At 62.5% G+C, this 56527-nt stretch carries 55 protein-coding genes, 1 tRNA gene and 1 pseudogene (1 of these 57 cut by a window edge); 29 read left to right on the top strand and 28 right to left on the bottom strand.

The window, feature by feature from the left end; all coding sequences use genetic code 11:
• Positions 1–104: the end of a hypothetical protein gene (locus HMPREF3162_RS08345; protein ID WP_070777573.1), read on the top strand. The gene continues 868 nt to the left of window position 1, outside the view; only the last 104 of its 972 coding nucleotides appear in the window; the start codon falls outside the window, past its left edge; it ends in the stop codon at positions 102–104.
• A 223-nt stretch (positions 105–327) separates the two neighbouring features.
• Entirely contained in the window at positions 328–1602 is a 1275-nt protein-coding gene (locus tag HMPREF3162_RS08340; RefSeq protein ID WP_256282700.1) for an MFS transporter, read from the top strand.
• 248 nt (positions 1603–1850) lie between these two features.
• Here the strand turns inward: HMPREF3162_RS08340 and HMPREF3162_RS08335 are convergent, their stop codons facing one another.
• Entirely contained in the window at positions 1851–2621 is a 771-nt protein-coding gene (locus tag HMPREF3162_RS08335; RefSeq protein WP_070777572.1) for an enoyl-CoA hydratase, read from the bottom strand.
• Positions 2622–2794: 173 nt separating this feature from the next.
• On the opposite strand from HMPREF3162_RS08335, the gene HMPREF3162_RS08330 reads away from it, so the two are divergent.
• From HMPREF3162_RS08330 to HMPREF3162_RS08320, 3 genes are read left to right on the top strand one after another with little or no spacing between them, the layout of a single operon-like run.
• Positions 2795–3841 (top strand): TRAP transporter substrate-binding protein, encoded by a 1047-nt coding sequence (locus tag HMPREF3162_RS08330; protein ID WP_070574990.1) that lies wholly within the window; start codon positions 2795–2797, stop codon positions 3839–3841.
• Positions 3838–4317, top strand: coding sequence for a TRAP transporter small permease (locus HMPREF3162_RS08325; RefSeq protein WP_141750223.1), 480 nt, complete (start codon positions 3838–3840; stop codon positions 4315–4317). Before HMPREF3162_RS08330 ends, HMPREF3162_RS08325 begins: the two co-directional genes overlap by 4 nt.
• The gene (locus tag HMPREF3162_RS08320; RefSeq protein WP_070574987.1) at positions 4314–5621 is read left to right on the top strand and encodes a TRAP transporter large permease; all 1308 of its coding nucleotides are present in this window, start codon (positions 4314–4316) and stop codon (positions 5619–5621) included. Before HMPREF3162_RS08325 ends, HMPREF3162_RS08320 begins: the two co-directional genes overlap by 4 nt.
• Positions 5622–5672: 51 nt before the next feature.
• Here the strand turns inward: HMPREF3162_RS08320 and HMPREF3162_RS08315 are convergent, their stop codons facing one another.
• The 3 genes and pseudogenes from HMPREF3162_RS08315 to HMPREF3162_RS12040 all read right to left on the bottom strand — a co-directional run.
• A complete protein-coding gene (locus HMPREF3162_RS08315; protein ID WP_070574984.1) occupies positions 5673–5900 on the bottom strand; it encodes an amphi-Trp domain-containing protein in 228 nt (75 codons plus the stop codon).
• A 123-nt stretch (positions 5901–6023) separates the two neighbouring features.
• The gene (locus tag HMPREF3162_RS12045; RefSeq protein WP_256278296.1) at positions 6024–6563 is read right to left on the bottom strand and encodes a WYL domain-containing protein; all 540 of its coding nucleotides are present in this window, start codon (positions 6561–6563) and stop codon (positions 6024–6026) included.
• Between the two features lie 264 nt (positions 6564–6827).
• A pseudogene (locus tag HMPREF3162_RS12040) lies at positions 6828–6989 on the bottom strand (helix-turn-helix domain-containing protein); the annotation flags it as partial.
• Between the two features lie 97 nt (positions 6990–7086).
• Here HMPREF3162_RS12040 and HMPREF3162_RS08305 point away from each other — a divergent pair.
• Positions 7087–7452: a VOC family protein gene (locus HMPREF3162_RS08305; RefSeq protein WP_070574982.1), complete on the top strand. Its 366-nt coding sequence runs from the start codon at positions 7087–7089 to the stop codon at positions 7450–7452.
• Between the two features lie 133 nt (positions 7453–7585).
• Positions 7586–9127: an AMP-binding protein gene (locus HMPREF3162_RS08300; RefSeq protein ID WP_256282699.1), complete on the top strand. Its 1542-nt coding sequence runs from the start codon at positions 7586–7588 to the stop codon at positions 9125–9127.
• 135 nt (positions 9128–9262) lie between these two features.
• On the opposite strand, the gene HMPREF3162_RS08295 is transcribed toward HMPREF3162_RS08300, so the two are convergent.
• The 13 genes from HMPREF3162_RS08295 to HMPREF3162_RS08235 form a co-directional block, all read right to left on the bottom strand.
• Positions 9263–10939: a long-chain-fatty-acid--CoA ligase gene (locus HMPREF3162_RS08295; protein ID WP_070777569.1), complete on the bottom strand. Its 1677-nt coding sequence runs from the start codon at positions 10937–10939 to the stop codon at positions 9263–9265.
• Between the two features lie 163 nt (positions 10940–11102).
• The gene (locus HMPREF3162_RS08290; RefSeq protein WP_070574973.1) at positions 11103–11621 is read right to left on the bottom strand and encodes a ferritin; all 519 of its coding nucleotides are present in this window, start codon (positions 11619–11621) and stop codon (positions 11103–11105) included.
• A gap of 119 nt (positions 11622–11740) precedes the next feature.
• Positions 11741–11959, bottom strand: coding sequence for a hypothetical protein (locus HMPREF3162_RS08285; protein WP_070574970.1), 219 nt, complete (start codon positions 11957–11959; stop codon positions 11741–11743).
• A 137-nt stretch (positions 11960–12096) separates the two neighbouring features.
• Positions 12097–12855 carry a hypothetical protein gene (locus HMPREF3162_RS08280; protein ID WP_070777568.1) on the bottom strand — a complete coding sequence of 253 codons (759 nt, stop codon included), beginning with the start codon at positions 12853–12855 and terminating at the stop codon, positions 12097–12099.
• Between the two features lie 45 nt (positions 12856–12900).
• Positions 12901–13626: a LuxR C-terminal-related transcriptional regulator gene (locus tag HMPREF3162_RS08275; protein ID WP_070574963.1), complete on the bottom strand. Its 726-nt coding sequence runs from the start codon at positions 13624–13626 to the stop codon at positions 12901–12903.
• Positions 13595–14800 (bottom strand): sensor histidine kinase, encoded by a 1206-nt coding sequence (locus HMPREF3162_RS08270; RefSeq protein ID WP_070777567.1) that lies wholly within the window; start codon positions 14798–14800, stop codon positions 13595–13597. Before HMPREF3162_RS08270 ends, HMPREF3162_RS08275 begins: the two co-directional genes overlap by 32 nt.
• Positions 14797–15699 (bottom strand): type II secretion system F family protein, encoded by a 903-nt coding sequence (locus tag HMPREF3162_RS08265; RefSeq protein ID WP_070574958.1) that lies wholly within the window; start codon positions 15697–15699, stop codon positions 14797–14799. The genes HMPREF3162_RS08270 and HMPREF3162_RS08265 overlap by 4 nt, the downstream gene beginning before the upstream one ends.
• The gene (locus HMPREF3162_RS08260; RefSeq protein ID WP_070574955.1) at positions 15696–16628 is read right to left on the bottom strand and encodes a type II secretion system F family protein; all 933 of its coding nucleotides are present in this window, start codon (positions 16626–16628) and stop codon (positions 15696–15698) included. The genes HMPREF3162_RS08265 and HMPREF3162_RS08260 overlap by 4 nt, the downstream gene beginning before the upstream one ends.
• Positions 16625–17989, bottom strand: coding sequence for a TadA family conjugal transfer-associated ATPase (locus HMPREF3162_RS08255; RefSeq protein ID WP_070574952.1), 1365 nt, complete (start codon positions 17987–17989; stop codon positions 16625–16627). Before HMPREF3162_RS08255 ends, HMPREF3162_RS08260 begins: the two co-directional genes overlap by 4 nt.
• Complete coding sequence (locus HMPREF3162_RS08250; protein WP_070574949.1) at positions 17989–18393, bottom strand: TadE/TadG family type IV pilus assembly protein; 405 nt, start codon at positions 18391–18393, stop codon at positions 17989–17991. The genes HMPREF3162_RS08255 and HMPREF3162_RS08250 overlap by 1 nt, the downstream gene beginning before the upstream one ends.
• Positions 18390–20567, bottom strand: a complete 2178-nt coding sequence (locus HMPREF3162_RS08245) for a CpaE/TadZ family protein (protein WP_070574946.1) — start codon at positions 20565–20567, stop codon at positions 18390–18392. Before HMPREF3162_RS08245 ends, HMPREF3162_RS08250 begins: the two co-directional genes overlap by 4 nt.
• A 32-nt stretch (positions 20568–20599) precedes the next feature.
• A complete protein-coding gene (cpaB, locus tag HMPREF3162_RS08240) occupies positions 20600–21394 on the bottom strand; it encodes a Flp pilus assembly protein CpaB (protein WP_070574943.1) in 795 nt (264 codons plus the stop codon).
• Entirely contained in the window at positions 21391–22209 is an 819-nt protein-coding gene (locus tag HMPREF3162_RS08235) for a hypothetical protein (protein ID WP_070574940.1), read from the bottom strand. Before HMPREF3162_RS08235 ends, cpaB begins: the two co-directional genes overlap by 4 nt.
• Before the next feature lie 492 nt (positions 22210–22701).
• Here HMPREF3162_RS08235 and HMPREF3162_RS08230 point away from each other — a divergent pair, with 492 nt between their 5' ends.
• The 9 genes from HMPREF3162_RS08230 to HMPREF3162_RS08190 all read left to right on the top strand — a co-directional run bounded on the left by HMPREF3162_RS08230 (position 22702) and on the right by HMPREF3162_RS08190 (position 30294).
• Positions 22702–24399 carry an OmpA family protein gene (locus tag HMPREF3162_RS08230; RefSeq protein WP_083318959.1) on the top strand — a complete coding sequence of 566 codons (1698 nt, stop codon included), beginning with the start codon at positions 22702–22704 and terminating at the stop codon, positions 24397–24399.
• Positions 24396–25595, top strand: a complete 1200-nt coding sequence (locus HMPREF3162_RS08225; protein ID WP_070777565.1) for a hypothetical protein — start codon at positions 24396–24398, stop codon at positions 25593–25595. Before HMPREF3162_RS08230 ends, HMPREF3162_RS08225 begins: the two co-directional genes overlap by 4 nt.
• 86 nt (positions 25596–25681) lie before the next feature.
• Complete coding sequence (locus HMPREF3162_RS08220) at positions 25682–26071, top strand: hypothetical protein (RefSeq protein WP_141750222.1); 390 nt, start codon at positions 25682–25684, stop codon at positions 26069–26071.
• Complete coding sequence (locus tag HMPREF3162_RS08215) at positions 26068–26691, top strand: prepilin peptidase (RefSeq protein WP_070574926.1); 624 nt, start codon at positions 26068–26070, stop codon at positions 26689–26691. The genes HMPREF3162_RS08220 and HMPREF3162_RS08215 overlap by 4 nt, the downstream gene beginning before the upstream one ends.
• Before the next feature lie 69 nt (positions 26692–26760).
• Positions 26761–28281 carry a hypothetical protein gene (locus tag HMPREF3162_RS08210; RefSeq protein WP_141759567.1) on the top strand — a complete coding sequence of 507 codons (1521 nt, stop codon included), beginning with the start codon at positions 26761–26763 and terminating at the stop codon, positions 28279–28281.
• A 17-nt stretch (positions 28282–28298) separates the two neighbouring features.
• Entirely contained in the window at positions 28299–28907 is a 609-nt protein-coding gene (locus HMPREF3162_RS08205) for a hypothetical protein (protein ID WP_070777563.1), read from the top strand.
• 3 nt (positions 28908–28910) lie between these two features.
• A complete protein-coding gene (locus HMPREF3162_RS08200; RefSeq protein WP_070777562.1) occupies positions 28911–29270 on the top strand; it encodes a hypothetical protein in 360 nt (119 codons plus the stop codon).
• Positions 29271–29315: 45 nt separating this feature from the next.
• Positions 29316–29819 carry a hypothetical protein gene (locus HMPREF3162_RS08195; RefSeq protein WP_070777561.1) on the top strand — a complete coding sequence of 168 codons (504 nt, stop codon included), beginning with the start codon at positions 29316–29318 and terminating at the stop codon, positions 29817–29819.
• A 73-nt stretch (positions 29820–29892) separates the two neighbouring features.
• The gene (locus HMPREF3162_RS08190) at positions 29893–30294 is read left to right on the top strand and encodes a DoxX family protein (protein ID WP_070777560.1); all 402 of its coding nucleotides are present in this window, start codon (positions 29893–29895) and stop codon (positions 30292–30294) included.
• Between the two features lie 142 nt (positions 30295–30436).
• Here the strand turns inward: HMPREF3162_RS08190 and HMPREF3162_RS08185 are convergent.
• From HMPREF3162_RS08185 to mshD, 8 genes are all read right to left on the bottom strand, one after another.
• Positions 30437–30509 (bottom strand) — tRNA-Lys (locus HMPREF3162_RS08185).
• Positions 30510–31205: 696 nt separating this feature from the next.
• On the bottom strand, positions 31206–31985 hold the full coding sequence (gene pstB, locus HMPREF3162_RS08175; protein WP_070574904.1) for a phosphate ABC transporter ATP-binding protein PstB: 780 nt from the start codon (positions 31983–31985) through the stop codon (positions 31206–31208).
• Between the two features lie 110 nt (positions 31986–32095).
• Entirely contained in the window at positions 32096–33256 is a 1161-nt protein-coding gene (pstA, locus tag HMPREF3162_RS08170) for a phosphate ABC transporter permease PstA (RefSeq protein WP_070574901.1), read from the bottom strand.
• Positions 33256–34224, bottom strand: coding sequence for a phosphate ABC transporter permease subunit PstC (gene pstC / locus HMPREF3162_RS08165; RefSeq protein WP_070574899.1), 969 nt, complete (start codon positions 34222–34224; stop codon positions 33256–33258). The genes pstA and pstC overlap by 1 nt, the downstream gene beginning before the upstream one ends.
• A gap of 117 nt (positions 34225–34341) precedes the next feature.
• On the bottom strand, positions 34342–35451 hold the full coding sequence (pstS, locus tag HMPREF3162_RS08160; protein ID WP_070574896.1) for a phosphate ABC transporter substrate-binding protein PstS: 1110 nt from the start codon (positions 35449–35451) through the stop codon (positions 34342–34344).
• A gap of 218 nt (positions 35452–35669) precedes the next feature.
• The gene (locus tag HMPREF3162_RS08155) at positions 35670–36644 is read right to left on the bottom strand and encodes an NUDIX hydrolase (protein WP_070574894.1); all 975 of its coding nucleotides are present in this window, start codon (positions 36642–36644) and stop codon (positions 35670–35672) included.
• Positions 36641–38785 carry an RNA degradosome polyphosphate kinase gene (locus HMPREF3162_RS08150; protein WP_070574891.1) on the bottom strand — a complete coding sequence of 715 codons (2145 nt, stop codon included), beginning with the start codon at positions 38783–38785 and terminating at the stop codon, positions 36641–36643. The genes HMPREF3162_RS08155 and HMPREF3162_RS08150 overlap by 4 nt, the downstream gene beginning before the upstream one ends.
• On the bottom strand, positions 38785–39720 hold the full coding sequence (gene mshD / locus HMPREF3162_RS08145; RefSeq protein ID WP_176745910.1) for a mycothiol synthase: 936 nt from the start codon (positions 39718–39720) through the stop codon (positions 38785–38787). Before mshD ends, HMPREF3162_RS08150 begins: the two co-directional genes overlap by 1 nt.
• A gap of 132 nt (positions 39721–39852) precedes the next feature.
• On the opposite strand from mshD, the gene HMPREF3162_RS08140 reads away from it, so the two are divergent.
• The 5 genes from HMPREF3162_RS08140 to gabT all read left to right on the top strand — a co-directional run bounded on the left by HMPREF3162_RS08140 (position 39853) and on the right by gabT (position 44803).
• Positions 39853–40683, top strand: coding sequence for an ammonia permease (locus HMPREF3162_RS08140; protein WP_226829330.1), 831 nt, complete (start codon positions 39853–39855; stop codon positions 40681–40683).
• 191 nt (positions 40684–40874) lie between these two features.
• Positions 40875–41477 (top strand): heme-binding beta-barrel domain-containing protein, encoded by a 603-nt coding sequence (locus tag HMPREF3162_RS08135; RefSeq protein ID WP_070574882.1) that lies wholly within the window; start codon positions 40875–40877, stop codon positions 41475–41477.
• A gap of 11 nt (positions 41478–41488) precedes the next feature.
• On the top strand, positions 41489–42184 hold the full coding sequence (locus tag HMPREF3162_RS08130; protein ID WP_070574879.1) for an AI-2E family transporter: 696 nt from the start codon (positions 41489–41491) through the stop codon (positions 42182–42184).
• Positions 42185–42274: 90 nt separating this feature from the next.
• Positions 42275–43393, top strand: coding sequence for a CAF17-like 4Fe-4S cluster assembly/insertion protein YgfZ (locus tag HMPREF3162_RS08125; protein ID WP_070574877.1), 1119 nt, complete (start codon positions 42275–42277; stop codon positions 43391–43393).
• 42 nt (positions 43394–43435) lie between these two features.
• Positions 43436–44803, top strand: coding sequence for a 4-aminobutyrate--2-oxoglutarate transaminase (gene gabT, locus HMPREF3162_RS08120; protein WP_070777559.1), 1368 nt, complete (start codon positions 43436–43438; stop codon positions 44801–44803).
• A gap of 104 nt (positions 44804–44907) precedes the next feature.
• On the opposite strand, the gene HMPREF3162_RS08115 is transcribed toward gabT, so the two are convergent.
• Both HMPREF3162_RS08115 and HMPREF3162_RS08110 read right to left on the bottom strand, forming a co-directional pair.
• Entirely contained in the window at positions 44908–45924 is a 1017-nt protein-coding gene (locus HMPREF3162_RS08115) for a bile acid:sodium symporter family protein (protein ID WP_070574871.1), read from the bottom strand.
• 151 nt (positions 45925–46075) lie between these two features.
• The gene (locus HMPREF3162_RS08110; RefSeq protein WP_070574869.1) at positions 46076–46804 is read right to left on the bottom strand and encodes an alpha/beta fold hydrolase; all 729 of its coding nucleotides are present in this window, start codon (positions 46802–46804) and stop codon (positions 46076–46078) included.
• 73 nt (positions 46805–46877) lie between these two features.
• Here HMPREF3162_RS08110 and HMPREF3162_RS08105 point away from each other — a divergent pair, with 73 nt between their 5' ends.
• Both HMPREF3162_RS08105 and HMPREF3162_RS08100 read left to right on the top strand, forming a co-directional pair.
• Positions 46878–47576: a helix-turn-helix transcriptional regulator gene (locus tag HMPREF3162_RS08105; RefSeq protein ID WP_083304177.1), complete on the top strand. Its 699-nt coding sequence runs from the start codon at positions 46878–46880 to the stop codon at positions 47574–47576.
• Positions 47577–47683: 107 nt separating this feature from the next.
• Positions 47684–48772, top strand: coding sequence for an LLM class flavin-dependent oxidoreductase (locus HMPREF3162_RS08100; protein WP_218079086.1), 1089 nt, complete (start codon positions 47684–47686; stop codon positions 48770–48772).
• Here the strand turns inward: HMPREF3162_RS08100 and pepN are convergent.
• Positions 48697–51459, bottom strand: a complete 2763-nt coding sequence (pepN, locus tag HMPREF3162_RS08095; protein ID WP_083318958.1) for an aminopeptidase N — start codon at positions 51457–51459, stop codon at positions 48697–48699. The genes HMPREF3162_RS08100 and pepN overlap by 76 nt on opposite strands.
• Before the next feature lie 71 nt (positions 51460–51530).
• Here pepN and HMPREF3162_RS08090 point away from each other — a divergent pair, with 71 nt between their 5' ends.
• The 6 genes from HMPREF3162_RS08090 (at position 51531) to HMPREF3162_RS08065 (ending at position 56457) form a co-directional block, all read left to right on the top strand.
• Positions 51531–52658: an FUSC family protein gene (locus HMPREF3162_RS08090; RefSeq protein ID WP_256282698.1), complete on the top strand. Its 1128-nt coding sequence runs from the start codon at positions 51531–51533 to the stop codon at positions 52656–52658.
• A 93-nt stretch (positions 52659–52751) separates the two neighbouring features.
• Positions 52752–53069, top strand: coding sequence for a DUF2516 family protein (locus tag HMPREF3162_RS08085; protein WP_070574859.1), 318 nt, complete (start codon positions 52752–52754; stop codon positions 53067–53069).
• Positions 53066–53863 (top strand): alpha/beta fold hydrolase, encoded by a 798-nt coding sequence (locus HMPREF3162_RS08080; protein ID WP_070574856.1) that lies wholly within the window; start codon positions 53066–53068, stop codon positions 53861–53863. Before HMPREF3162_RS08085 ends, HMPREF3162_RS08080 begins: the two co-directional genes overlap by 4 nt.
• Before the next feature lie 7 nt (positions 53864–53870).
• The gene (locus HMPREF3162_RS08075) at positions 53871–55112 is read left to right on the top strand and encodes a glycosyltransferase (protein WP_070777558.1); all 1242 of its coding nucleotides are present in this window, start codon (positions 53871–53873) and stop codon (positions 55110–55112) included.
• Entirely contained in the window at positions 55109–55645 is a 537-nt protein-coding gene (locus HMPREF3162_RS08070) for a YbjN domain-containing protein (protein ID WP_070574852.1), read from the top strand. Before HMPREF3162_RS08075 ends, HMPREF3162_RS08070 begins: the two co-directional genes overlap by 4 nt.
• 65 nt (positions 55646–55710) lie before the next feature.
• Positions 55711–56457, top strand: coding sequence for a phosphoglyceromutase (locus tag HMPREF3162_RS08065; protein WP_070574851.1), 747 nt, complete (start codon positions 55711–55713; stop codon positions 56455–56457).
• Positions 56458–56527 lie beyond the last annotated feature (70 nt).

Below are 56527 nucleotides of genomic sequence, written 5' to 3'. Positions count from 1 at the left end.
GCATGATTGATGACATTGCGGCGATTGAAGAGGCCGCGGAAGCTGAAGGTGCGGACGCAGCACTTGGTGCGGCTGAAGACGGCCCGCGCACGCATCGTTCCTGAAGCCTGGCTGCGCGCTGCTTCCGGCGGCGTCTGATTGTGCGTTCGGGACGGTCCAGATGTGCGCTGCAGTGCAGATTCACGCGTTAATGCGCTGCATTACAGCGCAAAGCTGCATTACAGCGTGAGTCTGGCGTCGACGGGCTGCGGCATCGTCGGGCTGCGGTTGACAGCGGGGCCACCGGCGACGACAGGCTGCCCCCGTCGTATCGGATACAGTCGCTCCATGACCGGGCCCAGGACTTCCGGCGTCACCGCCGCATGGATCACCGCCGCAGGACTGCTGGCGATCTCGCTGAACCTGCGCGCCGGGGTGTCCTCGATCGGGCCGGTGATTGACGACATCCGGGCTGATCTGGGCTTTTCAGCAGCCGCAGCATCCCTGCTGACAACAATCCCGGTTGTTGCCTTCGGCATCTTCGCCTTTGCGGCACCCGGGCTGTCACAGCGTTTGGGAATGCGCCGACTCCTGGGCCTCGTGCTGCTTGTCCTTGCCGCAGGCATTCTTCTGCGCAGCGTGCCAGAACTCCAGATGCTGTTCCTCGGCACGTGCCTCGTCGGTGCCGCCATTGCAATGGGCAACGTGGTCATCCCCGCAGTCATCAAAAGCGATTTCGCTGCGAAATCCGGCCTCATGATGGGCCTGTACTCCACGTTCATCGGCATCGGCGCCTCGCTTGGCTCCGGTCTGACGGTGCCGCTGCGGGAGAGCTTCGGCGGCAGCTGGCGCTGGGCGCTGGCCGCGTGGGCCGGCCTGGCCGTGTTCGCGCTGCTGGCCTGGGTTCCCCAGCTTCTCCGACGAGGCGGCAGCGGCAAACCGAGCGGCACCTCGGCGGGGGAGGCGGGCCCGGGCGAGACCGGTCCAGCAGCCCGCGGCGGCGGTACGGGCGCGGGCATGCGGCAGCTGCTGGCAGACCCGGTGGCGATCGCGGTGACCCTCACCATGGGCATCCAGTCAATGACGTACTACGCGTCGCTGACCTGGGTTCCCTCGATCTTCATGGCCGCCGGTATGCCGGCACAGCAGGCAGGCTGGATGGTGGCATTCACCGTGTTTCCGGCAACCGTCACATCGCTGCTGGCGCCCATATTCGCCCAGCGGGTTCGGCCCACCTGGCTGCCGATGCTGATTGCGGTCGGACTGGGCATGAGCAGCTTCACGGGCCTGCTGTTTGCACCCCTGGCCGCCCCGTACGTATGGATGATGCTCATGGGATTCGCCCAAGGTGCGCTGTTGGCGCTGTGCCTGAGCTTCATTGTGTGGCGTTCCCCGTCAGTGCTTCTGACCGCGAAAGTGTCGACGATGGCTCAGGGATTCGGCTACATTCTGGCAGCCGCCGGGCCGATTGGGATGGGTGCACTGCACTCGCTGAGCGGTGGTTGGACCGTGCCGATCATTGCTTTGCTGTGCGTGTTCGCCGTGCTGTTCGCGGTTTCTGTGTTGGCCGCGCGTGATGCCTTTGTGCTGGGCGGCACCGGCCGAAAAATCGTGGCCGACTGAGCGCGGCATATGGCCACGGCGAGGTCCCAGTGCTGTGTGGGGCGGTTCCAGCGTCGCAGCCTCGTCCAACTGTCGCAGGTTTGCGCGGTAATGCGGATCCACGCGCTGATGCGGCGCATTAAAGCGTGAATCTGCATTACCGCGTCTGGGCGGGACGGCTGGATGCAGCGGTTGGCGGGGGCAGCTGGGTGCAGCGGGAAGCTGCAGCGGCTACGGCAGCCGAAGGCCGCAGCCGCTTAAGTGGCGCTTCACATACCGCTGAAGTCCGGGCGGCGCTTTTCCATGAATGCGGCAAAAGCCTCGCGCGCAGCCGGTTCGTGGAGCATGGCGCTGAAAGTCTGAGCTTCGTCGTCAATGCGCTCAAGAATCTGCTTGCGCAGTGCTTCCGGCCGCAGCAGCTCCTTCGTCACACGCAGGGACTTCTGCGGTTTGGCAGCAAGCTTGACCGCAGTCTGCTGTGCTTTGGCGAGGACCTCCTCGGGTTCGAGGACCGCGTTGACCAACCCCGCCTCGTAAGCCAGCTGTGGAGAGAAGGGCTCGCCCAGCATGAGCAGCTCGGCAGCGCGCGCGTGCCCGGCGATCTTCGGCAGCAGCAGAGAAGAAGCAGCCTCCGGGCACAGCCCCAGGTTGACAAACGGCAGGCTGAGCTTCGCGTTGGTGCCGACATACACCAGATCGCAGTGCAGGAGCATAGTGGTGCCGATGCCGACCGCCGGACCGCACACGGCGGCGATCAACGGCTTGGGGAACACGGCAAGTGCGTGTAGGAACCGGAATACCGGCCGTGAAAGGCCCGCGTCGGCGGGTGTGCTCTGAAAATCGCCGAGGTCGTTGCCCGCACTGAACACACGCTGGCTGCCCTGAATGACAACAGCTCGGACATCGTTGTCATCCCGCGCGGCTTCAAGGGCGTCAGCAAGGGCGGTGTACATGTCGTTGGTCAGCGCGTTCTTTTTGTCTTCGCGGTTGATGGTGATGGTCAGCACCCCGGCGTCGACGGCGGTCAGCACTTCGCTCATAGTCACTCCTGAAAGTCTGTGGGTGGTGTCACTGTAGCGAATTGTTGCGCTCGATTGCAGGCGCAGGCGCATTCACAGGACGGGAACCGTATAGTTAATGCGCGAATATCGGGTCTGCTGACTGTGCGCCTGCAATTGGGCACAGCCAGGCGCGAAGTGAATGGAAGGTGCCGGTGGAAAGACCAGCTGTCAGCCGAAGGGCTGTCCTCGGCGCCGGTGCGCTCGCGGCTTTGGGCATGAGCGGCCTCAGCGGCTGTGGCCCGATGATGAACACCGGTGGTCTGCGGGCCGACGGCACCGTGCGAGTGTCGCACTACCTCACACCCAGCTACACGGACCTGGAGCCCTCCATTGCGCAGTTCGCGAAGAACGTCGACGCGCGCTTAGGCGAAGGAACCGTCGATGTGTACGGTGCCGGCACGCTGCTGAACTCCGAGCAGACGGTCACGGGTCTGCTGCGTGCCGTGGCGGATGTTGCCATGCAGACATCAAGCTACGTATCGACGAGCTTCCCCATTCTCGGGGCGATTGAGCTGCCTTTCAGCGGTGCGGACTATCCCACCCTGCGCGAGGCCATGAGCCCAGGTTCGGATCTGCGCAAGACGTTCAACGTGGAGTTTGCGAAGAAGGGCATCATGAGCGTGGGCACCATCATGTGTCCCACCGAGTGGATCTACACCGTCAACCGTCCGGTGACGAGGCCGGAAGATGTGCGGGGTCTGCGCATCCGGGTATCCGGTCACGTTGAGGGCGCAATGCTCAAAGCTCTCGGCGCAGCACCGGTTGCGCTGTCGTCAGCCGAAGTCTACGAGGCGCTGGAGCGCGGCACAGTGGACGGGATGGTGTCCTATCCCGGCACTGTGGTGTCGCGCTCGCTGCAGGAAGTTCTGCGCTATGCCACGATCGGCCATTTCGGTGCCTACACCTATGACACCTACGTCAACCTCGACTGGTTCAACCGCATACCGCGGGAGGTGCGCGAGGCGGTGCACGATTCCGGCCGGGTGTTCTCAGTCGACGGCACGAAGCTTGCCAAGGACGTTCAGGATGACGAATACATGCCTGTGTTTGAGAACTCCGGCATTGAGCTGATCGAGCTTGATAAGAGCCAGACCCGCCAGTTCCGCAACGCGACCAAATGGGTTGAGGAATGGTGGGAGAACAAGGTCGGCGATGACGAACTCGCCACGCGAGCGCTGAAGCAGGCGAGGAACCCGTGAAAGCACTGTCGCAGATCGCCCACGCGCTGCGCATGCTGTCCGGTGTCATCGTCGTGGTGCTGGTGCTCATCACCGGCTACGACGTCGTCATGCGCTATGTTTTCGCTCTGCCTTTGGACTGGTCGATCACCATCAGCTCCGTGGGGCTCATTGCGATCATCATGTTGGCGATTCCGGATGTTTCGCTGCGCGGTGAGCACATTGCAATGGATCTTTTCTACCGGCAGTTCAGTCCGCGCCTGCAGCGGATAGCCGACGGGATCGTCGCCGCTGCCGTTTTCGCCGTGTGCCTGACCGCGGGCCTGGTGTCGCTGAACACGTTCGCTGCGTTCTTCGGCGCGCAGATTCACACCGCCGGGAATTTCAACATCCCGGTGTGGATCCACTATTTCCTCGTGGCGTTCGGCTTCCTCACGTCGGCCGTCACGATTCCTCTCCAGTACGTCCTGCAGATGCGCGAGGTGGAGGACCGGTGAACGCTGTCATCGTCGGCTTTGCGCTGCTGGTCTTGGCAGTGCTCATTGCACTGCGCGCCCCGATCTTCGTTGCCCTGGCAGCCTCGGGAATCATCGGCCTGGTTTTGCTGGAGGGCCCGCGCGGTCTGGAGCAGGTGCCGATCGCCTTTGTGTCCCAGCTGGAAAGCTATTCGCTGGTTGCGGCTCCCATGTACATCCTCATGGGCGAGATTCTGGCTGTCGGCGGTTTGGGTCGGGCGTTCTTCCGCTTTGCCAATGCGTGGCTGGGCAGACTGCCGGGTGGTCTGGGTGTGGCTTCGGTGGGTTCGTCGACGGTTTTCGGCGCGATGTCGGGGGTGTCCCTGTCATCAGTTGCCGTTGTCGGCCGCATGGCGGTGCCGGAGATGCTTGATCGCGGCTACCGGCCGTCTTTTGCGACGGGTTCGGTTGTTGCCTCCGGTGCGCTGGCGATGCTCATTCCGCCCAGCCTCATGTTCATCCTCTATTCGTCGATTTCCGGTGTGAGCATCGGCGAACTGTTTGCCGGCGGTCTTGTGCCCGGTATTCTCCTGGCTGCCCTCATGGCGCTGTACGTCATGATCACAGCCCTGATCCGCCCGGACATCGCCCCGCGCACAGAAGCCAAGGTTCAGCTGGGGGAGAAGCTTGAGGCAACGAAGAAAGTTCTGCCCTCGCTTGTGCTGATTGTGCTGGTGTTGGGCTCTATCTACACCGGCATTGCCACGGCTACGGAAGCTGCTGCGGTCGGTGTCATCGGCGCGATTGTGGTTGTGGGCGTTTTCGAACGCCAGCTGTCGTGGGCGAACATCAAGAAAATCCTTGGTGAGACCACGCAGATCTCTGCTGGCCTGCTCATCATCGTAGGCGCGGCTTTTGTGTTCTCACAGATGCTCGTGCTGGTCCGCTTTGCCGAACACGTCACGGCGTGGGCGGGCGCGCTCACTATCCCGTCATGGGTTGTTGCGGTGCTTCTGCTGCTGGTTGTCATGGCGCTTGGATGCCTGATCGATGCGGCTTCGCTTCTGCTGGTGACCACGCCGATTCTGCTGCCGATCTTCACAGCTCTGGGCTACGATCCGCTGTGGCTGGGCATCATCCTGGTGGTGGTGCTGGAAACCGCGGTCATCACCCCGCCGGTGGGGCTGAACCTCTACGCCATGAAGTCCGTCATGCCGCAGCTGGACATTCGGGACATCATCCGAGGCGCGGTGCCGTACCTCATCATCGAAGTGGCGCTCATGGTCATCATGATCTTCATACCGGAGATCGCCACGTGGTTCCCCGGGATCATCTCAGTCAAATAGAGGGTGAACCTGGCGAAGCGGGACTGACGAGGTGGGGCTCCTGAAAGGTTCTCACTTCCAGGTGATGGAGATTTCGATTTCTGATTTGCCTCCCTCTTTGACTTCGATTTCGTATTCGTAGGTGACGGTGTCGGGCACGTCTACGGTGACATCGTGTTCGCCGTCGGTGACGCGGACTTTGTTCTGGCGGGCGAGCGCGTCGGCAAGTTCACGCAGGCGCTCCGCGACTTGCTCACGTGTCATGGTTTCTTCGGTTTCGTGTTCAAAGAGTTTGCTCATGAGTTCATTCAAACACCGGAACATGAACACCGGATGAGGGAGGTTCTGGGGCCATCCAGGCGAGGGCTGGTCGCCGCGTCGACGTGCGGGGACGGTAAACGGTGGGGGGCGGGTGCGTGCCAGTCACCGGGTGGGAGTTGAGTGCCGTTCGACCAAATCGTGGGCGAGCTGACAGATGCGTTCCCGGGCTGCCGCAGGAGCGAGTACTTCGATGTGATTGCCGAACTGCAGGAGCTGACGCACAGACTCGATGTCGGGGTAGCGGATGACAACTGTGCACCATTCGCTTTCTGCGCATGAGACTTCCCGGATTCGGGAGCCGAGGACGCGTCGCGCCAGGTCCAGTCGGCTTTTTCTGAGATTGGCGATTACGCTTAGCCGACCTGGCGACTCAGTGCGTTCTTTCAGTGTTGCCCACACGCTGCGGAGGGTTTCATCTGGGCGGAGAACCACCGGCGTATCAAGAGCCTCGAATGCCGAGAGCCGTTCCAGAGAAAATAGTCGAGCGGTTCCCTGCTCATCGGCGATGAGGTACCAGCGGCCCGACTTGGCAACGATCCCGTACGGGTCGACCACCAGCGACGACGCCTGTTCTTCGGAGCTGCGACGGTATTCGATGCGCATTCGGTGCTTGAGTCGCAGCGCTGATATCAGATCAGCCACGTTCAACTTCATATTCGAATCAGCAAGCCAAGCGCTGCTGTCCACGAGGACCAGTTCCGACAGGAGGGGATGGCTCGAAAGCCCGGGTGCTGCGCTTTGACGGGCAGCAATCTTGAGTGCGGCTGAAGCATGCACTGCCGACAACCTCAGACTCTCTAGATGTTCGTTGTCCAAACCTGCGACCGAGAGGGCCTCCAGTTCACGGGGCTCAAGATGAGATGCGTTGAGTCGTGCATTGGAAAGCAATACGATCCCGCCGTTCCTCCCGCGCTCAGCGTACACAGGTACGCCTGCTGCCGACAGCGCTTCGACGTCTCGCAGTACGGTCCGCCTTGATACCTCCAAACGATCCGCGAGTTCGGCAGTGGTGACGCGGTGACGTGTCTGCAGCAGCAGGAGAAGGTGCAACAACCTGGAAGCTTTCATACCGACCGATTTTCGCAGAATAGATGACAGGTTGTGTCGTGATTAGTTGGTCAAATGAAGCAGTAGGCAAAAACCGACAATGTGAGGACTGTGTTCTATGCCCGCACCCAACCTGTTCCTGATCTACGTTCGCGACACTGTAGATGCCACGGCCTTCTACAGCAGACTGTTTGAGATAGAACCGACATTCACCAGTCCCCGTTATGTTGCTTTTGAAGTTGCTCCCGGGGTCTTGTTTGCGCTGTGGTCTGGGCGAAGCGAGCTGGCGAATCCGAGCACACCTCGAACGTCTGAGGTCGGACTTATGGTGCCGGGAACGCCTGCCGCAATAGACGAAATGTTTATGAACTGGGTCGCAAAAGGAGCCCAGGTTGTGGAGGAACCATATGACGACGTATTTGGCCGAACATTTGTCGTCGCCGATCCCGATGGCACTCTTATCCGGGTATCCCCGGTTGATTGATTTCCACTGAGCCTTCCTGCTGCCAGCATGAACGTATCCTGCTGCGGCGGCGTCTTACAGATCAGACCGCGGCATGGTCTGCCGTTCCTGCTCGATACGATGATCTGACTCACACACAGAGATTGGAGTCACCGTGACAATTGATCAGAAAACGGTCGACGCGTGGTTGGCAGAAGTGCAGGCCGGTGAAGTCGATGTCGCCGCGAAGCTGTGCGACAGCCACCCGAAGGATGCCGTCGCTTTCACCTTCGTTGACCATGACCTCAACATTGAGAAGCTGACGTATGGGCAGCTGGGGGAGCGCAGCCGTAAGCTCGCCGGCCACTTCAAGTCCATGGGCATCGGTGAGGGCGACCGCGTGGGTGTTCTGCTGACCAAGCGCGAAGAGCTCGTGGTGACCCTCGTGGCCCTCGTCCGCCTGGGCGCGGTCTACATTCCGCTGTTCACCGCCTTTGCAACCCCGGCGGTGGAAATGCGGATGAAGGCATCCGATGCCAAGCTCGTCGTCACGGAAGACTCACAGCTGTTCAAAGTCGAACCGCTGGGCCTGCCGGTGTTCATGGCAGGCGACGAATACCAGCGAGCGCTTGAAACCGCTGAACCTGTCACGGAAAACTACCTTGCCGCACCGGACCACCCGTTCCTGCAGCTGTACACCTCGGGCACTACGGGTGCCCCCAAGGGCGTGCCGGTCCCCGTGCGAGCGCTCGCGGCCTTTAAGACGTACATGAAGATCAGCCTCGACGTCCGCGATGACGACGTCTTCTGGAACGCCGCGGACCCCGGTTGGGCGTACGGCCTGTACTACGGCGTTGTCGGGCCTCTCGCTATCGGGGTGCCCAACATCCTCTACACCGGCAAAGCAGGCCCCGAGGACACCCTGCGCGTCCTCACCGAACTGGGCGTGACGAACTTCGCCGGCGCTCCGACGCTCTACCGCACCCTGGCCAAAGCAGATACCGATCAGAAGGCCAATCTCCGCAGGGCGTCGTCAGCCGGTGAGCCGCTGACGGCCGACATCCTCGCGTGGTCGCCGGACGCTCTGGGCTGTGAAGTCCGCGACCAGTACGGCCAGACCGAACTGGGCATGGTCATCTGCAGCCACTGGGCCGACGGCTACCGCCAGCCGGTCAAAAAGGGCTCCATGGGCCGACCCATGCCCGGCATTTCAGCCGATGTTGTCGAAGGCGTCATCGCTATCGACACCCACAACAGCCCGAACTTCTGGTTCATGGGCTACCACAACGAACCCGAACGCACCGCGGTGCGCTACTCCGATGACGGCCGCTGGTACCTGACCGGCGACCTCGGCCGCATTGACGAAGACGGCGATGTGTTCTTCGCCAGCCGCGATGACGACCTCATCCTCATGGCCGGTTACCGCATCAGCCCGTTCGATGTTGAATCAGTGCTCGTCGAACACGACTCCGTTGCGGATGTCGCTGTTGTCGGCCGCCCCGACCCCGAGGGCGTGCGCGGCGAGATCGCCGAAGCGTTCATCGTTCTGCGCCCAGGCTGGACCGGCAGCGACGAACTGGCAAAAGAACTCCAGCAGGCAGTCCGCGAAGGCTACTCCGCCCACGCCTATCCGCGCCGCTTCCACTTTGTGGACGAACTGCCGAAAACCCCGTCGGGCAAAACACAGCGCTACAAACTCAAAGAATACGAAGGCTGAGCTAGCCGCATAGCTAGCTGTGCCCGGGTGGGAAAGGGCTCCCCACCCGGGCACAGCTGTTCAGATGACCCCCTTCCGAGGTGCCGCCGGTTTTTCGGGGGACAGGCACCTCGGGGGGGGGGGGATGTCCGCTGTTCAGCCCTGGACGCTGCTGGTATGCCCCTGCCAGGCGGCGTCGCGCAGCTGGAACTTCTGGATTTTGCCGGTGGAGGTTTTGGGCAGTTCGTCGACGATTTCGATGACTTTCGGCACTTTGTATCGGGCAATGTGTGTGCGCACGTGCTCGATGATCTCCTGCGGCTGCGCCTTAGTCCCAGGGCGCAGAACGACGAACGCGGCGGGGCGCTCACCCCAGTCCTTGTCGGGAATGCCGATGACTGCGACCTCGCTCACCGCAGGGTGAGAGCCCACAGCGTGTTCAACTTCGATGGTCGAAATGTTCTCCCCGCCGGAAATGACGACGCCCTTGGCGCGGTCGCGGATTTCGACATAGCCGTCCTCGTGCCACACAGCGAGGTCACCGGAGTGGAACCACCCGCCGGCAAAGGCCTTCGCTGTTGCTGCTTCGTCGCGGTAGTAGCCGGCCATGACGGTGTTGCCGCGCATGACGATCTCACCGACCGTCACTCCGTCGCGCGGAACATCGATCAGGTGACCGTCAGCGTCAGGGGAGGCCTCGACCACGCGAATGGGGTCGGAGAGCACTTGGGCGACACCCTGCCGAGCCTGGAATCGGGCGCGGTGCGGGGTGGGCAGCTGCGCCCATTCGGTCTGCGGTTCGCACACCGTGTACGGCCCGTAGGTTTCAGTCAGTCCGTACACGTGCAGAACGGTGAATCCGAGTTCCTCGACTTCCGACAGCGTGGTGGGGCTCAGCGGTGCCGCCGCCGAGGTGATCGTCAGCGGGTGCGCCAGCTGATGCGCCTCAGGGGCGTGGGTGATGGTGCGGATGACAGTGGGTGCTGCGCACAGGTGGGTGAGACGGTGGTGTTGGATCAGTCGCCACACCTCGTCGCTGCGCACAGCCCGCAGACCCACCTGGAGGCTGCCGGCGGCAACAAGAGCCCACGGGTTCGTCCAGCCGTTGCAGTGGAACATCGGCAGCGTCCACAGGTAGCGGCTGTCGTGATTCAGTCCCAAGTGGGTCACCTGGTTGACGGCGTTGAGGTAGCTGCCGCGGTGCGTGTAGAGAACACCCTTGGGCTTGCCCGTGGTGCCGGAGGTGTAGTTGAGGCAGATGTGCCGGTTCTCGTCATCGACACTCCAGTCCAAGGCGGTGTCGGCTGTCGCTGTGTTGGAACTGCTGGCAGCCAGCAGGTCTTCGAACGGTGTGCCGACCTGTGGGGCCGAGGTGCCGGCCGGGTTGTCTGCCGGACCGCTTCCCGGGCTGTCAGCGTGCGGGTCTGTCACAACGCCGATGGTGGTGACACTCGCCAGTTCATCTGCGATGTCTGCGATGGTCGGCAGGAACTCGGCGTCGATGATGAGTGCCTTTGCCCCGGAGTGATCGAGGATGTAGCGGACTTCCTCCTGCGCCAGGCGGGTGTTGATGGCTACGAGCACACCGTCGATGAGCGGCACGGCATAGTGGGCGGCCAGCATCTCCGGCACGTTCGGAAGCATGTAGGCCACGCGGTCACCCGGCTGGATTCCCAGGTCAAGGAACATGCGTGCGCGCGCCTCCGCGGCTTCTTTGAGCTCGGCAAAAGTCCAGACTGTGTCCTTGTAGTCAATGGCCGGACTGTCCGGGAACACTTCGGCAGAGCGTTCGAGGAACGACAGCGGGGTCAGCTGAGTGATCCAGGGTTGCACATGGTCTCCTTTGGTTCGGTGTGTTCTGTATCTTGACCCAACACAACCACGCCGCGCGTCCATCAGGGGGTGAAAATGTCACAGGCCGACCGGCTGCCGGTGCAGCGGTCGGCCTGTGACATTTCAGTCTGGTTTGAGGGCCGAACCTCAGGAGGGACTCGGTTCAGTCGTCGTCTTCGGTGCCCGTGCTGGTGCGTGAGCCCAGTTCGCCGTCCAAGCGAAGCAGACCGGAGCCGTCGCCGTCGATCAGTTCGAGCTGGCCGACGATTTCACCGACGGTGTCTTCTTCTTCCAGCTGTTCGTCGACGAACCAGTTGAGAATCGGGCGAGCGTCGATGTCGCCTGCTGCTTCAGCCGCGCGGTAGAGCTCACGGATAGCTTCTGAAACCTTCTTTTCGTGGTCGAGCGCAGCCTTGAAGATGGTCAGCGCCGACGGGTCAGCAGCCACGTTCGGTGCTGACAGGGAGCCGATCACAGGCGCACCACCGCGGGCCAGCAGGTGGTTGATGAACTTATTGGCGTGCTCGATTTCTTCGTCAGCCTGCGCTCGCAGCCAGGTGGCGAAACCCGAAAGGTCCTGCTTGTCAGCTTCAATTGCCAGCTGGCGGTAGACCATGTTGGCTTCGAATTCGAGGGTGATCTGTTCGTTGAACTTTGCTTCGAGCTCTGGTGTGAGAGTCATGACCCCATTGTAGAAGTTCCAGCTGTGAGTTGGAAGAGAGCGGGAGGAAAAGCATGTGGAAAAGCAAATGGGGCTCGGAAGCGTGCGCTTCCGAGCCCCGAAGAGCCAAGTGGGTCAGATCACCCGGCCGAGAAGATGTTCTCGACAGCTTCCTTGAACTTGTCGCCCAGCGTACCGCTGGCGCCGTTTGCCGCAGCGATGGCGATGGTGAGAACGACAACGACGACAAGTGCGATTGCCAGGTATTCAATGGAGACGGCGCCCTTTTCCCCTGCGCGGGCCTGGAGTGCTTCGACGCGGTCCTGGATGCTGTTGCTCATCTTGAGAAGAGTAGTCATTGGGTTACCTTCCGGGTTTCCACTGTGTGTACGTTTTCTACTATCTCGGATTTCTGTGAATATTCCCAGGGCCCTGGGACCGTTAGTTGTGCCCACTGGCTTCGGTTTTCCTTTGGGCCCATGTGCGGCAGGAGCAGTCAGCGGTCCAGGCGGATGGTGTACATCTTTTTGAACGCGCGTTTGTCCCAGGTCACAAGAACACCCTCAGCATACTGTGCCGTTGCTGTGCCCTTGGCGCTGACACACTGCAGAGTCCAGGCTTGTACTGTGCCATTCGGCAAAGGTGCACACGCCAGGCCCCTGGGGGCTACGACCTGGGCTGTCGCAGATGACTTTCCGCCGATCGTCGGTACGAACTTCTTGCCCTGCGGGCTTTCGCTCTGCTTTGCCCGGTAGACGTCGACGCTGATGCGATTGCCGCCACCGGGCATGTACGACGTCACGGTGCCCCCGTCGTTCTTCCGCGCATAGCTGATGGCGGTTGGATATGCGCTAGCTGCGGCCGCAGCCCAGAAGGGCTCCGGCGGCTTGTAGGTGAATTTGAGGGAGGACTCCTTTTTGTCGGTCCCTCCGGTCTCAGGGAGGATGCCGCCGCCGTGGCTGGGCCTGTCGCTGCCCTTCGGGCTGTTCTGTGCGCGCAGCCACGCCTCGATCCACTTTTCACGAGCATCTTCTGCCGCCGCCGTAGCGGCAGCGTCAGCACTCTTCTGCGTGCTTGAACGCACATCGACCGCCTCTGCGAAGACCATAAAGGCCAGTGCCGCGCCGATGACCGCCAGGGACGTGAGGAGAACGGAAATCGAAACCTGGCCGGATTCTCCACCGGCACGCTGACTACCAGGCTGCAGACGGTGCGCGGCCACGGGAACATCAGCCGTGTCTGATTGAACGCTCATCGGAGCTTCCTTTCTCGGTCGCCTGTTTCTTCCGCCCGGCACTGGTCAGTTGGGGATCGCCACTGTGCGCAGCCACACGCTGACGGCTTCCGCACGGCTTGAAACGCTGAGCTTAGCGAAGATGTGGTTGACGTGGTTTTTGACGGTCTTTTCACTCAGGAACAGGGTTTCGGCTATAACGCGGTTTGTCAGGCCGTCGGCAATGAGCTCCATGACTTCGCGCTCTCTCTGCGAGAGGTTGAACGGTGCGGATCCGCCGGCGGCCGGAGTCCTGGCAGCCTGTCGAGCTGCCGCTTCCGCGGCTGCTTTGTCGCCAGCTTTGTCGTCGCCGGCGGCCAACGCCGCTGCCTCTGCACCCCCGGGTGGAAAAAACGCTCCGGCTGCCGTTTCGGAAATGAGGAACGAACCCGCGGCGACGGACCGGAGGCTGTGGGCAAAGCTGTCAGGGTCGAACTCCGTATAGACCACGTACCCGCGCGCACCCGCTTGGAGAGCGGCTTTGATGATTTCGGTTTCTTCGCTGTGCGACAGCATGACGACGGTGCTGAACTCTGACAGCTCAGCCGCCGCCGCGATTCCGTCGGTGCCGGGCATGCGAACGTCGAGCAGGCAGATGTCCGGCTGGGTTTCGCGTCCCTTCTCAATGGCTTCGGCCCCGTCGGCGGCAACGGCGACGAGTTCGAAATCCTCAAGAGCTGTGATGATGTGCTCAAGGCCCACCCGCACAACAGAATTATCGTCAGCTATGAGAATGCGAAGCTTTTGTGTCATGTTCCTGTCCTTTCAGCGGTGCATTGATGCTGATGGTCGTTCCGGTCCCGGGTTTGGAGTCGATGTCGACTCGGCCGCCGATGGACGCTGCGCGCTCGCGCATACCGGTCAGGCCGTAGTGCCCGACGCTGCTGTCGAAGGTTCCGCGGCGCATGCCGGTTCCCCTGTCGCTGACGATCGCTGTGATGCCTCCGGGCAGCGATCGGATGACGACGTCGACCTGGTCCGCCCCACTGTGCTTAGCGGCGTTGATGACGGCCTCTTCGACGATTTTGCGGACCACGTAGGCCGCGGGGTCGGATGAGCGCAGGTGGCGAAGTTCGAGTTCTGTGTTGACTGTTATGTCGTAGAGAGTGCCGAGTTCCTCCAGTGCCTGCTGAAGCGATTCTTGTGCCGGGGTCTGTGCCCCGTCCCGCAGGTCGGTGAGGATTTTTCGGGACTCTTTGACTGCTTCATTGGCAGCGTGTGAAATGGTTTTGGCGGTCTCGGCGCATTCTGGGTGCTTCATTCGCAGTGCAGTTGCCTGCAGACCGATGCCCACCAGAGTCTTCGTCAGAGAATCGTGGAGTTCGCGCGCCAGGCGCGAACGCTCTTCTCCCAGTGCTGCGTCGTGGGCGCTCTGCGCTGACTGTTCGAGTGCAGCGTCGATCCGCCACTGAAGCGTGCGCAGTGTCGCGCCCATGTGGACGCAGACCAGCAGCGTAATGATGGTCGCCCAGACGGGTACCGAGACTATCAGCGGAGGTGAGTGTGCGCCGTCGGGGTTGAGGATGATGACCGTTGCGTACACCACGATGATGAGAATCGTGATGAGGTGGCGGTACGACGCTTCGAAGAGCATTCCCACGAGGAACGCGCCGCACGCCAGATAGGCGGTGTAGACGATCGAAGAGTTCGATACTGCGGCGAGGACCGTAGACAAGGTGACGTCGAGCAGAACGGTTGCGGGGTGCTTGACAATGAACGGCACAACGACTGACCAGGTGAGGATGAGCGTGAGGGTGGTTGCCGTCGTCAGTGCGGCAAAGACAACCGCGAATGGTGTGGGAGGTTCGTCACGCCAGGTGAGGACCATCGGCAGGTTGGCCAGCAGGCGCATGAACAGCACCAGTTTGGCCGCCTGGATGAGAACCTGTCCAGCCTGCCATTCGGAGCGTGACCACGAAGGCTTCATTGTCGCAGCTTTCCGAAGATGTCGGCGAAGTCAACCGAGTAGAACATGGCTACGCCGATGAGCAGCATTGTGGCCGGCACCATAATGAGCGATACAACAGCAGAGATCTTCGGATTGGCCTTCGACGCCTTCTGACGTGCGCGCTGAGCTGTCACCTGGCGCATGTCGAGCGCGATCTGATTGAGGGCCTCTGTCAGAGGTGATCCGAGTTCTTCTGACTGCATGAGAGCGACGACAAAAGAATCAAGGGAGTTCGACGACGTGCGCGCACGCAGATCCGCGAAAGCCTCGGCGCGGGACTGACCCACGTCCATTTGGCGAAGAACCAGCTGCATTTCCTCAGCAAGCGGACCCTCAGACCTTTCGATAACACGTTCGAGCGCTCCGCGGAATGACAGCCCAGCGGACACCGTCACAGCCAGAACATCGAGAAAGTCGGGAAGATCGTCTTCAATCTTCTCCTGGCGCTCGGCAGCTTTCGACCACAGGGCAATGTCCGGGATGAAGAACAGTGCGAGCAGAATTCCCAGCGCCAACAGCCAGTAGCCGAAGTACCCTCCGACAAGAAGAGCAGGTGCCGTACCCAGCAGCAGCAGGCGGGTCTTGGTCGTTATGAACTGGGAGAAGCTCGCGTAGTCGTCCTTGCCGGACTCCACGATCTTGCGGGTCATGAAGTTTCGGTAACCGGACCCCAGAATCTTCTCGAATTCGCCGCTGATGGCAACGGCCAGGCGGCTGATGGGGCCGTTGTCGGCTTTCTGCTGTTGAATCGGCCCGCGAACAAGGGCGCGATCCTGTTCTGACAGTGAGTCCAGAGGGTCAGAGCGCATCATGCTCAGACCGCGGTAGGCGACGAGGAAGACGAGAAGGGCACAGAGCCCGAAGACGAGCGCAATCACAGTTTGACCCTCGTCAGGCGGTTGATCAGAACGATTCCAAGAACATAGGCGCCGCAGACGGCAACAAGGACGATCTGTCCGACAATGGAGCTTGTCATGTCGTGGAGCACCCGGTTGTTGAACATGGTGAGCAGCGCGAGCAGCGTGATGCCCATGCCGGCGACCATGTAGCCGGTGTAGCTCGATTCGGCGACGATTGTGCGGACCTCGCGGCTGGTTTCCTTGCGCGTCTCCAATGTGAACGACAGGTCGCGCAGAGCGCTGATGAGTGAACCGCCCGAACGGTGGGAAATGACCAGGGTGGATACGAGTACGCCCAGGTCACGGCCTGGAACCCGATCACGCAGCCGTTCGAAGGCGACGTCCAGCGGTGTGCCCATGTCGAGTTCGCGTGACAGGATGCGGATTTCACGCCCGGCGGGGTCGGGCAGTTCGCTGCCGGCAATGTGGAGGGCCGTGTGAATCGATAGCCCGGCGCCGGTTGTCGACGCCAGAATTCGAGCGAACTCGGGCAGCTGCGCGACGATCTTTTCGTATTGCCGGCGATGGAGAATCGTCAGCACGTAGATCGAGCAGGCGAAGACTCCGGCACCCAGAAGAAGAGCCCAGTGCACGGCCATGATCTTGTCAAGCACGTAGGCCACAAGGAGCGATATGACCGTCATTCCAAGGATGAATTCGCTGACGCGAATGCGCCGCACATCGGCTTCTTTCATGAGCTGCTGAAGCTTGCGCACGGGCGCTGCTCGCAGCAGCAGGCGATCGAGTGGATTGAAGACGGCAGCACGGAATCCGGCGTGGCGGATGAGGGAGCGTTCGCGTTGGATGATCGCCTGTTGGTCCAGGGTGCCCATCGCAAAGGCAGCGAGGCCGATCGCGCCGAGAACGATGACCACCCCGGCGATGAGCACAAGAACTGCTGCGCTCATGGCCGTGCCCCCGGCGTTCTGCTGGGACGTGCTGTTCCGCGAGCCTCCAAGATTTCGACGGGAAGCGATTCGCCGGCAAGCCACATGCGGTGGGAAATGGCTTCGGGCAGCGGGTGGAAGACAAAGCGTCCCGTCACAGTCCGCTGTTCCGTGATGGGGTCTGCTACGAAGTCCATGATCGGAGCCAGTGTGAATTCCTCACGGCTTTGCGATGTCACCGCGGCGATCTCTGAAATGCGGCGCGAACCGTCAACACCGCGGTTGAGCTGGACGATGAGGTCGACAGCGGAGTTGATCTGGTCGCGCAGAGCCGCGTAGGGAATCGACAGTTCGCTCATAGAAGCCAGCGTTTCCAAACGCGATACCGCATCAGCGGCGTTATTGGCGTGGACGGTCACCAGCGAGCCGTCGTGACCGGTGTTCATTGCCTGCAGCATGTCGAGGGTCTCACCGCCGCGAACCTCACCGACGATGATGCGGTCTGGGCGCATACGGAGGCTGTTGCGGACCAGGTCGCGGATGGTGACCTGACCCTTTCCTTCGATGTTGGCCGGGCGCGACTCCAGCCGAACCACGTGGGGCTGCTGGAGCTGAAGCTCCGCCGAGTCTTCAATCGTGACGATGCGGTCAGCATCGGAGATCAGACCCGAGAGCGCGTTGAGCATTGTCGTCTTGCCCGTACCCGTACCGCCGGAGACCACAATGTTGAAGCGTGCGCGCACGCAGGCTGTGAGAAAGTCGCGGGCGACCGGGTCGAGCGATCCCTTGCGAATGAGATCATCAAGGGTGAACGGGGTGGGGAAGCGGCGAATCGTCATAGTGGGCCCGTCAAGTGCCAGCGGCGGCACGATGACGTTGACTCGCTCACCGGTCGGCAGGCGTGCGTCGACCATGGGGGAGGACTCGTCAACGCGGCGGTTGACGGCTGCGACGATCCTGTCGATGGTCTGCATGAGCTGCGCGTCGTTCGAAAAGCCCATGTCGAGCTTCTGAATGCGGCCTCGCCGTTCAACGTAGACGTCGTTAGGTCCGTTGACCATGATTTCGGTGACGGAAGGGTCAGCCAGAAGAGGTTCCAGAACGCCCAGGCCAAGCGCTTCGTCGACGACGCGGCGGATGAGTGACTGCCGGGCGGAGGCCGACATAACCGGGCCGGACTGCGAGATGAGGTGGCTGAGTACACGCTCGAGTCGGATACGACGCTGTGTGGCGTCGTATTTGCTCAGTTCGTCGAGGTCGACTTCTTCCAGCAGCATCTGCCGGTATGAGCGGATGGCCTGCTGTTCTGCGCTGAGCTGACCGGAGTTGGCGAATTCGAGTTCACCGCTGTGTTTGTTGCGCACACGGTTGAGAAGCGACATCAGAGGGGCTCCGTCCGTACGAAGTGTGCAGTCCGGGTGACCGTCATCGGGGGAACCACATCGGACACCCACGACATTCCGAGGTACGGCATGTCGATCTGCACTGTGCAGTTGATTTCCTTATAGCCGCCGCAGGTCGCGCGGGTTCCGCTCCGAAGGGATTCGCTGACTGCGGCGTAGGCGGCCGGCGTTCCGGTGCCTACTGCGATCGCTTCGGCCCGAGCGCCGTTGCGGGCTGCGTGATTGGCCTGAGACAGTGCATGCATTGCGAGCATGATCTGAATGCCGATGAGCCCGGCCACCAGCAGCAGGGATGCGCTGCCGAGGAACTCAATGCTGACGACGCCGCGCTCGCCGTTGGCCGAAGAGCGCAGCCGCTGTTTGATTCCGCGAAGACCGATCACGACGGCTCCTTCACGATTCCAGCGCTGGCAGGAATTTCCAGTGCAAAGTCAACAGATTTGGGCACGAGGGTCGGGGTGGCCATGCGGACGGTGACGCGGCCACCTGAGGTGCTGACGGTCATGTCGTCAGCCCAGCCGTCGGGAGTTGCGCTGACAGCCGCCGTGGTGGGATTGGCTCCGACTGCGGCGGCGCGCGCACCTTCGTCGGCTGCGTGGGAGGCGAACACGAACGTGAGGCCGACCAGCACCATCTGGAATGCGATTGCGGTGAACAGGCCGAAAAGACCCGTGATGGCAAGCGCTTCGATGCTGACCGCTCCGCGTTCAGCATCAGACCTGGCCGCCCTGCGATAGCGGCTGCGCGGCCGTGGCCGTTTGAGCTCTGGTTCAGCACTGCTGCTGTTCAGCATTGCCTGCAGGGCTGCAGCTTGTGAGCCGCTGTCGGAGGGAGTGTGCGCGGTCGGTGCTTCTGTGTCCCTGTTTGGTGGTGTGTGGACGGTCGGGGCTTCCGCATCGCGGTTCGGCGGTGTGTGCGGAGTGGGCGTTTCTGCCTGCTTGCTTGGAGCTGAGTGCAGAATCGGAGCTTCTGCATCTCTGCTCGCAGTTGGGTGCAGGGTCGGTGCTTTTGCGTCTCTGCTTGCCAGCGAACGCAGCAGCGGTGCTTCCGAAGCCCTGCTGACCGATGCTGAATGCAGCGTCGCTTTGCCCTGCAGTGAACGCACCTTCGGGGCTTCTGCTTCTCTTCTTGGTGCAGAATGCTGGGCTGAAGTCTCCGCGTCTGTGCTCGGCAGTGAACGCAGCCGCGGGGCTTCCGCACGCTGGAAAGCGCCGGTGGGCTGGCTGCCGACTTCCGGAGGGTGATTCGGTCGAGGCGGAAACTGGTTGTTGTCAGCCTGGGCTTGCGCAGCTTGACCGCTGTTGCGCACGGGTTCTGGAACAGCTTCGTCGGAGTGGCTGGCCTTCTTCTTGTCCGCACGGCCGCCGAAGCGCTGGCGCTGGCGTTTGTCCTGAATGGACGGCGGGGCGATGATTCCCAGCTCGTGAAGTATGCCGTCGATGTCTTGTTTCCATGACGGCGACGTCAGTTCGGGATCGCGTTGGTTGACAGCTGATTCGAGGCCTCTGGTGTCGTCGTGGACGACGGCATTGAGCAGTGGGTAGTTCAGAATCCGCTTTGCGGCACTGGGCCCGAGGCTGCTGTTCTTCGTCACCTTGTTCAGAACAATCCGAACGGTCCCGCCCGTTTGGACGTTCAGCCTGTCCCAGAGCTCTGTCTGTCGGTGAACACCGCGCAGGCTGAGCACGTCGAGGGTCGACACACTGAGGATGGTGTCGGCCATTTCGAGTGCAGTCGCACCGGCTTCTCCGATGACGGACCCGATGTCGATGATGACGAGGTCGGTTCGAGCCGCGAGCATGCTGAGTATCTGACGAGCCGCGAATTCGGTGACGAGCTCGCCTTCTTCACCGCGCTCCGGGCCGAAGAGAATCTGCAGACCGCTTGGGTGCCGGAAGAGAACATCGTCAAGATGGCGGGGAGTCAGCTCTTCGATGACCCCCAAGAGGTCAATGAGCTGTCGGCTGCGGGGAACGTCGAGCAGAATCGACGCATCGGGCTTCTGCAGGTCCAAGTCGACGAAGACGATTCGGTCGTTGGGCCGATGCTCGGCCGCCTGCAGTGCAAGGTGCAGTGCCAGAGTCGTCGTCCCAGTGCCGCCCTTGGCACCGGCGGTAACGAGAATCCGGCCCCCGCGATCCAGGCTGCTGTCAGTATGGGTAGACACGACGTCGCGCAGAACCGTCGACCACCCGACAGCGCTTTCGACAAGACTGGCAATCTCTTCATAGGACAGCGGGAACCGCACCACACCGCGAGCGCCGTTGGACAGCGCCGCCGTGTAGTCCTCGGGCTGGGGATCAGTTACGACAGCCAGAATGGCGCTTGTCGGCTGGCGAACACCGAGTTCGCGAATGAGGTCCCACTGATTCATGGGGGTCGAGTTCTCGTCGATCACCAGGAGATCAATAGAGCCCTCGCGTGGTTGGGCCAGACGATGAAGCAGAGCGTGAGAGGTCGCAAAGATCTGGCCGATTTCGACATCGGCGGCGCTGAGTGCCTCCCGGATCTGCCAGGCTCGCTGTTCATCGGCACTGACGATGAGCGCGGTGGTCATTGTGTGATTCCTCCTGTGTGCTTCCGCACCGGTCACTTGCTGCGCGTCGATCCAAGAGCCGGCGGCAGATCCGGGTCTTCAAACGACTTGTCGCGGGATTTGGTCTTGGACCCCGTCTCGTTGTTGCCCGAACGGAGCAGTCGCATGGACACCGCGAAGCTTTCTCCGTAGGACAGCCGAGCGGCATCCTTGACGGGCACGGCAAAGGTCACAGCAACTTTCTCGGCAACACCTTCGATCGCGGCCTCACCAGCACCCTGGTTGCCCTGGACGTCGATGTCGGGTGCAGCTTTGCCCACCGCTACGACTTCGGCGTTGGAGACGAGAACACCGGCAACGTTGTAGGGGATATCGGCCCTGCGGTAGTCCTGGCCGCCGGGCTCGTCGTCGCGTTCACGGGCAAAGGCGGCGACGACATCGACGACATCGCCGGGCTGGACGCGGCCGTTGATGCCGGCTGCGGCGTCAAAGCTGATGGTGACTTCGCGCTCCCCGTCTTCGAGTGCCGAAACAGGAGTCAGTGAGTCTGTCTGCAGGATCGAGCCCTTTGTGATGTCGGTTCGCGCTTTCTGTCCCGCCAGCTGGTCAAGCGAGGTGACCATGAGCGAGGTCACGTACTTTTCCGGCATCTCGATCTTTTCGACGTCTTCCTCAGGGTTGATCGTCTGGTAGGTGTCGATGTCGGCGGCCGCTTTGTAAACAGTTACGCGGGGCCCGACCTCGGCGTTGACGGATCCGACGTAGGCGACTACGCCGAGGAAAACAGCGATTGCGCCGATGGCGGCGATGACGAGGGTGATGACGCCGCGACGCTGGCGAGGATTCATGCGAACTGTCCTTTGAGGGTGGAGCGCGGGATGGGATGGGCGGCGGTTCCCGGTGCAGAGCAGTAGCTGCAGACATCGCTGAGTGTCGAAAGCTGACACCAGGGGCAGGTGCGCGCTTTCTGCTTCACCGCGGCGATGACCGGTGAGATGTCCGCGGGCACCGCGACGATTTCGACAGCGTCGTGCGGGCCCCACCATTCCGATTGGGCTTCTGTCAGCTGAGGGTGGGCCGCGTACTGTGCCGGTGCCGCGATTCGACAGAATTCGTCGAGAAGTGTTCGGCACGCGCCGGCCTCATCCTGCGGCACCGTCGAATGAAGTGCCATGTTGTGCAGGGCGAAGCCGCCTGCTGCGCTTGAGGGGATTCCCTTGCGGCCGAAGGTTTTTACGCTGCCGTTCAGCTCTGCGATGGCGGTCCGGGAGGGGAGGATCCCCGCGAGATGCTGCCAAATATTGGGGTTGGGGCGTTTGAGGCCGCCCGGTTTGCCCGTGATGACGAAGTTCCGAGCGGCGCGCTCAATTTCCCGGAGCACGGCCACTATGAGGCCCGGATCGTGTGCCGGTGCCAGCTGACGCGCGAAATCTGCCAAGCACGCGCGGCCCAGGGGACCCAGGCCGCTGGAAACTGCGATCAGCTCGGAATCGGCGCGGGCTGCACGCGCCTGGCCGATGAGCAGTTCTCCGCTTCGATCACTGGCGTCGAGGATGAACAGCGGCAGGTTTGCGCCTGCGCGCTTGATTGCGGCAGCAGCGCTTTCAATAGTCCCGTCAAAACTCCAGACGTTTTCAGGAAGCAGGACCCGGTGATCAGTCACGGAACATCTCCCTCTTTTTGAAATGCTGACGTATGTCGAAGTTAAGGACATTAGCTGAAAGCTGTTGAGCGGTGATACGGGACACAGTAGTCACCGAAAAATCACGAACCTGAGTCTAAGGTGCAGTACTCGGCGCTTCAAGACCCAGGGGGCTGGACCCGGTGGGCCGGACCCGCGGGCGCAGAAGCGGGGTTTCACGGGCTGTTAGAAGGAAGTGGACGGTGTTCACTCAGAGTGAGACTTCCCCGGCAAACCCGCTTGGGTGAGCACTTCTGGTCCACTTGCGGCGCCCAGGTCCCGCTTGAGTCCAAATGGGCCTGAAATAGAGCTGGGGGTCCCAGGGGGTTCAGGGCTGTCCATCTGACCTCGCTGAGTGTGAGCAGCGCAGGAACAACTACGGCAGGCGGAGTAAATGATGGTAGCTTTGAGAGTGTCCGAGCCGTTGCGCAAAGGCCTGTTGTTCGGCCTGGAAGCGGGTAAGGAGAGTCTCTGATGCGTTTGAGGATCGCGGCTTCTGTTTGTTTGGCATCACTGCTGGTACTGTCAGGCTGCTCACTCGGGGGTGACTCAGAGGATGGTGCAGACGGGCACAGGGCCGACAGGCCGAAGTCTTCACAGCAGCCAGTTGACGACAGCGGCTATTTCAGCGATCCGCAGCTTGCGGGCATCGCCTCGGTTGACTTCTCAGTCCCGCACGGCGGTGCCGACGGCGATATCATGACGAAGTCGCGCGCCCGTATTCTGTCCCTCGACAAAGACGGGGACACTGTCCGGCTAGTCGGAGCGTGGCTGCGGTCATCCGACGGACCTTCCGCAGGTTCTGAGATTCTGGCGGCCGGGCGGAAGCCCTTTATTCAGTCGCCCTGGATTCGCCTGGTGGATGAAGAAGGCGGCAAGCTCTACGAGCCGCTGCAGGAAGCCGATGTTGAACCGGGATCCTACGATCGCAAAGACGCGTGCCTGTGTTCTCGCACCATGAGCAGAACCCACTTCGAGCCGCGGGAAGACGCAATCGAACTGTTCTGGGTTGATTTTCCCGCCCCCGAGTCCAAAGAGGTTCGCGTGATGATGGGCGAACACGCGTTGCCGACAACAGCCCTTCCGATCAGCTCGGGCACTCCCTTTGCCAACCCGGTCCCTGACAAAGCCGAATTCAAAGAAGCTCCACCTGAGCAGTACGGCAGCGAGGATGCGCAGCGGGCTGTGCTGCCTTTGCAGGAGACCATCAAGAACGTCACGGGATCTCGGCAGACGCACGAAGGTGATCAGCTTCAGCTGTCCGTGACTTCAGATGTTCTGTTTGACTTCGATTCCAGCAAAATCACCGCAGAGGGCGACAAGGTCCTCGGCGAAGCAGCGAAGACGCTGCGCGAAACTGCCGCGGGCCAGACGGTGACGATTGTCGGGCACACAGATGACCAAGGCGAAGAAGACTACAATCAGAAGCTGTCCGAAGAGCGAGCCGAATCAGTCGAAAAGGCCATCGGGAAGCAGCTTGACGGTGCGGACATCACCTTGAAGACAGAAGGACGGGGCGAAAAGCAGCCGCTGGTTCCGAACAGAACTGCCGAGGGCGATCCGATTGAGGAGAACCGCAAGCAGAACCGCCGGGTGTCCTTTGACTACAAGCCAAGTGACGGAGCCGATGCGAAAATCGATGCCGGGCAGAAGCTTCCCAACGCCCCCAGGATGAAAGAAACCGAAACAGCCGATGGCGCTGAAGCCTCGGCGCTTCTGAAGCAGCCGAACAGGGACCCGGGCACTGACCTGCGCATCGACGTTCGCGGGCTGGAGGCAGACGGCCGGTATGCGCGCCTTGACTACGCCTTCGCGCCGGCAGAGGGCGATCCGAAATCCGCGCCCGCTCTGTTCATCGGGAACAGCATGGTGAACAAATCCCTGCATTTCGGTCTCAACGCCTACGGCTATGGTGGTGCGCCTTCCGGCAGCAATGTGTCTTTGATTGACGAAGACACCGGTGAGCAGTTCCTGCCGGTCACCGGCGGAGATGCCGATTGCCTGTGCACCGAAGGTGTGGCCACAGTGGATCGACTCTTCGCGGAGCCTGCGCCGATGTATTCAATGTTCCCGGCCGAGGTTCTCAACCGTAAGAACCTGACTCTGCGCATTGCCAACAGCGGCACGTGGCCGCTGCCGATCGAAGACATTCTTCGCGGCGAGCAGGAATGAGGCTGTTCGGCAGGCTGCAGCCCGCAGTGATTGCGGCTCTGGCAGTCATCGGAATTGCGAGCGGAGCAATCATCCCTGTTGCCCCGCAGCTTGGCTTCGGTGCGCAGGCCGCGGCGTGTGAAACGCTCGGCTCGTGTCGTACATCTGAAGCTATGACGAACGCGTGTGCTGTTAACACGAACGCCATCGTCAGCGGCCAGACCAGCACGCCGGTCTACTACGAGCAGACCGGCGGCAAGGGTCTGCGGTATTTTGCCGACGGCACTGCGGCGGTCACCGGAGACAGCGGCGACGGCCTGCAGCTGCACCGGTTCTCCACAGCCCGCGGTGCTCTGCGTTGGCTTGTCGGCCGCAATCAGGCTGAACTACAGGCTGCGGACCGCGTGTGGGGCCCAGGTGTGTCAGGCCCGACGCATGCAGTATTCCAAGCCCTCGACAAAGTGGGTCTCGGTTCCCAGACTCAGTCGAGCGACACCTCGGACGTGGCTCGATCAGATGACGGAAACGTTGTGGTCAGCGAAAGGCGCGACGGCGGCTATACCGCTGTGCAGGCTGTCGAATTCCCGCACGCCGCAGGTGCGCGATTGACTGGGCTCGCCCAGTGGGTGGGAATCGATCACCACGTTGTCATCAGCACCGGCTACGGGGAAGACGGCGCTCCGGTCAGCCTGACCCTGTACGGGCCTGCCCGGGAAGGATGGGACCTGCGAGTCCTCACCGGCACCAGCCCCTCGGTGGGCAAGATGAATGCGGAAGGCATTGACGGGCGCAGATTCGCGATGCGCTCGTACACGCTCGATCTGACTGTAGAGAAGAATGTTCGCGCGTTCGAGGCCGCGATGCCGGGCGTGCGCAGCGTTGGCGGGCAGCGTTTCCGTGCGCTTCCGAACCGCGAATACCGTGCGGCTGAGTCAGCACGCAAGGACCGCCCACGCTTCGCCACGGACCTGCTTGCGCGCCAGTTGCGGTCAGAGGCCGTGCTCGTCGAAACCGAATACAACAACCCGGGGGGAGGTCCGCTGACGGTGCAGGACACCCTCGTGCTGGCCACGGGAGTGCCGACGCAGGCCGGTGCCGAAAAGTTCAATCCGCGCCTCAAGAAGGGACAGGCGATGGATTTGAAGCGCCCCGAAGACAGCATCGAGCCCTTTGTGAACTGTGAGCCCGACGACGGGTCTGTCGACGAAGCGAAGTGACGGCATTGCGCCTATTTCCGTCTATTGTCATTTTCGCCGCAGCCTTTCATCTGGTCGGCCTGCTCGCGGCTCTTGCCCTCAGCCTCATGACTGTTCCGACGGTCTCTGCCCTGCTGGGGGCTGGTGCGGCATCGGCACTCGTGCTCATCTGTTCGCTGGTTCTGCACGCGTGCATTGACGGCGCATTCACAGTTGCGATCCGCAGGCTGTCAGCTTCGCGTCTCACGTGCGCGGTCAATCTCTTGGCGGCTCATGTGGTGATCGTGCTCATCGGCACTGGGCTGGCTTATGCAGCCAGTTCGCGCTGGGCGGTCGAGGCTGAACATTCCATCTATGTGCAAGCTGCCTTTATGTTCGGTTGGTCGGTGCTGTCCGTGCTCTGCGGCATGGCTCTTGCAGCTGTGTGGCCTAGGGTCGAGTACAGGCTCGACCGCAGGGCAGCGGGCTTCCATCAGCGCAGGAGGACACGTCGATGACCGAATCTCGTCCCGGGGCCTTCAGCCGCTGGCTCTCGACCCGCCGACTGTTTGCCGATCCAGCGCACTCAACACCCCGCGGTTGGGTGCTGTGTGCGGTCGCAACAGCAGTGCTTTCAGCTGTGATGTGGCTGTGCGTGGGCTCGGGCGACGGCTGGCACCGGCTGGCCGTGGTGCTGTTCGCTCTGGCTGTTCCGCTTTTGATCTGGGTGGATCTTGTGGAGCGTCGACTGCCCGATGTTGTTGTCATTCCCCTTGCGCTGGTGGTGTTCGCTGCCAGCTGCGTCGCTGCGGTCATGGACAGTACGGGCGACCGGATGATTCAGGCGTGTCTCGGGGCAGTTCTGCTGAGCGCCGTTTTCTTCGCAATGTTCGTTTTTGCGCCAGCGTCCTTGGGCTTCGGCGACGTTAAACTTGCGGTGGCCATCGGGCTTCTTGTCGGCTGGTACGGGTGGCGCGTGGTGGTTCTGACCTTGGTTCTCACGCTTGTAATCGGGGTTGTGCACGGTCTGGTGGTCGCGGTGGCCAAACGCAGGTTCAAGAACGTGCATATTGCCTTCGGACCGTCGATGCTTGTTGCAGCACTCCTAGTCTGCGTGCTCGCTGGTGCTTCTATGTGAGCCAGCTGGGCCTCACGGTGGGCCCCTGTGCCGTTCTGCTTGTGGGACTCTTGCTCTATTGTGTCGTCCATGACAGTCCTTTCACCGTTGTCGCGCCGCTCTTCAGACGAGCGGTGCCGTTCTCTGAAGAGCTGGAGCGAGCGCGGCATTGCCTCCGTCGAGTACATGGCGACTGCCCTGATCGCCTCTGCGATCATCTCGGTGCTCGTTGCTGTGCCGGTTTCGTCGCAGCCGACAGTGACCAAGGGATTCCAGGACGGAATCTGCAATATCTTCGGCGGAGAATGCGGCGGTGAAGGCTCCGGCGAGGGCGGTGAATCAGCTCCTGAAGCGCAGAATCCCAATGACGCTGTGCCCGCCTGCACGGTATCCCGTGCATCACAGTCCGGCAGCATTACCGGCAAAGCCGGCGTATGGGAGCTCGGCGGAGGCTGGGCGCTGCAGCACGACGTCAACAGCGAGGGCAAACACACCATGACTTTGACCTCGGCAGTAGAAGGCGGTGCCGGCAAGGGTGTCGACGTCGGCACGGAAATCAAGGGCACGGACGCAGAAGCCGCACTCGAAGCTGAAGCCAAGATCAACATCGGCTTCGAACAGGGCGATACCTGGGAGGTTGACAACGAAGCTGAAGCCGGGGATCTGGAAGAGCAGCTGCGTGACTGGGTCTACTACAACATGGCTGACGACGCGACGTTCGGCTTCGGCGGTCGACTGTTTGCCGGACTGACCAATGGTCCGACGCCGCCGCGGGATCCTGATTCCAAGAGCTACACGGGCGAAATCAGCGGCAATGCCAATGTCAGTGGGAACCTGGGCTTTGATATTGCAGAAGCTCTGGAGACCAAGATCGGCGGCCAGTTCGGCAGCGGGTTCAACGGCCAGTTCGGCGTCGAGACAAACCAGGACGGCAGCTACAGCATTTCGCTGGACACCGGCTACGGACGTGAATTCGGGGCAAACGCTGACGTAAAGGCAGACATACCGAACTCGCTGCCCGGGCTCCCGGACGACCAGACGCCTAAGACAGTCGGGGGCGAAGCTCGCAATGACCTCAAGCGCAAACAGTCCATCACCTATAAGTTCGACGAGAACCACGAACTGGTCGGCCTCAAGGTCCGCCAGGCGAAGACCAGTGGAAACAAGTTCAAAGTGAACGGCAAGAGCGACGAGTCAGGTGGTGCCACAGACTCGCACGAGAACGACAACTTCAGCTTCGGCCTCGGCGGCGACGCAGTCACCGAAGAGTGGTACGACATGGACATGGACTTCTCGCAGATGACCGAAGAGGACAGAAACGCTGCGTTTGACCGCATCACCAAGAACCCTAAGCCCGTCAACCTGGCAGACATGATGAAGAACGGGCCCGGCGAAGGCAAGGGCGAGAACGCCATCTACAACAACAGCCAACTGTCGCGGAACGTCTACGAAGTGGATAAGAAGCTCATCGGCGATTCCTTCGATTTCGGTGTGATCGGCGGAGAGGCCAGCGGCGAGGAAACCGGCTACCGCCTGGTCAAATCCGAGTATGCTGAGGCTATACGGGAAGGCAAGCGCAATGTCCAGGACAACGCGGACTGTCTGAAATAACCGAAAGGACACCCGGCTTGAAACCAGCACTGAAGAAGACCGCTCTGACCTGCGCGGCAGCAGCTCTCACGCTGTCGATGGCCGCCTGCGGCAGTTCAGAATCCCCACAGGGGAAGCAGGAGTCGGGCGGTGCTTCTCAGATCCAGGGACAGAATAAGGGCGGCATGCAGGACGTAATGCTCGGTCAAGTCAGCCTCAAAGTTCCCGAAGGCTGGGTGAAGAGCCCCGAAGAGGACTTTGACGGGGACTGGACCGAAGGCTACGACGATTCCGCTGACAGCCCTACGATCCGCGTCCGCATGGCACCTGAGATCAATGACTCGCCTCACCCGGACGTTGTCGAGGCCGAGCTGGCCACGCGCGCACAGGTCGGGGGTTTCTATGGGTCAGACTGGAAGGGCGGTAAGCGGCAGAAAGCTGAAATCCCCGGGGCCTTCCGAGGTTTCACTGCCGATTTCACCTATGTGTCTGACAGCGATTCGCCAATGCGCGGCCGCTGGATCCTCATGACTGATCCGCAGACCTACAAGGTTGTGACCATCGAAATCGCCGGCCAGGAAAAGACGCTCGACGAGGACCTCCTGAAGGAAATTGCCGATTCGGTTGAACTCAAACCGGGGAAGTGAGCCATGGACATAATCCGCGCGTGGGTCGTCGGCGCAGCTGTTTTTATTGCGATTGACTTCGTCTTGGGCTTGATTCTGCCGTTCGGGTCGCTGATGTTCCTCAACCTTCTCAGCCCCCTCCTAGCCGGTGTCGCCGCGGCTGCTGTGCACCTGTGGTCGGGTGAAGGCGGGTGGATCCGCCACGCTGTCGCCGTTCTTGGTGTGCCCGTTCTCCTGTCGGTCTACTACGCGCTGTTCACGCCGTGGAACCTGTCGACGGGAGTGCTGATGGACATTGCGACCGGTGCTGTGTTCGTGCTCGCTGCGGCACTCGGCGCGCTGCTTGTGCACCTGGTGCAGCGTTTCGTGCTCCGCCCGGCATGAGGCGCCGTTCGCACCGCATGAATCGCCTGTCACGAAGGCAGCACCATGAGCAGTGATCTCATGCAGGTCCTGCTGTCTGCCGGGGGCGGTTTCCTCGCGATTGTGGCGCTGCTTGTGCTCTGCGCAGTCATCGTGTATCGCCTGTCACCCGGCAGAGCGCCGATCGGCTTGCGCTCCGATGCTGTTGACGGCGTGGTTCGCGTAGTTCGTGTGCGGCGGGATACACGCAGATTCCGCACGGTGGGCGATGTCGCTGACAGCCGTTTGAACTCTGTGTGCATTGATGTCGACACTCCGCACGGTGTGCAGCGCTACGAGGATCAGCCCGTCCGTCCCAAGAACCTGCCAGGCCCCATTCGCGGGCAGGTGTACAGCTGGAAGAAGTGGCTGGAGGACAACAACTTCAACATTGACGATGACGAGGCTCGAATGCGAGCAGGGCAGGCAATCGACAACGGCGGCTATGAGTTCGAGCTTGCGAAACCGCTGCCGGTGAAGGTCGTGCCGCCGCGCAAAGCGAACACCCGCATCAAATGGAAGCTTGTGTAAACGGGGCAGAACTTGCCGTCGCGAGCGTAGGGTTGAAGCTGCAAACAGATTGCACGCTACTGAAAGAGGACGCATGTTCAACGCTCTTGCGCGCACCGCTGGCCGTTTGGCCATCGCTCCGCTGTTCGTCGTCAACGGCATCGCTGCCGTCAAGGAGCCGGGACCCCGACCCCAGATGGCAGGGCCGACTCTCGACGTTATGCGGGAGTACATTCCGCTGATCCCTAAGGACGATGAGCTTGCTGTGCGCATCAACGGCGGTATCCAGGCTGCGGCCGGTGTGACGCTGGGTCTGGGGCTTTTGCCGAAGACCTCGGCGGCGCTGCTCGCCGGCTCGCTGATTCCCACAACGGTTGCAGGCCACGCCTTCTGGAAGGAAGAAGACGAAGGCCAGAGGGCCAATCAGAAGACTCAGTTCTACAAGAACGCGGCCATTATCGGCGGCCTGCTCGCGGTCGTGGGATCGAAGAAATAAGACACCGTCCGCCGGGGCCTTCTGCAGGCCGCTGTCTTAAGCGAACTCTGCCCGCTAGGGGAATATAGAGGCAAAATCGCAGTCTTCGGCTCTATATCCCCCTAGACGGCAGAAGTGCTGACCCGGTGCGGGCATAAAAAAGTGGGCCCCGTGGGGATCGAACCCACGACCCACGGATTAAAAGTCCGTTGCTCTACCAACTGAGCTAGAGGCCCGCGCACATGCGCCTCATCAGTTTATCCCGCGGGGCGGTAAGGCTCAAATCACCGGTGGCGGCCCACGCGTGGCCGACCGCAGCTGCTTGTATGTGCCGCGGATTCAGATGTTCTGCTGACAGCCCCGAACTGCCTCTCCTCATCGCCATGACGTGCTTGTTCCACCGGATTGCAGACAGAGCGGTGTTGAACACGTCGACCCCGCAGCGTCGGGCGGCACTGCGAGAAAGCGACAGACGAGCCCACACGGACTCGGGAATGCGGCGCTGCAGAGAACCTCCTGCGAAAGGCGCCAGACCGAACGCCAAGAGGGTTACAGTGCAGGCAAAGACTGCTGTCCCGGCACCAACAGCATGTGCCGCAATCACGAGCCCGAACACCGCTGCAAGCGTCAGAATGAGGGCCGCCAACTCTGCTCACCGCCTCCGACCTGAAATGATCGCGCTTCCGGGCCCGACCAGCTTCCTGAAGGCCGAGCATAGGCCCGTTGTCTGCCCGGAGACAATAAGAATGCGGGGGTGGAAGGAGGACTAGATCCTTCCACCCCCGCGGGAGATGAGCCGTCCAAAGGGAGAACCTACCCAGAAACTCCTCGGTGAACGCCTCAGACTGTGTGGTTCAGACCCTGTGGGCCTGCTAGAAGCCGTCCGCCTGCACCGTCAACAAGCGGAGCAGGCGGGCTGTTTCAGCCGCAGATCATCCGAACCGACCGGAGATGTAGTTCTGCGTTTCTTCCTTGTCCGGGTTGGAGAAGATATCCGATGTTTGGTTGAACTCAATGAGCTTGCCGGGCTTGCCGGTGCCCGCGATGTTGAAGAACGCGGTCTTGTCCGAAACGCGGGCGGCCTGCTGCATGTTGTGGGTGACGATAACGACGGTGAATTCGTCCTTGAGGGTGTTGATGAGGTCCTCAATGGCCAGTGTGGAGATCGGGTCAAGAGCTGAACACGGTTCGTCCATCAGCAGGACTTCCGGTTCGACGGCGATTGCGCGTGCAATGCACAGACGCTGCTGCTGACCACCGGAAAGGCCCGAACCGGGCTTATCCAGACGGTCTTTGACTTCTTCCCACAGGTTCGAGCCGCGCAGCGCACGTTCGGCGAGGTCGTCGGCTTCGGACTTCGAAAGCTTGTTGTTGTTCAGGCGAACTCCGGCAAGCACGTTTTCTTTGATCGACATGGTGGGGAAGGGGTTGGCCTTCTGGAACACCATGCCGACTTCGCGGCGCACGTTGACGGGGTCAACGCCGGGGCCGTAGATGTCTTTGCCGTCCATTTTGACAGAGCCCTGCACGCTGGCGCCGGGGATGACTTCGTGCATGCGGTTCAGCGTGCGCAGCACGGTGGACTTACCGCAGCCCGAAGGCCCGATGAACGCGGTGACGGACTTCGGTTCGATGGTCATGGACACGCCTTCGACAGCGCGGAAGTCGCCGTAGAAGATGTTGAGATCTTCGATGTCGATCTGCTTGGACACGTTTCCTCCAAAAATCTGTTTCGGCTTGTGCCGTTTCCCCGGCAGGCGGGGTGCCGACTGAGCTCACGAGGTGGAAGCCGGCTTTAAGTCTTGTCTGTTGTGCTGGTCGGTCAGCGGCCGGCCTTGGGGGCCAGAACCTTTGCCATGATGCGCGCGCCGAGGTTGAGCACCATCACGATGATGATGAGCACGAGGGCTGCCGCCCATGCGCGGTCAACCGAAGCGATTGCTGCGCTGCCCGGTGCGGTCGGTCGGGTCACGGAGTCGTAGATGAACGTCGGCAGGGTGGACATCCAGCCGGAGAACACGTTCCAGTTGACGCTCGCCGCGAAGCCGGCGGTCACCATGATCGGTGCTGTTTCGCCGATGACGCGGGCAATGGCGATGGTGATGCCGGAGAGGATGCCCGAAATCGCGGTGGGCAGGACGATCTTGACGATTGTCTTCCACTTGGGAACGCCGAGCGCGTAGGAGGCTTCGCGAAGGTCGTGGGGGACCAGGCGAAGGATCTCTTCGGTGTTGCGCACGACGACCGGGATCATGAGCACAGACAGGGCCACGGACGCTGCTATACCCGATTTCGCTGCTGTGAGGCTGTCGGGTGCGACGAGTCCGATGACGGTCGAGAACAGGGAGAAGGCGAACAGACCGGCGACGATCGACGGGATGCCCGTCATGACGTCGACGAAGAACGTGATCGAACGGCCAAGTGCACCGGCCTTTTTGCCGCCTGAGTATTCCACCAGGTAGACGGCGCACATGATGCCGATCGGAATCGAGATCAGTGCCGCAAACAGCGTGATGAGCAGGGTGCCGATGATGGCGTGGTAGAAGCCGCCCAGCAGGTCGCCCTGTCCTGCGGCGAAGTCCTTGTCGTAGACGCCCTTCATGCCTTCCATGGAGCGGGACAGGAGGGTGGAGTTTTCGACAATGACCGGTCCGCCTTTTTCAATCGACATCCACAGAAGCGAGATGAGCGGAATGAGGGCCAGCGCGAAGGACGAGGTCACGAGTGTTGTAGCGGCGCGGTCTACAGCTTTGCGGCGGCCTTCAACCGACCACGACCATCCGACGATCACGGCCAGGTTGATGACGCCGGCGAGAAACGCGGCGAGCGGAATGTTGAAGCCGTGGGCGATGACGAGTGTGAGAACAATCGCCAGAATGATGGAGCCTGCGGCAACGTACAGCGGTGCGCGCTTGGGCAGTCGCTTGGTCACCAGGTGCGATGCACCGCGGGTCTTGTCAGCGGTTCGTGTTTGCGTGTTCATCACTGCCCCTTCACGGTCGTGCGAGCGACGATCCAGCGTGCCGTCATGTTGACCACCAGCGTGATGGCGAACAGGACCAGCCCGATCGAGATGAGTTCAGAGAGTCGCAGACCTGCGGCCTCTGGGAAGTTGTGGGCGATTTCGGCTGCGATCGTCTGGTTGCCCGACAGGAGCAGCGAAACGATCAGCCCACCGGACGACAGGACCATGGCAACGGCCATTGTTTCGCCGAGTGCACGGCCGAGTCCCAGCATGACGGCGGATACGATGCCGGATACGCCGAAGGGCAGAACTGCCATGCGGATCATTTCCCAACGGGTTGCGCCCAGGGCCAGTGCGGCTTCTTCCTGCAGACGCGGGGTCTGGAGGAACACTTCGCGGACCAGCGAGGTGATGATCGGAAGAATCATGATCGACAGAACGAAGCTTGCGGTCAGAAGCGTACGGCCCGTCTGGGAAATTGCGCCGTCGGCGTCGGGGGCGAAGATCGGAATCCATCCGAGGTACTTGGCAAGCCAGGTGTAGAGGCCTACGAGGTTGCCCGACAGTGCCAGGCCCCACAGGCCGTAGACGACGGAGGGAATGGCCGCCAGCAGGTCAATCGTGTAGCCGAGGAACGGTGCGAGTTTGCGCGGGGCCATGTGCGTGGTGAACAGCGCAATGCCGATTGCGAAGGGGGTTGCGAGGATCAGCGAGATGACGGCTGAGATGAGTGTGCCGATGATGAGCGGGAAGACGTAGGGCAAAAAGCCGCGCCCGCCGCTGATCTGCGAGGGGTCGTCGAACGATGCTTTGATGGTGTCCGTTGACTGAAGAAGCAGGAAGAACGCAACTCCGGCGAGAATCGCAAGGATCAAGACGCCAGCGCTGAGCGCTGCGGCCGAGAAGATGCGGTCGCCGGGGCGCACAACCGTGCGGGATTTCTTCGATTCCGGAGCAGAGGCTTGTGTGTCTGCTGCAGTAGACAAGAGAGCTCCTGTGGTGTGGGTAGGTAATTCAAGGGACTGTGCGGCTGTTCGGAGTCCGTCCCGAACAGCCGCACAGCCCTGATGCTCAGTCTGAGAAAGCCTCAGACCGGCGTGAGATCACTTCTTGACTTCGATCTTTTCGATGACTTCGGTGACCTTGTCGCGCATGTCAGCCGAGATCGGTGCCGAACCTGCGCTCTCGGCTGCCGACTTCTGGCCTTCTTCGCTGACGACGAAGCTTTCCCACGCCTTGACGAGGTCGACCTTCTCCTGGCTGTCGTAGCTCGAGCACACGATGTGGTACGACACGAGGACGATCGGGTAGGCGCCGGCCTCTTCGGTGTCGCGTTCGAGTTCAACGGCGATGTCGCCTTCGCCGCGGCCTTCGGCGACGGGGGATGCGTCAACAACCTTGGCTGCTGCTTCGGGGGTGTATTCCACGAAGTCGTCGCCGACCTTGATCTTGGCGGTGCCCAGGTCGTCGGAGACAGCGGAAGCGTCTGCGTAGCCGATTGCGCCGTCGGTTTCAGTCACGAGCGAGACAACGCCGTCGGTGCCCTGTGCGGCTTCGCCACCGGCTTCCTTCGGGAACTCTTCGGCTGCTTCGTCCTTCCAGTCATCGCCGGCTGCCTTGTTGAGGTAGTCGGTGAAGTTCTTGGTGGTGCCCGATTCGTCGGAGCGGTGGACGGCCGTGATCTTGGTGTCAGGCAGGTCTGCGTCCGGGTTGAGGTCGGCGATGGCCTTGTCGTTCCACTTGGTGATCTTGCCTGCGAAGATCTTCGCAGCGGTGGAAGCGTCGAGGTTGAGTTCGTCAACGCCTTCGAGGTTGTAGGCAATGGCGATCGGCGAAATGTAGACGGGGAATTCGAAGGCTCCGCCGTCACCGCAGACCTTTTCGGCCTGCTTGATTTCTTCGTCGTCCATGAAGGCGTCCGAACCGGCGAAGTCAGCCTTGCCGGCCAGGAACTGCTTGCGGCCTGCGCCGGAGCCGTCGGGCGAGTAGTTGACGGTTGCGCCGGAGTTCTGTCCGGTGAAGTCAGTGGTCCAAGACTGGATGGCAGCCTTCTGCGAGGATGCTCCGATGCCGACGAGTTCGCCGGAGACCTGTTCTCCGCCTTCGTTGCTGTTCTGGGATTCTCCAGTGGCGGAGCCTCCGCCGCAGGCGGACAGGGTGATGGCAGCTGCGGCGAATGCGGCTGCGGCAGGTGCGAGGCGTGTGAGCTTCACAAGAGTGCCTTTCTTTCGAGGTCACAGGGTAGGTTTTCCCTCAGTGCTCTTCAAAAGTTAGGCACCTCGTGTAACGTCCAGGAACTTTTAAGGTTAACGGAAGGTGAACCTCTGTGCGGGCGCGGTGTTCCCCGCCACATAAGGGCTTTCAAGCGACTATTGTGCCCGTCTGCATCTGCTGTTTGGTCGGTTCGAGCCGGTCGGTCGGACAGTCGTTCTCAGGAGTCGATCGGGCGGAAGCGCTCGAAGTCGACAATCTTCGGAATGGATCCCGGCCGCACGTAGGCCACGAGGATTTCGCCCGGGCTGAGATACGGGTCTTTCTGTGGAAGCTTCTCGGCCAGGCCGGGGACGCAGTATTCGGCAACGACTTCCAGGAAGGTCGGCAGCACCGGCCTGTGTGAGCAGACAGCCGTCGTCTGGCCGCGCGCAAACACTTTCTTGAGCACCTTGACGGTCTTCTCGGGCTTGTGGGTGTTGGCTTTTTCCGACAGCCAGCGGTTGGTTGCGATCTTCAGTCCGCGCCCGGCGGAAAACGGCTTGAGAGATGCGGTGCACCGCTTCCACGGACTGGACAGCAGGCGGGGGATGTTCCAAGCGCCCAGAAGTCCCGTCAGCGCCATCGACTGACGGGTGCCGATGGCCAGCAGCGGCCGCAGCGCCTCGGTTTCGTGCCATTTGGAGCGGGGAAATGCCTTTGCGTGGCGGACGATGATGAACTGCCAGGCTCGCAGCGAACCGGTCGAGTAGGCGAGTTTGAGCTTTTCGAGCTGTTCGCGGTCCGCGTGTCGGGAGACTTTTTTGATGGCCTGGTCTATGGGCAGCCAGCGGCCCTCGTCGACTTCTTTGGGGTTGGCGGCCATCGGCATTTGGGTGGTCGTGATTTCAGCGGACCAGTACTTGACGTGCTTGGTGAGCTTTTTGCCCACCGTGTAGCGGGCGTCTGGCAGCGGCAGGCCCAAATGGACGATGTAGCCTGTCTCTTCTCGGACTTCCCTCACCGCGGCTTCGGGCAGTGTTTCGCCCTTGTCGACTTTCCCCTTGGGGAAGGACCAGTCTTTGTGCTTGGGCCGGTGAATGAGCAGGACTTCCAGCTGGCCGGTGAAGTCGCGCCACAGAACCGCGCCTGCGGCAAAAACATCGGCGCTGATCCTGGCGGATTCGCCCGCGTTGGCTACCGGAGTGGGACTCACGGGCGCTCTCCTGGACGACGGCGGTAGTCGGCGATGGTCAGTTCCTGGTAGTTGGAGAGCTTCTCACCGTCGGGTGAGCGGTCGATGTGCCTCCACACTCCCGCAGGCCCCAGGACGAAGCACTCCGTTGCCGGGTCGAAAGCCCGGACGAACAGGGCGTCGATCTTTTTGATGTGCTCGGGGGACTTGAGCTCGACGAGCGCTTCGACGCGCCGGTCGAGGTTGCGGTGCATGAGGTCAGCCGAGCCGATCCACATTTCGGTGTTCCCCTCGTTGAGGAACGAGAATACCCTGGAGTGCTCAAGGTAGCGGCCGAGGACGGAGCGCACCTCGATGTTTTCACTCAGCCCTTTGATTCCGGGTCGGATAGCGCAGATGCCGCGCACGAACATCTGGCATTGAACACCGGCCCGGCTGGCCAGGTAGAGGGCGTCGATGATTGCTTCGTCGACGATCGAATTGACCTTGATGCGGATCCGGGCGGGTTTGCCCGCACGGGCGTTTTCGGTTTCGCGGTTGATCAGGTGCAGAAGGCTGGTGCGCACGGACTGCGGGGCGACCACGAGCCGCTGGTAGTCCGAGCGGGGCGAATAGCCGGAGAGCTTGTTGAACAGCTTCGAGAGGTCTTCGCCCAGAGCCGGATCGCGTGAAAGCAGGCCGAAGTCTTCGTAGCCGCGAGCGGTTTTGGGGTGGTAGTTTCCTGTGCCCACGTGTGAGTAGCGCACCAGGCCGTCGGATTCCTGCCGCACCACCAGGCACAGTTTGGCGTGGGTCTTCAGCCCCACGAGTCCGTAGACCACGTGCACTCCGGCGCGTTCGAGTTTGCGCGCCCAGGAGATATTGGCCTCTTCGTCGAAGCGGGCCTTGATCTCAACGACTGCCAGAACCTGTTTGCCCGCGTGGGCGGCTTCTATGAGTGCGTCGACGATCGGGGAGTCTCCCGATGTGCGGTACAGGGTCTGCTTGATCGCCAGCACGTGAGGGTCGGCGGCTGCCTGTTCGATGAAGGCCTGCACGGATGTGGAAAACGAATCGTAGGGGTGGTGCAGGAGGATTTCGCGTTCGGCGGTCGCTTCGAAAACGTCGACCTGGTCGGCGGTTTCCGTGGGTGCGAGGTCGCGGTTCATGCGCGGGACTGCCCGGGGGAAGTGCAGGTCATCGCGGGGGATATCGGCAATGACCGACAGTCCCGTGAGGTCGAGTGGGCCGTCGAGCTCGATGATTTCGGAATCGGCGAGGTCGAGTTCGTCCTGCAGCAGGGCGCGCACGCGCGGATGGATGTCGTGGGTGACTTCCAGGCGGACCGGAGGGCCGAAGCGGCGGCGGCTGAGTTCTTTTTCCAGGGCCTTCAGGAGGTTTTCGGCTTCGTCCTCTTCGACCTCCATGTCTTCGTTGCGGGTGACGCGGAAAAGCGAATAGCCGATGACCTCCATGCCTTCGAAAAGCGTGTCGAGTTTTGTGGCGATAAGGTCTTCGATCGCGACGAAGCGGGCGGGGTGTGCCTGAGAGACCAGCCGGTTGCCGTCGGGGGATTCCGACACGTTGATGAACCGGGGAAGCAGGCCGGGAACCTTGAGACGGGCAAAGCTCTCTGATCCCGTGGCGGGGTTGCGCAGCAGAATGCCGAGGTTGAGCGACAGCCCCGAAATATAGGGGAATGGGTGAGCTGGGTCGACTGCCAGGGGAGTGAGGACGGGGAAGACCCGCTTGCGGTAGAAGCGGTCAATGTGCTTGCGTTCGCGCGCACTGAGTTCGTCCATGGACACAAAGTGAATGCCCTGGCCGGCCAGTTTGGGTTTGATGTCGTCGAGAAAAAGTCGCGTGTGGCGTTTGGCCAATGCCCGTGAGTGCTTGTTGACGGAGCGCATAACAGCCCGCGGCTGGGCGCCGGTGACAGACGGCACGGCCAGGCCGGTGGCAATGCGGCGTTTGAGGCCGGCCACGCGGACCATGAAGAACTCATCGAGGTTGGACGCAAATATCGACAGGAAGTTCACCCGCTCCAGAAGCGGGGTTTCAGCGTCGTCTGCCATGCTCAGCACGCGCTCGTTGAACGCCAGCCAGGACAGTTCGCGGTCGAGGTAGCGATCGCGCGGCTCAGGGAGGTCGTGCTTCTTCCCGCTGGCGGCGACGTCGTACATCAGCCTTCTCCCTGCGTCTTGTCGGAAGAGTCCTCAGCGGACGGCGGGGCGTAGCTGATGTGCTCAATGCGGTGTGTGAAGCCCAAACGGTCGTACAGGCCGAGGGCCTTGTCGTTGTCGTCTTCTACGTACAGTTCGAGCATTCGCGCGCCGCGTCGGTCGATCATGTCGCGCATACCGGCGACCATGAGCGCATTTCCAATGCCCTTCGCGTGCACCTCCGGGTCAACCGCAATGACGTAGACCTCGCCCACAATCAGGCCCGAGGCGTGATTGTGGTGCATTTTGGTGTCGTGGAAGCCGATGACGCGGCCGTCCTGTTCGGCGATGATGACATCCCGCGGGTCGAAATCGGCGCTGCGGGTGCGCTTGCGGATGTCGTCAAGGGTCTGGTCGGCCTGCTCCGGGTGCCAGGAGAACGCGGCATTGTTGATGTCCCGCCACGGCTGTTCGTCAGCGGTTTCAAAAGTGCGCAGCGAAACACCCGGCGGCAGATCCAGCGGCGGCAGTTCGAGATCTTCAGTGCGCGGGGTCTGCAGCTGCAGAAGGGTGCGCTGCGGCGTGTAACCGTATTCGGCGGCAAGTGCTGCGGCCGCCGGGTGGTTTCCGTGCGACCACGCCCACGTGGTGTGCGGACTGCCCTCAGCCCGCAGGCGCTCCAGCAGCTCAGTCCACAGCCTCTTGCCCAGCCCCCGGCCCCGGAAGTCGGGGTGGATGGTGAACTCGACGGCACCTCGGGAACCCAGCCCCGTGGCAATGCCGAAGCCGACGACGGTCGAACCGTCAGCCAGCGCGACGGCGGTCGTGTCGGTGGCATCGGCCGCATCGAGAACGCCGTCTGACAGCGGGGGAACACCGTCTGCCCGCTGCGCTTGCGCGAGGAGCTCGCGGACGCTTCCGTCGACGCGGGCGGGAGAGTGAATATCCCAAGACACAGCAGCAGCCACCTTTCGCGGCGATCGGGTTTCCGTCTTCGCGGCACACAGTATATCGGCGCGGACGCCTGCAGACGCGCCGCGGTCACACCGCCATTAGGCAGACGCAACCCCCTCTGAGACGATAGGGCCGTGTACAGATGGTTTCGCGCCCTCGTGGCCTTGTTCGGAGCGCTCGCTTTGGGGGCAACATCCCTCCTGGGAAGCTACCCGCTGGCCGGCGAGGCCGTTGCCGTCATCCCCGTGGCCCTGGCAACAGCCGCGCTCGTGGGCGTCCTCGCCTTCGGCTGGCCGCGCCTGACGGACTCCCCACAGCGCTGGTTGACGTCGATCATGCTGTTCGTGTTCGGCATAGCGGGCATGGGCACCACGTGGATGAGCATCTACCCGCCGCACCTGGAATGGCTGCCGCTGCTGACCGGTTTGGCGCTGCTGTGGGCGTTTGTGCAGAACCTGGCTCGCGGCATTGAAGCCTCAAACGCAGTGGCCAATGTCTCAGCGCAGGTGGCCGGAGTCGTCGTGACCCTTGCCGCGTGCTCCTGGGCGGCCAGTTTCCGACTGCCCGGTGACAAATCGGCAATCATCATCGGGCTGGCCGCCATCTTCTTGGCCCAGTGCGCCTCGATCCTGCCGTTTCCCGCCCGCTTCACCTCGCCGTTGGCGATCATCGCCGGACTGGTCGGAGCGCTCATCGGCTACTCCGCCTGGTGGTATCCCACCCAGACCCTCGCCTCGGCGGCCATCATGGGCGTCCTTCTGGGCGGTCTTGTCGCGGCCGTCGACCGCGCGCTCGCCCCGATTGCCGCAGGTCGCTTCCACGCGCGCAGCCCCCGCCGCAGCCCCAATCGAAGCAAAGTCCGCGAAGTCGGCGTCAACCTCACCCTGGGCGGAACGCCGATCGCACTCGGCGGGGTGGTCGTGTACATCTTCGACCAGATTCCGCTGCTCTTCCCCATGATCTGACCGGGGCAGGGCCGGGCCTTCTGAGAAGCGGCGGGCGCGTCTTCTGTCCTCAGCCGTCCTGGGTACACTGAAGTCATGGATAACTTAGTGGTTCTCGAAACCTTCTTCACCGTTCTCGTTGCCCTCGCGGGCCTCGCCACCTTCGGCATAGCAGCCAAGGTCATCACCAACCTGTTCAAGAGCCGCCGCTGATGGTCACCGAAATCCCTACGGACCTCGCTCCTGAGCTCGTGCCGCTGGCATGGGTCATCGGGTCCTGGGAGGGTGTGGGAGTCGTCGGCTACGCTGACGCTCCCGACACCCAGTTCGGCCAGCGCATCGACTTCGTCGCACCTGTCGGCGCTCCGTTCCTGCACTACACGGCGCAGGCGTACACGCTTGACGCTGACGGCAAGATCGACAAAACGCTGACCATGGAAACCGGCATCTGGCAGCTGGTGCGCAAGCGCGAAGCCCACGATGCGGGCCCCGGACTCATGGTGCCCACCGCGCAGAGCCCGTACACCACGGCCGAATCCGTAGAAAAGCTGCGCGGAGACGACGACGCCTTCGAACTCGAAGTCTCGATCGTGCAGCCGCACGGAATCATGGAGCTCTACACCGGCCGCGTCAAAGGCCCGCGCATCGACCTGGCGACCGACCTCGTTGCCCGCACCACCACATCGAAGGAATACAAGTCTTCCACCCGCATGTACGGGCTGGTCGAAGGTGATCTTCTGTGGGCGTGGGACATGGCCGCACTCGGCAACCCGCTGGGCAGCCACGCTTCGGCGCGGCTGAAGAAGGTCGCCTGACCGGTCAGTCCATGACGATCGAACCCACCGCTGCGTACCCCGTGCGCAGGGCAGAAGATCCGATCCGCGAAGAGCGCAGGCAGCGCCGACGGCGGCGCTTGGCCGCATTTGCTTCGGTGTTCACAGTGCTTGCGATCATTGCCGGATTCCTCGTGGCAATCGGGGCAATGGCCACTGTGCGCTATCAGAATCTGCGCACCCACGCGGACAGTGCGATCGAAGCGGCCCAACAGTTCGCCGAAGACCTGCGCGAGGACCCGCAGAACGCCGATTCCTCGCGGCAGAAGGCCTCAGAGGAACTGCACGCGGCACGGGAGGAAATCGACATGTTCCCCATGCCGGTTCTGCGCAAGGCCACCGACGTCGAAAAGAACGTCAGCATCGTCGCCACAATTCTCGACCAGTTCATCATCGTCGTAGACGAGGCCGCACCCACCGCAGTCACGCTCGCTCAGTCAACCTCAGTTTTCAAAGGCGAGGACGGCCAGTCGCTGACTGAGCGGCTCGGCGCGCTGAAGGACTTCGGTCCGGCCGCAGCCGAAACGCCGGAGGCCATGCGGAAGCTCAAAAGCGCGCGGGATACGCTCAATGCCGTCGACGACTCCGGTGCGTGGAGCCCGGTGCGCTCGTCACTGCACGAGTCGCAGAAAGTGCTGGGCGACGCCTACGACACTTTCGATTCCGCTGTGTCGTTTACCACCTCCTAGCAGCTCTGTTCGCCGTGCGGTTGACGGCAGAACAGACCACCTCGCAAGATTTCTCGTCGAATATTCCCTCGTCGAACAGTCAGGAGATCCGTGAACTCGCTTCGCTACCCCCGCTCTGCCGCCGTCTACGGCATCGACGAACGCGCAGACGAAGTCCAGCACTTCGGCATGCCGCTCAAAGAGCAGCGCGACCTCGCAGCAGGCCGTGCCGTTGCCGACCTCTCCAGCTTCCGCGTCTACACGCTCACCGGCGAAGACCGCCTGCGCTGGCTGCACTCCCTGACAACACAGTCGCTGGAGAACCTTCCGGCGGGTGCGAACACCGAAACGCTCATCCTGTCGGCCACGGGGCACATCGAACACTGGGTGCGGATCATCGCAGAAGAGGACAGCCTGTGGCTGATCTTCGAAACCGGCGGCGAAGAAGCCGTGGAGTGGCTGGACTCGATGCGCTTCATGATGCGCGCAGAAATCACCGACCGGTCCGCAGAGTTCCAATGCGTCGGCACCGTCGGGCCCGCCCCGGAAGGACTGCCCTCCCAAGCCGAGTGGGACGATCCCTGGCCGGCAGTGGGAGCCGGCTCCGCCTCGTATGCCGCTGTCGACCTCGGTTCGGACCAGGCCTCGCCGGACCACCCGGGCCACACGCACGACCTGCGCATTCAGCTCTGCCCGCGCGATCAGCTGCAGCAATGGCAGCCGAACGGCGTTGCCGGCCGCGACGCGTGGGAAGCACTGCGGATTGAGAACTGGCGTCCCTCACCACAGGACGTCGACGGCAAAACGCTCGTGGGCGAACTCGACGTGCTGCGCACCGCCGTGCACCTGGCCAAAGGCTGCTATCGCGGCCAGGAGGCCGTGGCCCGCGTGCACAACCTGGGCCAGGTGCCGCGCCGCCTGGTGTTCCTGCACATCGACGGTTCGACTCACACCATTCCGCGGCCCGGAGCGGAAGTGTATGCCGAAGTTCGAGGCGCCGAGAGGGTGATCGGGCACCTGACCTCAACTGCGATCCACTACGAGTACGGGCCCGTGGCACTCGCGCTGATCCGTCGCGGCACCAGCGTCGACGCCCAGCTGTTGGCTGCCGGTGACGAAGACGAAAAGCTGCCTACCATCGTCGAAGAAATCGTTGCCCACAAACGTGAAAACCGTGCCGGTGTGCCGCACATCAACCGCGAAGCTGATCTGCGGCGGCTTGGCAGGTGAGCCGGTCAGCACAGACTGTTCTGAGAGTTCTACACTGACCTCATGACTACGTTGGAGCAGGGCGGGCAGAGCCTGCCGCAGGAACGCAAACTTGTAACCGAAATCCCCGGGCCGAAGTCCCGTGAGCTCGAAGAGCGCCGCAAAGCGGCCGTGTGCGCCGGTGTGGGCAGTTCGCTGCCGGCATACATCGTCGCCGGCGGTGGGGGAATCCTCAAAGACATCGACGGCAACCAGATCATCGACATGGGCGCGGGCATCGCGGTCACGAACGTCGGAAACTCGAATCCGCGCGTGGTGAGCCGTGCGAAGGAAGCACTTGAGGCGTTCACCCACACGTGCTTCATGGTCAACCCCTACGAGGCGTACGTCGAAGTTGCCGAAGCACTCAACCGACTGACTCCCGGCGACCACGAAAAGCGCACACTGCTGCTGAACTCGGGTGCTGAAGCAGTGGAAAACGCCGTCAAGATCGCCCGCAGCTACACCAAGCGCAACGCGGTTGTCGTCTTCGACCACGCCTACCACGGCCGCACCAACCTCACCATGGCCATGACCGCAAAGGCCATGCCGTACAAGAAGGGCTTCGGCCCGTTTGCCGGCGAGGTCTACCGCGCACCCATGTCCTACCCCTTCCGCGACAACGCCGCATATGGCACCAAGCTGTCCGGTGAAGAGGCTGCACAGCGCGTCACCACCATGATCGATAAGCAGATCGGCGCTGAAGACGTCGCCGCCATCGTCATCGAGCCCATTCAGGGTGAGGGCGGCTTCATCGTCCCCGCCGAAGGCTTCCTGCCGGCACTGCAGGAGTACGCCCAGAAGAACGGGATCGTCTTTGTAGTCGACGAAGTCCAGGCCGGCTTTGCCCGCACCGGCAAGATGTTCGCCTCCGAATGGGAGGGCATCACACCTGACCTCGTTACCACCGCAAAGGGCATTGCGGGCGGCCTGCCGCTGTCTGCAGTGACCGGGCGCGCCGACATCATGGACTCCGTTCACGGCGGCGGCCTGGGCGGCACCTACTCCGGCAACCCGGCTGCCGTTGCCGGTGCTCTCGGCGCCATCGAAGCCTACGAACAGGACGGTCTCGTTGAGCGTGCTGTTGAGATCGGCGAAAAGATGGTTGACCGCTGCACCAAGCTGCAGTCGCGCTTCGCTGAAATCGGCGACATCCGCGGCCGCGGTGCCATGCAGGCCATCGAACTCGTTGTCGAAGGCACCACCGAACCGCATCCCACACTCGCCGGTGATGTCGTGAAGTACTGTGCTGAACAGGGTGTTCTTGTTCTGTCCACCGGTACGTTCGGCAATGTGCTGCGCTTCCTGCCGCCGCTGACCATTTCCGACGAACTGCTTGACGACGCTTTCGACGTCATGGAAGAGGCTTTCGCCAAGGCCCTCGACAAGTGATCTGAGCTGCGTGGTGCGGGCTTGCCCTCACCGCGCGGGTCTGAGCCTTGAAAGCGCTTCCGGCCGCTGTAATCACGCAGCGGCCGGAAGCGCTTTGTGCTGTCCTAGTCGGTCTTGGACCGGGCGAAGAACGCTGCGATGATAGCCCCGGACACGTTGTGCCACACACTGAAAACAGCGGCGGGAAGTGCGGCGAGCGGCGAAAAGTAGGCGGCGGCAAGGGACGCTGCTAGGCCGGAGTTCTGCATGCCGACCTCAATGGACAGTGCGCGGCGCTGTGCCGGCGAAAGACCTGTGAGCCGCGCGGCGCAGTAGCCCAATCCCAGGCCGATGGCGTTGTGCAGGATGACGGCCAGCAGAACAATGAGCCCGGCCGAGGCCAAGCTGTCCTTCGACCCTGCGACGACCACAGCGACGATCAGTGTGATCGTGATGGTCGAAAGCCACGGCAGTGCGGGTGCGACAGCCTCCACGGCGCGTGCAGCAAACAGCCGCACGATGACCCCCAGAATGACCGGCACGAACACGGTTTTGACGATCGAGAGCATCATCGCCGCGGCCGACACTTCGAGGTAGGAGCCGGCCAGCCACAGTGTCAGGATCGGTGTGAGCAGGGGAGCCAGCAGCGTCGACACTGTCGTCACCGTCACTGACAGCGCGACATCGCCGCGTGACAGGTAGGTGACGACGTTTGAGGCTGTGCCGCCGGGCGCACAGCCCACGAGGATGACGCCGACGGCCAGCATGGGGTCCAGGCCCAGCAGACGAACGATCGCGACACCGGCCAGCGGCATGATGGTGAACTGCAGCGCAACGCCGATGAGCACAGCCCAGGGGCGCTTGGCGATGCGGGCGAAGTCCGGCATCGTAAGTGTCAGGCCCATGAGGAACATGACCACGCCCAGTGCCCACGGGATTGCGGGGCTCATGGCCACGAGCGTGTCAGATGCCGCGATGCCCAGCAGGCCGCCGAGCACCACCAGCACCGGGAATGCCGTCACGGCAAGCCGCGCGCTGCGGGTCTGCTGGTCGCCTGCCGCTCTGCTTGTGCGTATCGCTGACGAGGTGCCTGCCCCGCTGTCGCTGCTGTCGTTGGGTGAGTTCGTGTTCCCGGGTGCCATAGCGGGTAATCTACGCGCCAGAACGCGTTCAGCCCAGCGAAATCTCACATGGCAAGAGCGCAGCGATCTAACTGCGCTGGCCGGACATAGTACTCAATAAGGAAAAGGGGCCAGTCGTTTCAGCTGGACCACTCACAGCTGCGAGTGGAGTTTAGCTTGTTTGCGACGTTGCGCGAATGATCTCGGCGAGGTCGCGCGGTCGACTCCACATGGGCCAGTGTCCTGTAGGGAGGTCTACGACATCGAGGCTTTCGAGGTTTGCGACCTCAGCGAACATGGGGTGACCTGCCTTGGCCAACGCCATCACCTGTTCGCCGGAAATTGAACAGCACACCATGGTTGTTGGGACGCTGTGGCGGGCCCCGTTCGTGAGTTCGACGGACTGGCGCAGCACGGGAGCGGGCTCTGGGACAGCCTTTGTTCGGAAGCGCTCGAGTGCTTCGGCGCTCAGCCCTTCGAGGCTGGCTTGCTGACCGAGGTCATCGAACGACGGCAGCGGCAGGTCTTCACTCTCGGTTGGGAAGTCGGCGGCGAAGGCAGTGCTATCGGCCACGGGGCCGGAATCGACCCACACCACCCGTGCAATCAGCTCGGGGTGCCGGTCGAGAACGAGACTGACGGGGAAATTGGCGCCGCTGTGCGCGACGAGGAGCACAGGCTGATCGCCCTGCTCGGCAATCGTGTCCCTGATCGCTGCTGCTTGGTCGTCGACCGTCTTTGCCGCACGCTCTGGGTCGTCCTCGTCGCGGCCCGGCAGCGTCATCGCCACTGTGCGCGTGCCATCGGTCGTGAGGTGCTCAACGACCTCGTCCCAGGCCCATGCTCCCAGCCAGTGGCCAGGAACGAGGACGGCAGGTCTGATGTTGTGTGTTGCTGTCATAGGACAAGGCTCCCAGCCTTGGCGGACAACCGTATGTCACCATTTATGTCATGAATTTGGTGAGGTTCGCGCAGTGAAGAGAGCCGAACGACTACACGCTCTGTCCGAGATGCTGCGTCGCAGCGGGACGCGAGGTGTATCGGCCGAGCGCTTGGCGCGAGAGTTCGAAGTGTCGGTCCGCACCGTCAAGCGCGACCTATACGCGTTGGAGAACAGCGGTGCGCCGATCTGGTCCCGCCCCGGTCCGGGCGGTGGGTACGGACTGGCCAAGAGCGCTTCCCTTCCGCCCGTTACCCTGTCCCCGGAGCAGGCCGTGGCGCTCATGGTGGCGGTGTCCGCCGCGTCAGATGCGCCCTATGCCGATCTGGCGCGCGCCGGGGTCAAGAAGATCATGGACGTCCTCGATCCCAAGACTCGGGCGCAGGCCGACGAGCTTGCCCACCGGGTCTGGGTGGATTCGCTTCCTTCTTCCTCACGCACTATTCAGTCAGCGATAGAGGAAGCGATGGCCGAACAAAGAGTGCTCCGCATTCGCTATACATCGCGGGAGGGCACTACGACTGTTCGTGAGGTTGAACCCGTGCTTTTCGCTTCTGCAGGCGGTCGGTGGTATCTGGTCGGATGGTGCCTCCTGCGCGGTGCGATGCGGTGGTTCTCCGTGTCGCGCATCGAATGCGCTACCGTCACCATGACTGCCTGCAGCGGCCACGCCATTCAGGAAGTCGGGGACCCTCCTGCGAACGCCAGGCCCGTCCATGGCCGCGACGGGTGAGTTCCTCATCAACGTCTCCCGGCAGTCCATCCGAGCCCACCTCGGCCACTCAGCTCCACCTCGACGGCCTTGGGGAATTCCTCCTCGACTAGGGGTGTTCCGGCATTATGACTGAAACACCGTTGAAGCTTTCGATCCTCGACCTTGTGCCCGTTCGCGGCGAACAGACAACCAGTGACGCTCTGCGGGCGTCGAAGTCATTTGTAGAAAAGGCGGATGCCCTGGGCTACACCCGCTACTGGGTGGCCGAACACCACAACATGCCGGCCATTGCGTCAAGCCATCCCGCAGTTGAGCTTATGCACTTAGGGCAGAACACCTCGCGGATTCGCTTGGGCTCTGGCGGTGTCATGCTGCCCAACCACGCGCCGTATTCGGTGGCTGAGCAGTTCTCCCTGCTGGCCGCGGTCTACGGCGACCGGATTGATCTGGGCATTGGGCGTGCTCCCGGCACCGACCCGTTTACGCGCATGGCCATGTGGGGCCACCTGGGGGAGGGCCAGGTGGTCAATCGGGAGGGCCAGCCGATTGATCCCGTGGAGAACTTCCCGCAGCACGTCATGGACATTCTTCGCCTGCTGGGCCCCGAAGGGCTGGACGTGGAGCTGTTCGGCGACCGCAAACACACGCTGAGAGCCACCCCGAAGCTTGATGTCAGTCCTGCAGCCCAGGTGTGGCTTCTGGGGTCCAGTAATTATTCGAGCCAGCTGGCAGCAGTCCTCGGCCTGCCCTATGTGTTCGCCAATCATTTTGCCGGTCGCGGCGCACAGCAGGCTATGCAGCTGTACCGCGACCAGTTCGAAGCAACCCAGTTCGGAAGACAGCCGCGCAGCTTTATGACAGCGAACGTGGTTGTCGCTGAAACCGAGGAAGAGGCCTGGAATCTGGCACAGCCGTTCCTGTACCAGATGGCGAACCTGCGGGTGGGCGCTCCCATGCGCTCCATGCCGACGGTGGGACGGGAAACGGACGAGGTCATGTCGGCCGGGCACCGCGCGGTGGCGGACAAGCTCGCACAGACGTACATCATCGGCACACCGACCGACGCCGCCCGTCAGCTGCGCGAACTGGCAGCCGAGGGCGGCGTCGACGAGGTCATGATGCAGGCTGTTGCCGGCGGTTATCCAGACGAGGACCTGCGCACTTCGGTCGCCCGGGAGCGAACGCTGGAGCTTCTGGCCGAAGAGCTGTTCTGATCCTTGACCGCTCTGAGGTGCCGCCCAGGGTGGCCCGAGGTGCCGACCGGCTTCTCTGTCCGTTCGCCTGCCCTGCGCAGGCGGATGGACCGGGCCTGGTTGTCGGCGAGTTCTATCAGCAGCCGCCTCTGAGCGGCGGGCGCCTGCGGGTGGTCGTCCAACCATGCATTCGTCAGGTCGAGTACCCGCTGTGCGTCATTGCTCCAGGTGGGGTAGAGGCCCAGCACAAGGCGACGAGCGATTTCGATCGAATGGTCAGTCCAGAACGATTCCAGTCGCTCGAAGTACTGTTTGACGAACGGTTCGCGCAACGGCAGGGCACACGGTGCGATGAAGCCCTGAATGGTTGCGCTCAGTGCATCGTTGGACAGGGTGTGGTCGTCAACGGCTGAGGTGAACGCGCGCTGTTTGGCCAACACCAGCGGCATGGCAGCCTGCGCTGTGCGTGCCCGCAGAAGGCCCGCACCGGTGTTGTCGAGTCTGGCCTCGATATCGATGTCCTGCTGGTCGGCCCAGCCCTGTGTGACCAGCGCGGTCAGTGCCAGCCAGCGCAGTGAGTGCTCGATGGTGAGGTCGTTGGCCCCGTCGTTCAGAGCGCTGCCGAGCTCTGCATTGAGAACCTTCGAAGCCCACTGGCGTCCAGCGGTGTCCACGGGGTGCGGTTGGGTCAGGGCGGCGGCGCGCTGCACCAGCACAAGTGCCAGTTCGGCCAGGTCGAGCTGCACGTCGGAGCCGGAGGGGGCCGCAGCGAGAGCGTCGAGTGCTGAGCCCAGCAGTGAGCGCAGCGCCTCCGGGTGGTCGGCGTCGGCCGTCCAGCGGTCGAGTGCGCCGAGCACTGTCGCACACACTCCTCCGGCGATGCCTGCGTGGTCTTCACGGCCGAGGGAACGAGCGTGGGCTTCAATGAGGTCCGTCACGGGCAGAAGCCCGTCCCGTGCGGCATTGGTCAGCGCCGACCAGACGAGAGCGCGGTCCATGGGGTCCTCCAGCCGGCTGACGTGACGCAGCGCGGTGGCGGTGGATCTTTCGTCCAGGCGGATTTTGACGAAGTCGTCGTCGCCGTGGTTGACCAGCAGGAGGTCCGGTGCGGGTGCGCCGACCAGATGGCTGACTTCGGCCTTTGCGGTGTCGAAGTCGAGGGTGAAGGAGTCCGTGAGCTCAATGGCGGCACCGTTTTTGGTGAATGTGCCCACCCGCATGGTGTGCGGGCGCAGCACATCAGAGCCGTCGCAGTTGCGCTGGTAGGCCGTTGCGGAGGTGATCGTTCCGTCCGTGTCGACGTCGAGGTCGATGCCGATTTCGCTCATGCCGGTGGTCTGCAGCCAGGCTTTGGCCCAGCCGCGGACGTCCCGGTCAGGTGCTGCCGCATCGAGTGCGGACAGGAAGTCTTCCAGCGTGGTGCTGCCGTAGGCGTGGTCGCGGAAGTACTGGCGGGAGCCTTCGCGGAAAGCGTCAATGCCCACGTAGGCGACCAGCTGTTTGAGCACGGACGCGCCTTTTGCGTACGTGATGCCGTCGAAGTTGAGTTTGGCAGCTTCGACATCGGGGATGTCGGCGACGATGGGGTGCGTTGTGGGGTACTGATCTTGGCGGTAGGCCCAGTCTTTGCGCGACAGCGCGAAGGACACCCAGCCGTCGTCGAACTCGGTGGCTTCTGCCAGGGCGAGTCCGCCCATGTAGTCGGCGAAGGACTCTTTGAGCCACAGGTCATCCCACCAGGTCATGGTCGCAAGGTCCCCGAACCACATGTGTGCCATTTCGTGCAGGATGACGTTGGCGCGCGCCTCCAGTTGGCGTCGGGTGACGGCGTCCCGGAAAAGGTAGTCGTCGGTGAAGGTGACCAGGCCGGGGTTCTCCATGGCGCCGAGGTTGTATTCGGGGACGAAGATCTGGTCGTACTTACCCCACGGGTAGGGGTAGTCGAAGAAGTCCATGAAGAAGTCGAGGCCCTGCTTGGTGACCGTGAAGATCGCTTTGGGGTCCATGTGGTCGGCGAGGCTGGCCCGGGCGTACAGTCCCAGCGGAATGGTGAGGTCTGCGCCGTCTGCACCCGCACCGGTCCGCGTGTAGGAGTCGGTGAGCTCAACGTAGTGCCCGGCGCACACGCAGGTGATGTAGCTCGACTGACGCAGAGTGGGGGCGAAGCTGTGCCGGGTGATGTCCTTGGCGACCTCTTCGGACTGTCGGCTGGTTCCACCGGACAGCACGGTGAAGTCGCTCGGTGCGGTCACTTCGAACTCGAAGACGGCTTTGAGGTCCGGCTGGTCGAAGTTGGCGAAGACGCGGCGGGCGTCGGTCGGCTCGAACTGCGTGTACAGGTAGACCTTGCCGTCTGCGGGGTCGAAGAAGCGGTGCATGCCCTCACCGGAACGGGAGTACAGCGCTTTTGCCCCGACCGTCAGTTCGTTCTGTCCGGCCGTGACGGGGAAGGTGACGCGGAAGCCGTCGAAAGCTGTCGTGGGGTCAAGGTCTTTTCCGTTGATGCTGACGGCATACACAGAGTCGGCGATGATGTCGATGAACGTCGTGGAATCTTCGGCCGCGGTGAACGTCACGGTCGTCACCGAATCGTACGTGGACATATCGCGGTTGGGCGCACCAGAAACGTCCAGGCTGATGCGATAGGCCTCAAGGGTGAGCAGGCGCGCTCGCTCTTGGGCCTCTGTGCGGGTGAGATTTGATGTCATTGGTCCTCCGACGACCAGCTTTTCATATTTCGTGGAATGTCGATATATAGACTTCAGGAGGAGGTGCTTCAGTGAGTACAGTCAAGCAGCCGTCGCGGGCCCGGCGCCTGGGTTCGTACCTGGGGCTGCGCGCTCGGCTGGGTCTGCGTCGGATCAGGGCGAATTTCGGCCAGTACCTGCAGGTGGTCATCGGCGCCGTTGTTGCGTATTCGTTCTGTCTGCTGGTCCTGGGGCACCAGTACCCGTTCTTGGCCGCGGTCGCCGCAACCGTGGGAACGGGCGTTGTCACGGACCGTCGCCTGCGGCGGGCCACGGAATTCGGCATCGGTGCGATTTTCGGTGTGCTGGCCGGCGAGCTGGTGCTGTCGCTGTTCGGCACGGGCATCTGGCAGATGGCGCTGGTCATGTTCTGCGGCATTCTCGTGGGCGCACTGATCAATTCCGGTCCGCTGTTCATCACGCAGATCGGCGTGCAGTCCATCTATGTGGTCACGGTCCCGCCTGCGCTGAACGCCTATCCGTTTGATCGGACTGTCGACGCTGCCGTCGGCGCCTCTGTTGCGATTCTCATGAGCCTTATCGTGCCCCACGATGCGCGCAAGGCTCCGCGGGACAGGGCAGCTTCTCTGCTCGATGAGATTTCCGAGATTCTGCAGGACATTTCACGCAGCATCCGCACGGCGGATAAGGGGGCGGCCCAGCGTGCGCTGGGGCGTGCGCGCGACACGCAGAGCTTTGTCGATCAGTGGCACAGTTCGGTCAGCGTGTCGAAGGAGGCCACCCGCATCAACGCGCGGTCCCGCCGTTACGCGGCCGAGGTCAACCGGCTTGCCCGTGCCGCTGAGTACGCCGACCGTTCTATGCGCATGGTGAGGATCGTGGCGCGTCGGTCCGTCACGCTGACTCAGACGGGTGATGCGCGGCCGGAGATCGCGAACCTCACCGATGCGCTCGCCGAGGGCAGTTCCATGCTCGGCATTGCGCTGCGCCGGGGAACGTCTCGCGTTCCGGCGGAGGAGTATTTGGCGTCGGTGGCGGCGCGCTTGGATGTCAAAGCGCCGTTTGCTCAGGGCCGACTGGACGAAACTGTCATCCTTATGCTGCGTCCGTTGGCGCACGACCTCATGTGCGCTGCCGGTCTGACCGAAGCCGCCGCCGACGACGTCCTGCCGGGCCTGCCGGAACTTGACGGAGAGTGATCTCCGCTGGGCAGCCAGGTCGGAAAGCCGCCGAGGACAGCACAGAACCTGAAGGCTCACGAGGTGCCGGTCCGCGCAGTCTAGAATGGCACCATGCTGGTGCTTGGGAACATTCAAATGGGAATCATGATGCTCATCCAGGTGGGCGTCTTTGCTCTGACGACGATCGCGTTCATCGATTCGCTGCGATTCTCCGACGAGGCGTACAAGGCAATTGACCGCCACTCCAAGGCGCTGTGGTGCAGCATCCTGGGTGTGGCCGCCGCTTTGGCCTTCGCCAACCTCCCACTCACCGGAGTCAGGAGCGGTCTCGGTCTGCTGGGCATTGCCAGCGTTGTGGCGGCAGGCATCTACTTGGGCGATATGGCCAAGAAGCTGCGTGCCATTGAATCCCGCCGCCACAGAAGGTGACGCGCACCAACCTGCCGGGCGCGGATGAGCACTACACGGCCATCATCGGCTCGGGCGAGCCCACGACCGTCTTCGCCCACGGCTTCGGCGGCAGCATCCGCGACACCCGGCCTTTTGCGGCGGGCATCCGCGGCACAAGAGTCTTTCCCCACATGCCCGGCCACGGGGGCAATCCATCGCCCGGTCCAGGCTGGGAATATCCGATGCTTGCCCAGGCGCTTGCCGGTGTTCTCGAACGCACGAACGCCGATCGCGCACTCGGGGTGTCCATGAGCGCTGGTGCTCTCGCCAGACTCATCACCGACGGCCACCACGCAGCGCGCGGGCTGAAAAAGGCCGCGTTCGTCCTGCCCGCGTCGTGGACAGCGCCGCCGGAACACCTGATGGAGAACTTCGCCGCCTACACCGACATGCTGCGCAGCTATGTCGCACAAGGCGACGAAGACGGCCTCGCCAGGGCCCTTGCGGAACGCGAAGCCCCCGAAGTCCGGCAGATGCCCGAAGCCCAGCAGTTTGCGCGCGGACGGGCCCGGGCAATCATGACAACCGACCTCGAAGACGGCATCGGCTTAGCGTGCAGGACTGCCGTGGACAATCCGGCGGGAGCCTCAGATTTCGCAGGCGATGTTCTCGTGCTGACACACGAAGAAGACACCAGCCACCCGGTCGAAGTCGCACAGAAATACGCTGACGCCTTCCCACACGCTCGCCTCGAAGTGCTGCCGCGAGGCTCCATTCTGTGGCGCGGACGCCAGGACGTGCGCCGCATACTGGGCGAGTTCTTTGACAGCTGAGCCGCCGATGCCGAACCCGCCCGCTCGCCGTTTGGCGCTCATCTCCCTGCACACCTCCCCGGCCGCCCAGCCCGGTGCCGGTGATGCCGGAGGCCTCAACGTCTACGCCCTCAACGTCGCGGAAGAACTTGCCGCAGCCGGGCACACAGTCGACATCTTCACAGCCGACCCGCAGCTGCAAAGCGGCAGCCAAACGGCACCTCGTCAGTTGGGTCCCCGCATCCGAGTTCACCTGCTGAGCACGAGAGCAGAAACAAAAGACGAACTGGCTGATGACATCGACCGCCTTGCCGGACAGCTGAGCGAACATTCTGACTACCGGGCAGCCGGCTTTGTGTGGGCGCACTACTGGATCTCGGCCGATGCCGCCCTGCGGGCTCAGCCGCGCAAGAAGACTGCCGTGTCATTTCACACGATCGCCGCGGTCAAAGAGCGCGACTTCCCTGGCCACCGCGAACCGTCCCAACGGCTGGAAGCTGAACGGCGGATCGCCCAGACGGCCGACATCATCGTGGCCAACACCCCGGCAGAAGCCGAAGACGCACGCGAACTGCTGGGGGCTGCCTCCGACAGAGTTCTCACCGTGCCGCCGGGCGTGCGAACAGACGTATTCACCCCCGGCGATCAAGCTCAGGCACGCCGCCGTGTCGGGGCGGACGCCGACCTGCTGGTGCTGGGGGTCGGCCGGATGCAGCGGGTCAAGGGAACCGATCTGGCAATTGAAGCACTCGCATCACTGCGGTCGGTGCGCCCGGATCTGGCGGCCCGAACGCGCATGGTCCAGCTGGGCGCGGTTTCCGGGGACGCGCACGCAAGCGTGTACGCCGAACTCGCCGGACGCCTGGGAGTGGCAGACAGTTTGAAGGTCCGCGAACCCGTGCCCGCCGAAGAGCTCGCCGACTGGTACCGGGCGGCTGACGTTGTGATTGTGCCGTCGCGTTCGGAGTCGTTCGGCTTTGTCGCCGCCGAGGCGTCAGCCGCCGGTCGTACCGTACTGGCCTCCCGCGTGGGCGGGTTGGAAGTCATTGTCGACAGCGGGACGACGGGAGTGCTTCTGGAAGGCCGCGACCACAGAAGCTGGGCGGAGGCGCTCGCCCGGCTGCTTGACGATGCGCAGCTGCGGGAACGTCTGGGCCAGGCAGCCCGCGAACGTGTGCAGAGGTTTACGTGGCAGGCCTGTGCTGAGAAGGTAATGGCAGCACTCACTGCCGCCGGAGCGGGCCAACAGTCCGCGGGGAGGAACGAATGACGCCGATCGAAGAAACAGCATCTGCGCTGGTTGCGTGGGCCAAAGACGCGCAGGTCGAGTTCGACGTGGTCGACGTCGGCCACCTGGTGGTCACGCTGCCAGGCGAAAAGAAGCTCAAAACCACAGTGTCGGTGCGCTTCACACCCAGCCGGGTCGACCTGCAGGCGTTCCTCATGCGCAGGCCCGATGAAAACCACGCCGCGTTCTACCGGTGGATGCTGCGCCGCAATCAGATACTTCACCTGGTGTCGTTCTTCCTCGACCCGCACGGGGACGTCTACCTGCGCGCATCGATCCCCGCATCCGCGTGGACGGCCGAGATCATCGATCAGGTGATGGGCGAAGTCCTCACAGTGTCTGACGGCAGCTTCAATGATCTGCTGGTCCACGGCTTTCTCACATCCATGAAGCGCGAATGGGCGTGGAGGATCGCCCGCGGCGAATCCACTCGCAACCTCGAAGCGTTCAAACACCTGCTGGATAACGACGACAACGAGTTCATCGGCACGTTCACCGAGACCGACACCGACTGAGACAGGCAGTCAGTCCTCGGCGGATAGAACCGCCGAGGACTGACCTCACATGGAAGAATAGGGCTATGACTTACAACCTCGTGCTGCTGCGCCACGGCGAAAGCGAATGGAACAAGAAGAACCTCTTCACCGGCTGGGTTGACGTGCCCCTGACTGACAAGGGCCGCGCCGAAGCCGCCCGGGCGGGGGAGCTGCTGACAGAAGCCGGGCTGGCGCCCGATGTTCTGCACACCTCGCGCCTGAAGCGCGCCATCATCACCTCGAACCTTGCCCTGGAAACCGCTGACCGTTCCTGGATCGACGTCAAACGCTCATGGCGGCTGAACGAACGCCACTACGGTGCGCTGCAGGGCAAGAACAAGGCCGAAGTCCGCGAAGAATTCGGCGAAGAGCAGTTCATGATCTGGCGCCGGTCCTTCGACACACCGCCGCCGGAACTCGACGACAGCTCGGAATGGTCACAGGCAGGGCAGGCGCGCTACGCAAACCTGGGTTCTGCCATCCCGCGCACCGAATGCCTGGAGGACGTCATCAAGCGTCTGCTGCCGTACTGGTACGACTCGATTGTCCCAGACCTCCAGCTGGGCCGCACTGTTCTGATCACAGCGCACGGAAACTCGCTGCGCGCGCTCGTCAAGCACCTCGACGGCATCAGTGACGACGACATCGTGGGGCTGAACATCCCCACCGGCATTCCGCTGCACTACGAGCTCGACGAAGATTTGAAGCCAGTGAACCCCGGTGGCCGCTACCTCGATCCCGAAGCGGCAGCCGAAGCCGCAGCCGCGGTTGCCGCCCAGGGCAAGAAATGACTGGTGCGCTGATGCTCTGAGCTCAGAACCAACGCTTAAGGCCCGGTGCCCACATGGGCACCGGGCCTTA

Source organism: Brevibacterium sp. HMSC07C04, from assembly GCF_001815905.1.
Taxonomy (GTDB): Bacteria; Actinomycetota; Actinomycetes; order Actinomycetales; family Brevibacteriaceae; genus Brevibacterium.
This window is presented reverse-complemented; position numbering and strand designations above follow the sequence as displayed.

Excerpts from the sequence above, each read along its gene's own strand:
- HMPREF3162_RS08340 (WP_256282700.1), top strand. The coding sequence starts at position 328 with ATGACCGGGCCCAGGACTTCCGGCGTCACCGCCGCATGGATCACCGCC.
- HMPREF3162_RS08335 (WP_070777572.1), bottom strand. The coding sequence starts at position 2,621 with ATGAGCGAAGTGCTGACCGCCGTCGACGCCGGGGTGCTGACCATCACC.
- HMPREF3162_RS08315 (WP_070574984.1), bottom strand. The coding sequence starts at position 5,900 with ATGAGCAAACTCTTTGAACACGAAACCGAAGAAACCATGACACGTGAG.
- HMPREF3162_RS08305 (WP_070574982.1), top strand. The coding sequence starts at position 7,087 with ATGCCCGCACCCAACCTGTTCCTGATCTACGTTCGCGACACTGTAGAT.
- HMPREF3162_RS08290 (WP_070574973.1), bottom strand. The coding sequence starts at position 11,621 with ATGACTCTCACACCAGAGCTCGAAGCAAAGTTCAACGAACAGATCACC.
- HMPREF3162_RS08285 (WP_070574970.1), bottom strand. The coding sequence starts at position 11,959 with ATGACTACTCTTCTCAAGATGAGCAACAGCATCCAGGACCGCGTCGAA.
- HMPREF3162_RS08280 (WP_070777568.1), bottom strand. The coding sequence starts at position 12,855 with ATGAGCGTTCAATCAGACACGGCTGATGTTCCCGTGGCCGCGCACCGT.
- HMPREF3162_RS08275 (WP_070574963.1), bottom strand. The coding sequence starts at position 13,626 with ATGACACAAAAGCTTCGCATTCTCATAGCTGACGATAATTCTGTTGTG.
- HMPREF3162_RS08270 (WP_070777567.1), bottom strand. The coding sequence starts at position 14,800 with ATGAAGCCTTCGTGGTCACGCTCCGAATGGCAGGCTGGACAGGTTCTC.
- HMPREF3162_RS08260 (WP_070574955.1), bottom strand. The coding sequence starts at position 16,628 with ATGAGCGCAGCAGTTCTTGTGCTCATCGCCGGGGTGGTCATCGTTCTC.
- HMPREF3162_RS08255 (WP_070574952.1), bottom strand. The coding sequence starts at position 17,989 with ATGTCGCTTCTCAACCGTGTGCGCAACAAACACAGCGGTGAACTCGAA.
- HMPREF3162_RS08245 (WP_070574946.1), bottom strand. The coding sequence starts at position 20,567 with ATGACCACCGCGCTCATCGTCAGTGCCGATGAACAGCGAGCCTGGCAG.
- cpaB (WP_070574943.1), bottom strand. The coding sequence starts at position 21,394 with ATGAATCCTCGCCAGCGTCGCGGCGTCATCACCCTCGTCATCGCCGCC.
- HMPREF3162_RS08230 (WP_083318959.1), top strand. The coding sequence starts at position 22,702 with ATGCGTTTGAGGATCGCGGCTTCTGTTTGTTTGGCATCACTGCTGGTA.
- HMPREF3162_RS08225 (WP_070777565.1), top strand. The coding sequence starts at position 24,396 with ATGAGGCTGTTCGGCAGGCTGCAGCCCGCAGTGATTGCGGCTCTGGCA.
- HMPREF3162_RS08220 (WP_141750222.1), top strand. The coding sequence starts at position 25,682 with ATGACTGTTCCGACGGTCTCTGCCCTGCTGGGGGCTGGTGCGGCATCG.
- HMPREF3162_RS08215 (WP_070574926.1), top strand. The coding sequence starts at position 26,068 with ATGACCGAATCTCGTCCCGGGGCCTTCAGCCGCTGGCTCTCGACCCGC.
- HMPREF3162_RS08210 (WP_141759567.1), top strand. The coding sequence starts at position 26,761 with ATGACAGTCCTTTCACCGTTGTCGCGCCGCTCTTCAGACGAGCGGTGC.
- HMPREF3162_RS08200 (WP_070777562.1), top strand. The coding sequence starts at position 28,911 with ATGGACATAATCCGCGCGTGGGTCGTCGGCGCAGCTGTTTTTATTGCG.
- HMPREF3162_RS08195 (WP_070777561.1), top strand. The coding sequence starts at position 29,316 with ATGAGCAGTGATCTCATGCAGGTCCTGCTGTCTGCCGGGGGCGGTTTC.
- HMPREF3162_RS08190 (WP_070777560.1), top strand. The coding sequence starts at position 29,893 with ATGTTCAACGCTCTTGCGCGCACCGCTGGCCGTTTGGCCATCGCTCCG.
- pstA (WP_070574901.1), bottom strand. The coding sequence starts at position 33,256 with ATGAACACGCAAACACGAACCGCTGACAAGACCCGCGGTGCATCGCAC.
- HMPREF3162_RS08150 (WP_070574891.1), bottom strand. The coding sequence starts at position 38,785 with ATGTACGACGTCGCCGCCAGCGGGAAGAAGCACGACCTCCCTGAGCCG.
- HMPREF3162_RS08135 (WP_070574882.1), top strand. The coding sequence starts at position 40,875 with ATGGTCACCGAAATCCCTACGGACCTCGCTCCTGAGCTCGTGCCGCTG.
- HMPREF3162_RS08130 (WP_070574879.1), top strand. The coding sequence starts at position 41,489 with ATGACGATCGAACCCACCGCTGCGTACCCCGTGCGCAGGGCAGAAGAT.
- gabT (WP_070777559.1), top strand. The coding sequence starts at position 43,436 with ATGACTACGTTGGAGCAGGGCGGGCAGAGCCTGCCGCAGGAACGCAAA.
- HMPREF3162_RS08115 (WP_070574871.1), bottom strand. The coding sequence starts at position 45,924 with ATGGCACCCGGGAACACGAACTCACCCAACGACAGCAGCGACAGCGGG.
- HMPREF3162_RS08110 (WP_070574869.1), bottom strand. The coding sequence starts at position 46,804 with ATGACAGCAACACACAACATCAGACCTGCCGTCCTCGTTCCTGGCCAC.
- HMPREF3162_RS08100 (WP_218079086.1), top strand. The coding sequence starts at position 47,684 with ATGACTGAAACACCGTTGAAGCTTTCGATCCTCGACCTTGTGCCCGTT.
- pepN (WP_083318958.1), bottom strand. The coding sequence starts at position 51,459 with ATGACATCAAATCTCACCCGCACAGAGGCCCAAGAGCGAGCGCGCCTG.
- HMPREF3162_RS08085 (WP_070574859.1), top strand. The coding sequence starts at position 52,752 with ATGCTGGTGCTTGGGAACATTCAAATGGGAATCATGATGCTCATCCAG.
- HMPREF3162_RS08075 (WP_070777558.1), top strand. The coding sequence starts at position 53,871 with ATGCCGAACCCGCCCGCTCGCCGTTTGGCGCTCATCTCCCTGCACACC.
- HMPREF3162_RS08070 (WP_070574852.1), top strand. The coding sequence starts at position 55,109 with ATGACGCCGATCGAAGAAACAGCATCTGCGCTGGTTGCGTGGGCCAAA.
- HMPREF3162_RS08065 (WP_070574851.1), top strand. The coding sequence starts at position 55,711 with ATGACTTACAACCTCGTGCTGCTGCGCCACGGCGAAAGCGAATGGAAC.